The organism is Nocardia sp. NPDC023733 (genome assembly GCF_040639775.1).
Taxonomy (GTDB): domain Bacteria; phylum Actinomycetota; class Actinomycetes; order Mycobacteriales; family Mycobacteriaceae; genus Nocardia; species Nocardia rosealba.
Genome location: NZ_JBFAAN010000006.1, coordinates 283,224 through 340,524, shown reverse-complemented (window position 1 = coordinate 340,524; position 57,301 = coordinate 283,224). Strand labels below are relative to the sequence as shown.

Here is a 57,301-nt window from a genome sequence, read left to right as displayed (position 1 = left end):
CGGAGTACTCCGACGAGCTCATGGACGAGATGGGCCAACTGCAGGAGTTCCTCGACCACGCCGACGCGTGGGATGTCGACTCCCAACTCGAGCAGGCCATGGACGCGCTGCGTTGCCCGCCGCCGGACGAGCCGGTCACCAACCTCTCCGGTGGTGAGCGTCGTCGCGTCGCGCTGTGCAAGCTGCTGCTGAGCAAGCCCGACCTGCTGCTGCTCGACGAACCGACCAACCACCTGGACGCCGAGAGCGTGCTGTGGCTCGAACAGCACCTGGCCTCCTACCCGGGTGCCGTGCTCGCCGTCACCCACGACCGGTACTTCCTCGACAACGTCGCGCAGTGGATCCTCGAACTCGACCGCGGTCGGGCCATCGGCTACGAGGGCAACTACTCCACCTACCTGGAGAAGAAGGCCCAGCGTCTCGAGGTGCAGGGCAAGAAGGACCAGAAGCTGCAGAAGCGCCTCAAGGAGGAGCTGGCCTGGGTTCGTTCCGGCGCCAAGGCCCGCCAGGCCAAGAACAAAGCCCGCCTCGGGCGCTACGAAGAGATGGCGGCCGAGGCCGAGCGGCACCGCAAGTTGGACTTCGAGGAGATCCAGATCCCCGCGGGTCCGCGCCTCGGCGACATCGTGGTCAACGTCTCGCACCTGGACAAGGGCTTCGGCGATCGTCAGCTCATCAAGGATCTGTCGTTCACGTTGCCGCGCAACGGCATCGTCGGTGTGATCGGCCCCAACGGTGTCGGTAAGACCACGCTGTTCAAGACCATCGTCGGGCTCGAGGAGCCCGACAGCGGCGAGGTGAAGGTCGGCGAGACCGTCAAGCTCAGCTACGTCGACCAGAATCGTGCGGGCATCGACCCGAACAAGAACGTCTGGCAGGTCGTCTCCGACGGGCTCGACTTCATCGAGGTCGGCAACCAGGAGATGCCCTCGCGTGCCTACGTCAGCGCGTTCGGTTTCAAGGGCCCGGATCAGCAGAAGCCGGCCGGAGTGCTCTCCGGTGGTGAGCGCAACCGCCTGAACCTGGCGCTCACCCTCAAGCAGGGTGGCAACCTGATCCTGCTCGACGAGCCGACCAACGACCTCGACGTCGAGACCCTGAGCTCGCTCGAGAACGCGCTCGAGCAGTTCCCGGGCTGCGCCGTCGTGATCTCCCACGACCGGTGGTTCCTCGACCGCACCTGCACCCACATCCTGGCGTGGGAAGGCGACAACGACAACGAAGCCAAGTGGTTCTGGTTCGAGGGCAACTTCGAGGCCTACGAGGCGAACAAGGTGGAGCGGATGGGCGCGGAAGCCGCTCGCCCGCACCGGGTTACGCACCGTAAGCTCACTCGCGACTGATATTCGCGCGGACCGCATCGACGGCCCGGCCTGACGATCGACTTGTCGATCGAACGGCCGGGCCGTCGGCGTTTCACAAGTTACCGGCGGGGAAGCCGGATTTCCGACGGCACGGCTCGCGCGGCGGCGTTAGTCTCGGAATCGCGTCACCGGACTTTACGGAATCGAAGCCAACCGAAACATGGGAGCAGGCGAAAGATGACGGTCTCGTCGGAAATGTCGAGTGCGGGCTGGGCGGCGGGAATGCCACCGAGTTTGCGCGACGATCTCGCGACACTCGAGGAGGCGTATTTCCGACACGTCGACGCGGGGGACGTGGATTTTCCGATCACCGGGATCACCCAGATCTTCCGCCACCACATGGAACTCGCCGCCCGCCGTCAACCGGGTAAGGCCCTGGTCGAGGTGCATCATCCCGACGACGGGTCGGGCATGGGCGCCGCCGTGCAGGTGGTGACCGACGATATGCCGCTGCTGGTCGAGTCGATCACGGCGGCGCTGGGCCGCATGCAGGTGAGCGTGAGCGAGCTGATCCACCCGATCTTCGAGGTCACTCGCGACGCCGACGGCACGCTCGTCGGCGCGGCACCGCACGAGGTGGACGGCAACGGCGCCGAAGGGCTGGCCGAGTCGTGGATGCATCTGCAGTTGCACCCGTCGACCGAGCAGGCCCAGCTCGACGAGATCGAACGCACCCTGCCCGAGGTGCTCGCCGACGTGCGTCAGGTGATCGACGACACCGAGGCGATGGTCGAGGCGCAGAGTTCGCTCGCCGATCGTCTCGATCGGACCGCCGCGGCGGGCACCGCGCCCTTCCCCTCGGTCGATCTCGCCGACTGCGCCCAGCTGCTGCGCTGGCTGGCCGACGGCAACTTCACCCTGCTCGGCTACACGCGCTACCAGCGCACCACCGAGAACGGCCACACCGTCCCCGCGCGGGTTCCGGGCACCAGCCTCGGTGTGCTTCGCCCCGATATCGGCACCGACTTCCAGGTGCCGATCAACGGCGTTGACCGCCCGCTGCTGATGCTCACGCAGGGCTTGGTCCGCGCGACCGTGCACCGCTCGGTGTACCCGTACTTCATCGGGGTCGCCGATGTCGACGACGCCGGCGCCGTGGTCGGTGTGCACCTGTTCATCGGCGTGTTCACCGTGAGCGCCGTGCACGAGAACGTGCTCGACATTCCTGTCATCAATCGCCGCGTACGTACAGCCATCGAGGCCGCGGGCTTCGACAAGGACTCGTTCTCCGGGCAGGCGATGCTCGAGGTGATCGAGTCGTTCCCGCGTACCGAATTGTTCTCCGCCGACACCGCGACCATGCGGCGCACCGCCGTCGCGGTCCTCGGCGTCGGTTTGCGCAGGCAGGTACGGCTGTTCCTGCGCTGCGACACCTACGGCCGGTTCGTCGCCTGCATGGTGTACCTGCCGCGCGACCGCTACACCACCGCGGTGCGGCTGGAGATGCAGTCCATCCTGGTGCGCGAACTCGGCGGCGTCGACATCGACTACTCGGCCCGGGTGAGCGAAAGCGAGCTCGCCAGTGTGTATTTCACGGTGATGCTGCCGCCCGAGGCGGCAGGTCAGGACGGCCCGGACACCTCCGAGGAGAACCGGCGCCGCCTGCAGTCGCTGCTGAACGCGGCAAGCCACTCCTGGGACGACCGGATCGGCGACGAGGTCGCGTCGTCGACGGTGCTCGATCCCGCCGTGGTCTCGCGTTATTCGAAGGCGCTGCCGGAGAGCTACAAGGAAGACTTCGCGCCTGTCCGCGCCCTGGCCGACATCGCGCGCCTCGAGCAACTGTCCGAAGGTGGCATCGATCAGCACCTGTACCGCCGGTCCGAGGCCGAACCCGGTTCGTGGCGGTTCAGTCTCTACATCGCCGGGCGTGGTGTGTCGTTGAGTCAGGTGCTTCCGGTGCTGCAGAGCCTTGGCGTGGAGGTCGTGGACGAGCGGCCCTACCAGCTCGAACTCGACGGCGGAACCGAGCGCTGGATCTACGATTTCGGCTTGCAGGCCCGTCCCGAACTGCTGCGCAACGCCCTCGGCGGCGATCTCGACGCGGAATTGCTCGAACACCCGGGCCAGGCCGACGGCCTGCGCGCCCGCTTCACCGAGGCGTTCGAGGCAGTCTGGTACGACCGTGCCGAAGCTGACGGTCTCAACGAACTCGTGCTGCGGGCAGGCCTGCCCTGGCGCTCGGTCGCCATCCTGCGCGCCTACGCGAAGTACCTGCAGCAGGCGGGTTTTCCCTACAGCCAGGTCAATATCGCCCGCGTCCTGCTCGCGCATCCGGAGGTGGCGCGCGACTTCGTCGCCCTGTTCGCCGCGCGATTCGATCCAGACACCGTCTCGGCCGAGCACGCCGCCGAACTGGAAACACGCGTGCGCGCCGGCATCGACGAGGTGGTCAGCATGGATGCCGACCGCATCCTGCGCGCCATCCTCGGTCTCATCAAGGCGACCCTGCGCACCAACAACTACGTCGTCGACGCCGACGGCGCACCGCGCGGCTACCTGTCGCTGAAGGTCGAGCCGCGAGAAATCGCCGAACTGCCCAAGCCGCGACCGCAGTTCGAGATCTTCGTGTACTCGCCGCGGGTCGAGGGTGTGCACCTGCGCTTCGGTTCGGTGGCGCGTGGCGGTCTGCGCTGGTCCGACCGGCTCGAGGACTTCCGCACCGAGATCCTGGGTCTGGTGAAGGCCCAGGCGGTCAAGAACGCGGTGATCGTGCCGGTCGGTGCCAAGGGCGGGTTCGTGGTGAAGCGGCCGCCCGCCGCCACCGGCGACCCGGCCGCCGACCGTCAGGCGAGCATCGCCGAGGGCATCGACTGCTACCGCACCTTCATCTCCGGCTTGCTCGACGTCACCGACAACGTCGACCTGGCCACGGGTGCGGTGCTGCCGCCCGAGCGCGTGGTCCGCCGCGACAGCGACGACACCTACCTCGTGGTGGCCGCCGACAAGGGCACGGCGAGCTTCTCCGACATCGCCAACGATGTCGCCAAGCGCTACGGCTTCTGGCTCGGCGACGCCTTCGCCTCCGGCGGGTCGGCAGGCTACGACCACAAGGCCATGGGCATCACCGCCAAGGGCGCGTGGGAGTCGGTGAAACGCCACTTCCGGGAGATGGGCATCGACACCCAGAGCCAGGACTTCACCGTGGTCGGCGTCGGCGACATGAGCGGCGACGTGTTCGGCAACGGCATGCTGCTCTCGCGCCACATCCGGCTGGTCGCGGCCTTCGACCACCGCCACATCTTCCTCGACCCGAACCCCGACGCGGCCACGTCCTACGCCGAACGAGAGCGGCTGTTCGCACTGCCGCGTTCGTCGTGGGCCGACTACGACCGCAGCCTCATCAGCTCGGGCGGCGGCGTGTTCGAACGCACCGTGAAATCGGTGCCGATCTCGCCGCAGGCCAGGGCGGCGCTCGGCCTGCCCGACGCGGTGCAGGCGCTGTCGCCGCCCGAACTGGTGCGTGCCATCCTGCTCGCGCCCGTGCAGTTGCTGTGGAACGGCGGTATCGGCACGTATGTGAAGGCCAGTACCGAGACCAATGCCGAGGTGGGCGACAAGTCCAACGACGCGGTCCGGGTGAACGGAAACCAGTTGCGCGTCAAGGTGATCGGCGAGGGCGGCAACCTCGGCGCCACCGCGCTCGGGCGCATCGAGTTCTGCCGCGCGGGCGGCAAGATGAACACCGATGCCCTGGACAACTCGGCGGGCGTCGATTGCTCCGACCACGAGGTCAATATCAAGGTGTTGCTCGACGGTGTGGTGAGCGCGGGCGCGCTCGCACCGCAGGACCGCAACCCGCTGCTCGCCTCGATGACCGACGAGGTCGCGCGAATGGTGTTGCAGGACAACGTGGATCAGAACTTCCTGATCGGTATCGCCCGCACCGACGCGGCACAGATGGCCAGCGTGCACGCGCGGGTGATCTCCGATCTCGAACAGCGACGTGGTCTGGATCGTGAGCTCGAGGCGCTGCCGTCGGAAACCGAGTTGCAACAGCGGGAGGCGGAAGGCGTCGGTCTCACCTCGCCCGAGCTGGCGAACCTGCTGGCCCACGTGAAGCTCGGCCTCAAGGCCGACCTGCTCGACACGGACCTGCCCGACAGCGCCGCGTTCGCGGGCAGGCTGCCGCTGTATTTCCCCACGCCACTGCGCGAACGGTTCGGTGCCGAGATCAAGAAGCACCGGTTGCGCCGCGAGATCGTCACCACGATGCTCGTCAACGAGGTGGTCGACTACGGCGGAATCACCTACGCCCACCGGCTCAACGAAGAGGTCGGTGCGACCACGTCCGACACGGTTCGCGCGTTCGCCGCGGCCACCGCGATCTTCCAGCTGCACGACGTGTGGTCGCGTATCCGCAGCGCCGACGCCCCCGCCGCGGTCTGCGACCTGCTCGAGCTGGAATCCAAGCGCACTCTCGACCGGGCCTCGCGCTGGTTGCTGAGCAACCGCCCGCAGCCCGTCGCCGTGGGCGCGGAGATCAACCGTTACCACCGGCGGGTACAGGAGCTGGCGCCGCAGGTGCCCGGCTGGTTGCGCGGGCACCACGTCACCTCGCTCACTCAGGGTGCGGCCGAACTCATCGCCCGTGGCGCCCCGACCGAACTGGCCACCGAAGTATTCGGACTGCTCGGTCTCTTCCCGCTGCTCGACGTGGTCGACATCGCCGACATCACCGACCGCGACGGCGCCGAAGTCGGTGCCCTGTACTACGCGCTCAACGAGCACCTCAAGATCGATTGGCTGCTCGAGGCGGTGAGCCACCTCGAGCGCGGCGACCGCTGGCACGCGCTGGCCAGGCTCGCGCTGCGCGACGACATGTACGGTTCGCTGCGCTCGCTGACCCTCGATGTGCTGTCGGCGGGCGACCCGGAGGAGACGCCCGACGAGAAAATTGCATACTGGGAGTCGAAGAACCAGTCCCGGCTGGGTCGTGCGCGCGCTGCCCTGTCGGAACTGTTCGAGTCCGGGACCCACGACCTCGCCACACTGTCGGTCGCCGCGCGACAGGTGCGGAGCATGGTGAGCGGGGTGGGCGCCCAATCGGAGGTACCACGGTGACGAGTTCGCCGAACGGCAGCACCGCCGCGCCCGAAGCGCAGCTGGTTCTGCCGCAGCGTTTCCATGCGAAGGTCGAGATCCGCTGGTCGGATATGGACGTGTTCCAGCACGTCAACCATGCCCGCATGGTGACGCTGCTGGAGGAGGCCAGAATCCCCTGGCTGTTCGACGACGACAAGCCGACCGCGTCGATGGGTAGGCAGGGTTGTGTGCTCGTCGATTTGCACGTGAAGTACCGGGGACAGCTGCGCCACGAGGACACCCCGCTCGATATCGCCATGTGGATCAAGCAGTTGCGCGCCGTCGACTTCACCGTCGGCTACGAGGTGCGGGCCAGCGGCGCCGCACCGGATTCGCCGCCCGCGGTCACCGCGACCACCCAGCTCGCGGCGTTCGACATCGACACCCAGCGGTTGCGCAGGCTCACCGACACCGAACGCGACTACCTGGCGTTGTGGCGGGCCTGATTTCGTGAGTTCCGAACAGCGCGTGCTGCATACGCCCGACCCGGCCGAACGCGAGAACCTGGCCACCTTCCTGTCACGGGCGTTGCGCTTGGACCAGGCGGCGGTGGTGCGGTTGCGCCGCCGCGGCTCGAGTCTCGTCTCCGCCTGGGTGGCAACGGGTTTCGAGACGCTGGCGGTGCGCACGATCACGGCCGAACTCGGCGTCGACGATGTCACGGTCGGTGCCGACATGGTGCTGGCCGGGCTCGGTACCGGGCATCCGATCGACCTCGGCTATTCGATGGACTCGGCCTGGCGCGGTGCGCTTCCGCCGACCGACGGCTTCGCCCACGTCGACGACGTTCCGGCCCGCGCACTCGTCGAATTGGCCGAGCGCGGAGCCGATCTGGCGCGCGAGCACGGCGGCGCCCACGGTCCGCCCGCGTCCCTGCTCGACCAGTCGGTGCTCACAGTGACCGGCGCGGGTGATCTCGCGGTCGAGGTCCCGATGCGCGTCGTCTTTGCCCTCACCGCCATGGACTTCATCCCGCACGCGGGCGAGAAGGCCGAATCCCGGCGCATTCAGCCCACCGAACTGGTCCGCGTCCGCACCACCCGCACCTGGCTACGCCTCGACGCCCGCTACGGTTCCGTCGCTCGCCGCCTGGGTGGCGGAATCCCCTTGTCGCCCAGCTGAACTCACACGCAGCAGCGCTCGACGCCAACCGGCAGGCACGCAGGTGCCGAATTCGACCCGAGCGCCATGCGATGTGATCGGGCCGCGTATTGCGATCGGTCGGTACTTTGCCGCCGGGCCGCGCTACGCCACTGGGCCGCGCTACGCCACCGGGCGGCAATCTGCCACAGGCCGGCACCTTGCCATCGGCCGGCGCTACGCCCCTCGGCCGATCGCGCGGCGCGGGTGGGGCTCGGTTCAATGCACGCCGACGAGCCGAAGCAGTGCGGTCGTGGCGGCTGCGGCGATCACCGTGACGAGTAAGGGTGCCCGTCGCCAGGCGAGCACACCGCCGACCGCCACCCCGGCGGGCAAGGCGACGCCGAGTTTCCCGGTGCCCGTCGGCAACGTCGCCGTCGCCACCAGTGCGGCCAGCAGAATCAACGCCCCGGTGTCGAGCAGCGCGATAGTGCGCGCCGACAACCGGATTCGATCCCGCAACGCCGGCCCCGCCCACCGCAACGCATAGGTGCCGACCGCCAGCGCCATCATCGCGGGCACCAGGTAGGGCGCGTTCACGTCGCACCCCCGCGCGAGAATGCCGCAGCTGGGCAGCAATCCGCGTCGGCAGCGACCCACACGCCTGGCTGCACGCCGGCACCCGCCGCGCCGACGCCTGCTACGCAGCCATCGTCCACCGCTGAAACCATGCCTCGGTCGCCCCGAGCGCCGACGTTCGCATGGCGAGCCGATCGGACATCTTGTGGTGTCGCCGAGGTTGTGGTGTCCGGTGCATCGGCTTCCGCATAGCCGGCCTTCGGGACGCGCTGTGGTGTCGCCGGCGGTGTTGCCCCCGCCGCGTCGACTTCCGCGTGGCCGACTTCACCGACGCTCTCCGGCTGTGCCGTTGAGGAATCCGATGGCTTCGCAGGCCGGGACGCCAGCACCAACCCGATCAGCGCGATCAACACCGGCAACCCGGCCGGCACGAATGGCGCAATCGCGACTGCCAGCCCGGCCCCGGCCAGTACCGGGCGCAGCGTCGCGCGGTCACGCAGCGCGGGCAGCAGGAGCGCCAGCAGGATGACCGGGAACACCGCGTCCAGGCCGAGTGCGGAGGTGTCGGGGACGAGGGAACCGAGGGCGGCGCCGAGGGTCGCACCGAGCGGCCAGCACAGTGCCACCCCGATTCCGCAGGCCCAATACGCCGCACGCTTGCGCTCTCGAGCACCGGGTGCGGTCGCGAAGGCCACCGATTCGTCGTTGAGGACGTGGATCCCGAGCAGCCGCCGCCAGCCGTGGCCGAACACATCGGGGGCGGCCAACCCGTACGGCAGGTGCCTGGCATTGAGCAGCAACCCGGCGACGACGGCGGCGAGCGGGCTCCCACCGGCCGCGACGATGCCGAAGAACAGCAGTTCCGAGCCGCCGGCCAGCACCGTCACCGCGGCGACGATCGGCATCCACACCGGGAACCCGGCAGCGATGGTCGAGGCGCCGTAGGAGACGCCGAAGAGGCCGACGGCCAGGCAGGCCGCGGCCACGGCGGCGGTGGTCCGCCGATCGAGTGTTCGCCAGATCGAACGCATGTTTTTCATAGTGAACGCTGCGGGTCGGTAAAGTCAACGCGGAAACAGCTCCGGAGGAGGCGTTGATGGACCGGCAGGACCCGGTCGCCGGACCACCCCAAGCGGTGATCGCGGCGGCCCTGCGACGAGAACGCGCCCGCGCCGGCCTGTCGCTCACCGAGGTCGCCAGCCGCGCGGGTGTGGCGAAGTCCACACTGTCGCAACTGGAATCGGGCACCGGTAATCCCAGCTTGGAAACCCTGTGGGCGCTGTGTGTCGCCCTGGAGATGCCGTTCTCGCGACTGCTCGATCCGCCGCGCCCGAACGTGCAGGTGATCCGCGCCGACGAGGGTTCGCAGGTGCCCTCGGCCGATGCGGATTATCGCGTCACGCTGCTCGCGGCAGGCCAATCACACACGCGCTGCGATGTGTACCGGATCGCGGCCGAACCCGGTCAGATTCGTCGCTCGGAACCGCACACGCCCGGTGTGGTCGAGCATGTGGTCCTCGCGGCCGGTCATGCCATCGTCGGTCCCGCCGACGAGCCCGTGGAGATGCGCCCAGGTGACTACATCCGCTACCTGGGTGATCTCCCGCACGTCTTCGAGGCTCTCGAGCCGGGCACGTGGGCCACGATGGTCATCGAGAGCGCCTGATCAGGCGGCCCCTTCGCCCAGGTACTGCAACCAGAGCGGGTCGAGGTCGGCGGTGGTCGACAGCAACCGCCAGTGGGGGCCCTTGGGCGAGACCAGCGGATGACGCAGCGTCCAGCCCAGTTCGGTCAGCATCTTGTCGGCTTTGCGGTGGTTGCACGGCGCGCAGCTGGCCACGCAGTTCTCCCACGAATGCTCCCCGCCGCGACTGCGCGGGATGACGTGGTCGATGGTTTCGGCTTTGCCGCCACAGTAGCCGCAGCGGTAGCGGTCGCGGTGCATGAGTGCCGCCCGGGTCATCGGCACCCGGGCACGGTAGGGGACGCGCACATAGGTGCGCAGTCGGATAACGGAGGGAATGGCAACCGTCGCGCCCGCCGAATGCAGGACCGGGGCGGCGGGATCGTCGTGGACCGCGTCGGCCTTCGCGCAGATCAGCAGAACGACAGCGCGGCGAGCGGACAGTGCGGTGAGTGGTTCGTAGGTGGCGTTGAGAAGCAGCACCCGGCGTTTACGCCAGGCGGCGGCGTCGTGATCGCCGGCGAGATGCAGTGGCGCGGGGCGATGCGGCAGGTCGTGCAGACCGTGTGCGCCCGGATGGTGATCGGACAAGATGTGCAGCGGAATAGCCCCCGAGCCACGATTGTGGACGTCGGCGGGCTGGAGTTGTCGGTGCGCGCGCGCCTCGTGTGACCTGGCGCTTGGCCGCTGCTTCATTGTGTGACCTCAATTTCATGATTGGCAGGATCATGTGGTATCTGGGGCCGATACTGTCCCCCAGTTGACCACGGTTGAGCCCGTATTGCACGGTTATTTTTCAAACTTTCGGGTGAACTGTGATTGAAGGCCCGGCACGCGCTCGGGGCACAATGGAGCGCGTGACTTCAGGTGAGCAGACAACGACCTCGTTCTACGACGCGGTGGGTGGCGCGGAGACCTTCCGCCGCATCGTGTCGGTGTTCTATCGCGAGGTCGCTGCCGACGAGATCCTGCGCCCGCTGTATCCGGAGGAGGATCTGGGGCCGGCCGAACGCAGGTTGCGGATGTTCCTCGAACAGTACTGGGGTGGGCCGCGCACCTACTCCGACGAGCGCGGCCACCCCCGGCTGCGGATGCGTCATCATCCGTTCGTCATCGGGGCGCTCGAGCGGGACGCGTGGTTGCGTTGCATGCGGATCGCCGTCGACGAGATCGAACCGTCGATCCTGGACGCCGAGCACCGCAAGGCGATGCTCGACTATTTCCAGATGGCAGCGGCCTCGTTGCAGAACGCTCCGCACTGAGCCCGGGACGCCCGGGATTCGCTGATGACGTCCAGGTAGCGGCCCGATTTCGGACCTGCGCCCCGGTTTACCGCGATGTTTCCGTCCGGCGTGGCGAACGCTGGCGATTTGCCGGATTCGAAGAAAGTCTCGCGCCGCATGAATATTGTGGGCGTTCTTTGGCAATATTGCGGTTGTGACACAGACACCTGCCTCGCCGGTGCCGGGGGACAACAGCACCGCTCCGTGGTGGAAAACCGCCGTGTTCTATCAGGTCTATCCGCGTTCGTTCGCCGACTCCGATGGTGACGGGGTCGGCGACCTCGGCGGTGTGCGCGAGAAGATGGGCTACCTCGAGCTATTGGGTGTCGACGCGCTGTGGATCTGTCCGGTGATGCGCTCACCGCAGGCCGACGGCGGCTACGACGTGTCCGATCCCCGCGACATCGACCCGCTCTTCGGTGGCCTCGAGGCCCTCGACGAACTCATCGCCGAGGCCCACGATCGGGAGATCAAGGTCACCATGGATCTGGTGCCCAACCACACCAGCACCGAGCATCCGTGGTTCGCGGCCGCGCTCGAAGCCGCACCGGGCAGTCCCGAACGGGCCCGCTACATCTTCCGCGACGGTCGCGGCGAAGACGGCGCCGAGCCGCCCAACAACTGGCCGAGCATCTTCGGCGGCCCGGCCTGGACCAGGATCACCGAACCCGACGGCACCCCCGGTCAGTGGTACCTGCACATCTTCGCCCGCGAACAACCCGACCTGAACTGGGACAACCCCGACGTCGCCGCGGATTTCGAGAAGACGCTGCGGTTCTGGCTCGATCGCGGGGTCGACGGTTTCCGTCTCGACGTGGCCCACGGCATGGCCAAGCCGGAGGGCCTGCCCGACATGGCACAAGTCGACACCAAGATGCTGGTGCACGACGACGACGATCCCCGCTTCAACAACCCCGGTGTGCACGCCATCCACCGCCGCATCCGCACTGTGCTCGACGACTATCCGCACGCGGTGTCGATCGGTGAGGTGTGGGTCGACGACAACGTGCGCTTCAGCGAGTACGTGCGCCCCGACGAACTGCATCTGGCGTTCAACTTCCGGCTGGCCGAGGCGGCCTTCACCGCCGAGGACGTGCGCACCGCCATCACCCATTCGCTCGAGGCGGTGAGCGCGGTCGGTGCCCCACCCACCTGGACCCTGTCCAACCACGACATCGAACGCGAGGTCACCCGTTACGGCGGCGGCAAGACCGGGGTGGCCCGGGCGCGGGCGATGATGATGGTCGAATTGGCGCTGCCGGGTGCGGTATTCGTCTACAACGGCGCCGAGCTCGGGCTGCCCAATGTCGACGATCTGCCCGAGGAAGCGCTGCAGGATCCGGTGTGGGAACGCTCGGGTCACACCGAGCGTGGTCGCGACGGGTGCCGGGTGCCGATTCCGTGGGAGGGCAGTACGCCGCCGTTCGGTTTCACCACGGGTGCGCCGTGGCTGCCGATGCCCGCCGAGTGGGCCGACCGCACCGTCGAAGCCCAGCTGGAAACCCTGCACTCCACGTTGTCGCTGTACCGCCTGGCGATCGATCTGCGCGGTACCCGGCCGGAATTCACGGGCGAGAAGATCGACTGGTACGGCAGTCCCGCGGGGTGTCTGGCATTCCGCCGTCCGGGTGGGCTGGTGTGCGTGCTCAACGCCTCCGACGGGCCGATTCAGCTGCCGCCGGGGGAGTTGCTGCTGTCCAGCGCTCCGGTGGCCGACGACCGCCTGCCCGCGAACGCAGCGGCCTGGTTGGTCTGACACGCGCGTTTCCGACGACCGGAGGATGAACTACTACACAGCATCGTCTAACGTTTCACTCGTGAGCATTCTCGAGACAGTGCTGATCTTCGTCGGCATCCCGGCCGCGATCTACTTCGCGATCGCGGGTTTGTCCTATCTCGGTAAGCCACTGCCCGGTGAGAAGCCGGCCCACTTCGAGCTCGGGCAGAAGTGGACCCACCCGCCGGTGCTGTGGAGCGCTACCGACGAGGTGACCGCTGCGTCCGGTCACCACCACGCCGAACCGCATGGCAGCCATGCGGTTCTCGAACCCGCGCACGCGGAGCTGATCGGAGGCCGGGCAAGTGGCAAGTTCTAATTGGCCCGCGGTTGTCGAAGCCGACCTGCCGCACGGGTACGCGCTGACCAGCAGTGGCCGCGTCTCCGGTGTGCACGAGCCCGGCACGGTGTTCGACGAGGTGCCGTTCACCGATCGTGAGCGGGTCGCCCTCGACAACGCGCTCACCGACGCCACCCGCGCCACGAAGGTGCGCTTCAACATCTACCTCGGCGACCTGGGTGCCGACCCGGCCGCGGGCGCCGACGCGCTGCTGCCGAACACCCCCGAGTCCGCCGACTCGGTGCTCATCGCGGTCTCGCCCAACCAGGGTGCCGTTGAGGTCCGTTCGGGTGCCGCCGTGGCCGAGCGCGCCAACGACCGCATCTGCCAGCTCGGCGTCACCGCCGCCTTGGCTTCCTTCCGTCAGGGCAACCTGATCGACGGGTTGATCTCGGCTGTCCGGGTGATGGCCGCCGCTATCGGCCGCTAGTCCCTTTCTCCGCGCACCGGCGCGTTCACCTTCAGAGGTGAACGCGCCGTTCGTGTTTCGGGGAAGAAATTTCTGCGCATCGGGAATCAACCTGACGGCTGTCGACTTCTAACCGGTGAAACAACTTTCACTGGTTAGGAAGTGGCGAGCATGCGGCGAGAGAATCTGGCCTGGGCGGGACTGGCGGCGATGACCGTGTCGTTCGGGCTGAACTTCACCATGGGGGTGTTCTTCGCTCCGACCGCCGCGTCGTACGGGGTGTCGGCGACGGCACTGGCGGTGGCGGCCGCGTTGGGGACGGCGGTCACCGGGGTGGCGCAGCAGGGAATCGGGCGGCTGCTCGATCGGCTCGGGCCCAAGCGGGTGCTGATCGGCGGGCTCGGCCTGATCTCGGGCAGCTATCTCGTGTTGGCCGTGGTCACCCAGACCTGGCAGTTCGTCGCCGCGTACATGGTGCTCGGCGGGCTCGGGTTCGCCTCGGCGTCCACGCTCACGGTCACCACGCTGCTCGGGCGGGCGCACGGCGCGCAGGTGGGACCTGCCATGGCGCGGGCGGCGATCGGCATCAATCTGGGTCAACTCGTCACTCCGTGGGCGGCGACCGCGTTGTTCGAGCCGATCGGTGTGCGCGCCACCTTCGCCCTGCTCGGCGCCGTCGGCCTGGCCGTCACGGCCGTGCTGTGGCGGCTGCTGCCCGACGATCAGCGAGCCACCGGTGTGGCCGGTGCGGGGGAGTCGCTTGCGGATCGGTGGAAGATGTTGGTGGCGTTCGGATTACACTCCGCCACCCTGTACGTGGTCGTGCTGATGCTGCCCAAGCACGCGGTGGAACTGGGGTGGTCGGTCACCGGGGCGGGCAGGCTGGTCGCTGTCGCGGCGCTCGCGGCCGGGCTGACCTCCGCCGCGCTGGTTCCGCTGTTGTGCCGTCACCGACCCGAAGACTTGCTGCGGATCCTGTTCATGGTGCGACTCGCCGCGCTGCTGCTCGCGGTGTTCGTGCCGGGTTCGCTGGTGCTGGTCGCGGTGCTGTTCGGCATCGCCTCCTTCCCGGTCATCCCGCCCACCATGGCCATCGTGTCGCGTGGACTCGATCCGGCGCGCATGGGCCGAACCCTGGCTCCCGCCTGGGTGATTCATCAGCTGTCGGCCGCCGCCGGGTTGGGTGTCGCCGCCGTGATCCACGCGCTCACCGACAGCTACCGCGGCTATTTCGCACTCACCGTGGTGTTCACCGTTGCCGCCGCTGTCCTCGTCGCACCGGTTCGCCGTCGCGAACCGGTCACCGTCTGAACCTCCGAAATACCCACCGAGAAAGAGAGATCCATCATGAGCAAGGTTCGTCACAACACGGTCCAGATCCAGGGCCAGTCCATCTTCTACCGCGAGGCGGGTGACCCGTCGGCACCGACAGTTGTTCTCCTGCACGGATTCCCGACGAGTTCGGCGATGTTCCGGAACCTGATCCCAGCCCTCGCCGCCGACTATCACGTGATCGCGCCCGACCATCTGGGCTTCGGGCAGTCCGGAATGCCGACGGCCGACGAGTTCGACTACACCTTCGACAACCTCACGGCCCTCACCCTCGAACTGCTCGACACCCTCGGCGTGGACCGGTTCGCGCTCTACATCCAGGACTACGGCGCCCCCATCGGCCTGCGTATCGCCGCACGCAACCCGCAACGCGTGAGCGCCCTCATCACCCAGAGTGGCAATGCCTATCTGGAGGGCTTCACACCGTTCTGGGAGCCGCTGTTCGCCCACGCGAACGACCGTGCCGCCCACGAACCGGAGGTGCGCAAGCTGCTCGAGGCCGACGCGACGAAATGGCAGTACACCCATGGTGTTCCGGCCGACCGGTTGTCGCTGATCAGCCCGGACACCTGGACTCTCGACCAGGCCTACCTGGACCGTCCCGGCAACAAGGAGATCCAGCTCGACCTGTTCGCCGACTACAAGAACAACCTCGACGGCTACCCCGAATTCCAGAAGTACTTCGCCGAGCACCGTCCCCCGACGCTCATCGCCTGGGGCGAGCACGACGAGATCTTCGGTGCCGACGGCGCCCGCGCCTACCTGCGCGATCTGCCCGACGCCGAACTGCACCTGCTCGACGCGGGGCACTTCGCCCTCGAAACACACGGCCCGGAGATCGCCACGCTGATCGGTGATTTCCTCGGCCGGGTCCTGCGCTGAGACACTGCGGACGGCCGGGCACCCGCCCGGCCGTCCGCGCGTGATCGAGTACCCTGAGCGGCGGCTTTCGCGGCCGGCACGGCCGGTCGCCGGTGAAGGGGGATCATGCGCACAGCTCTGGCTCGGATCGTCGCCGCGGTAGCGGTGACCTGCTTGTCGACCGTCGGTTGCGTCGACGACTCGTTCCGCGACACCGAACCCGCCGCCGGTGCACCGACCTCGGACTTCTATACGGCCGACGGTGAAACCCTGCCGGGCGCACGGGGTTCGGTGATCCGCACCCGTTCGCTGCCCGATGCCGTACCGGGTGCGCGCACGGAGCTGATCCTCTATCGCTCGATCGACGCGCACGGCGCGACGGTCGCCGTCTCGGGAACGGTATCGGTGCCGCCGGGGACGCCGCCGGTGGGCGGCTGGCCGCTGATCTCCTTCGCGCCGGGCACCAACGGCGTCGCCGACGTGTGCGCGCCCTCGCGGGCCGACGGTGCGTCACCGACGAGGGACGAGCTGGCCCGCTGGGTCGCCGCCGGGTACGCGGTGGCCCGCACCGACTACCAGGGTCTTGGCACACCCGGCGGCCACGGCTATCTCATCGGGGAGACCGAGCAGCGTGCCGTGGCCGACATCGTCGTCGCGGCAAGGGAATTCAACCGTGATATCGGTGCCCGCTGGGTGGCGATGGGCCACTCCCAGGGTGGGCACGCGGCCCTGTTCGCCGCGAGCGCGTCGGGCGGTTGGGCTCCTGCGGTCGATCTGCTCGGTGCGGTGGCGCTCGCACCCGCGTCCCATCTGGCGGAACAGGTGCGCATGGCGAAGTGGGCGGTGTCGAACCCGCTCGGTTCGGTCGGGACCGGCGGGCTGGCGGTGTATCTGCCGATGCTGGTTCGCGGCGCGCAGACCGTCACCGAGCTCGACCCGGCCCGGTTCCTCACCGAGCGTGCGGTGTCGATGCTGCCTCTCGTAGAGACCGACTGTGCGGCGGCCCTGAGTGAATCGGGCAAATGGGGTGGGCTGTCGGTCAAGGACGTTCTCGAGCGCGATGGTGACCTGTCCGAGCTGCTGCGCGTCCTCGACGACAACGACCCGAGCGGGTTGAGTTTCACCGAACCGGTCCTGGTGCTGCAGGGCCGCGACGATCACACCGTTCCGCTGAAGTCGATCGACGCGATGGTGGCCCAGCAGCAGATGCGCGGTCAATCGGTGGATTACCGCAAATACGACGGCGTCGACCACAGCGAGATCATCTCCGCGTCGTTCACCGACGCCCTCGGCTGGGTCGATACCCGCTTCGGCATCACCCGTTGACGCGTATGCCGTCGGATCGACGCGAGCGGCGGTGTCAGTGCCGCTGAGTTACGCCCACAGCAGAAGAACCGGGTGTGTCGCGCCGGCAGTCCTTACGCTCGGAGCATGGGCGAGCACAAGGGTTTGCGGGTGATTCCAGGCGGGCGCGAGGAGCGGCGGGCACGCCCCGAACCGCTGTGGCGCGAGGCCCTCGGCGAACGGCTGCGCACCCTGCGCCAAGAGCAGCGCTCGACGCTGGTCGACACCGCGGGCCGCGCGGGCATCTCCCCGCAGTACCTCTCCGAAGTGGAACGCGGCCGCAAGGAACCCTCCAGCGAGATGATCGCCGCCCTGGCCGGTGCACTGGGCACCAGCGTCGGTGACCTCGTCGGCCAAGTGGCGGAAATGATGCGCCGACGCACAGCCGTCGTCGTCGGCGGCGACCGCCGCATCGCCGCCCCCGCTATGCCGCGCACCACGATGACCGCACCCAACGCACTGCTGATGGCGGCCTGACACCAATCCTGATGCGCTCGCCCATCTACCGATGATCGGTGACCGCGCGATTGTCGGTGGTGCCGTGCATGATCGACGCATGCCGATCACGAACCGTCAGATCGCCGGGCATCCGTTCCTGCGAGAGATGTACGGAGACCCGTACTATCCCGATGCCGTGCTCGACCGGTGCAAGGCCGTCCTGCTGCGCCTGTGCGAGACCATCGAGTCGGAACAGCCGTCGGATCTGGCGGCCCTGTACGTCCTCGCCCAGGGCGCCACAGCGGAGTTCAACGACCTGGAGGCGGAGTTCGAGGCGGCCGGCAGCGAAATCGAGACGGTCGCACGCGAAGTGATCGCCGATGACTTCTGTGCGATCGCATCGGCCTACGGCTTCCCGAATGCGGACTCCGAGGAACTGCTGGCCGGGCGCGACTGGTGACGGGCTGTTCACCGCAGCGACCACCGATCACCCCTGGCCGTCGAGCATCGAACCGGAATCACCTCGGCCCGAGTTCAATGGTTCGCTGAACAAATCCTGCACACCGACAACCCCTTGTGCTGAACCGATTATCAGGCTGTCGGGACGGGTCGGTCACGATCATCGCGCCGAACGTGTTGCTGACGGGGGCACAACCACGCCGTGTCTTCGCCTGATCGACAGGGCGTTTCGCGTTACCCCGGAACGCCGAGGGTGCGTGCGATCTGCTGGAGGCGGTCGTCGTCGAGCTCGACCGGGGCGTAATTGCGGCTGCGGGCGTGGTCACGGAATTGCTGGGACGGGTCCACGCGATAGGCCCGAACATAGTCCGCCCAGTCGAGATTCCACACCCATTCCCCATCGGTCATGACGCCCAGTGGTAACAGCAGGCGCCCGGTCAATCGATCCGGAACCCTGCTCGCGGCTATCGCCAGCACGGTCGCCGATTCCAGGTACCCGGCCAGAAGCTCGGCCTCTGCTTCGGTCAGGCTGTGGGGAACCAGTGCCGTCCGGGTGTCCGGGTCACTGAGCCGTTTAGGCGGAACGAGATAGACGACGCGCTTGACAAGGCTGATCGTGCGTCCGGATGGTCGCGGCGTCGCGAAGACGACCTCGGCCCGGACACCCTGATCTTCCAATCGCTCTCGGAGCAGCGACATCTCTGCGAGTGTCCCCGTACGCCCGTTCGCCACCAGATTCTCAGCCGCAGCTCTCAGCTCATGGAGCGGCAACGATTCCCGGCTGCGGATCACCCGCATCACCGCGCCCACCGAGGGATCCGGATCCACAATCCGCAGCCCGCTCGGACCGTTGTCGGCGATGATCGCGGCGCGAACCTCCGCCGAAATACCGCTCCCACTGGCATGCCAGATGTGTTCGCATTCGCTACAAGAGCCTTCGATGGCCCACCCGAACGTTGCAGCGTTAACAGTTTCACTGACTACGCTCAACACCTCTGCACCACACCGGTCGCAGGGCCCGACCCGCTGAGCAGATTCGTAGACCATCTGTCCCCCCGTGAACTAGACCTTCAGGCGCGACTGCGGATTCGGCCGGATACGAACAGTCTCGTCCATCGCGACTCGGGGGACGGAAGCGCGCCCTGCCTGCCGTCCGCCTTGTAAACGACGACTGTTACGGCACCGGCTATGGCATGGAGAAGTCGCCGAGGTGTCTACCGATTTTCGCCGACCGCGGCCCACTGGATCGACGTGGTTCGGTTCGAGCTTGGGTGCCCGGTAGCGGATCGAATCAGCTGGTTCGGACGATGGTCAGTTCGCGGAGCATGTCGACGAGGGCGGTTACCGGCATCTCCGGGTCGATGGCGCGCTGGACGCCGAGGCCGATGCCGAGGGCGAGCATGCGCAGGGCCGCTTCGTCGGCGGGGACGGGGAGGGTGATGCCGAGTTCGGCGGTCTGGATTTCGATCAGGGAGGCCAGGACGGCGGTGAGGGAGCGGCGGCGTTCTGCCAGTTCGGTGCGGATATCGGGGAGGTGGCGGGTGCTGGTGGCGAACTCGACCTCCAGGGCTGTCCAGCCGACGTCGCCGATGTTCTCGTCGGCCCAGCGGGCGAAGCCCTCGATCCGTTCGGCCATGGTGTCGGGTCCGAGGATCGCGGCCGACAGGGATTCGGCCCGCTCCACGTGCACCACATCGAGCACGGCGAGGCCGAGTTCGTGTTTGGTGGCGAAATTCGAGTAGACCGCGCCCTTGGAGTAGCCGGCCTCGGCGGCGACCTTCTCCAGGGAGGTCACGTTGTAACCGTCGGCCAGGAACAGGCGTTTGGCGGTCTCGACGAGACTTTCGCGCGTCCGTGCATGGGACTCTTTGCGCGTCAGCCTGGTCATATGCGGCAGTTTAGCAAAAAGGGGTACCGATGGAATTCGAATACCGTTAGTATCTGGATCATGAGCACTCGACGTGGCCTTGCCATCGGTTGCGGTGGTGTCCTCGGGTTCGCCTGGACCGCTGTGGCCCTCCATGCGGTCGAACGCGCGCTGGACTGGGATGCTCGATCGGCCGACGTGCTGATCGGGACCTCGGCCGGGGCGGAGATCGTGGCCGCCCTCGGTTCCGGCCGCACACCGGCCGATCTCGTGGCAGCCCTCGACGCCGAGCCCGACGCCGACCCGGTACTCGCGGCGCACATCGCCGTCGACCCCGGCAAGTTCCCACCGCTGCCCGGTATCGGCCTGCCGAACCTCGGCCTGATCGGTGCCGGACTCCGCGCGGGCTCGGCCTACAGCGCCCTGGCCGGGCTGCTGCCACGCGGACGCGGTGACGCGAGCTGGCTCCGCTCGTTCGGCCGGGAGCTCGCCGATGCCGACGGCTGGGTGGATCACCCCGCGACCTGGTTGGTGGCTGCCGACGCCGCGACCGGGCAACGGATCGCCTTCGGTGCCAACGGGTTCGAGGCCGATTCGCTGCATCGGCCCGCCGAGGGCGCTCCTGTCGACCTCGGTGACGCGATCGCCGCGTCCTGGGCGATCCCCGGCTGGTTCCCGCCGGTACGGATCAACGGCCGGGACTACGTCGACGGAGGAGCCGTCTCCTCGGTCTCGGCCGACCTGCTGCTCCCACTCGACCTCGACGAAGTGGTGGTGGTCGCCCCGATGACCTCCGCGGGCGGCGTCCCGGCCACCGGCCTCGACCGCATCGAACGCCTCCTGCGCACCCAGATGACCCGCGGCCTCGACCGCGAGGTGAAGCTCTTGCGCGACAACGGCGTCCGCGTGATCCGCGTCGAGCCGGGCCCCGCCGAACTGGCCGCGATGGGCCCCAACTTCATGGATTCCCGTCGCCGCCCGGCGACCCTCGCCGCCGCCCGCGCCAATGCCCACGCCCGCGTGCACGAAGCACTGCGCACCGCGAGTCTCGCGCGATGATCGGTAGCTCGCAGATCAGAGCACGAACTCGGTGCGCGGCAGGCCCCGGCCGCCGGAAGGTGCCCGGTCGCCTGCGGGCGCGGGCCGCGGCCATCGGCGTGCGGTGCCCGGCCCATGAGCTCATGCACATGACGAGCACACAGTGACCCGAGATTCTGCGAAGAAGGAGAGCCGGATGACTCAGCACCATGAGGTGATCGTGATCGGGGCGGGGGTGTCCGGGGTCGGCGCCGCCGTCAAGTTGCGGGAGGCGGGGGTCGACGATGTGGTGATCGTAGAGAAGGCCGAGACGTTCGGGGGGACGTGGCGGGCCAATACGTATCCAGGGTGCGCGTGTGATGTGCCGTCGGGGTTGTACTCGTTCTCCTTCGCGCCGAACCCGGAGTGGTCGCGGCTGTTCGCGACCCAGCCGGAGATCCTCGCCTATGTGGACCGGGTGGCACGCGAGCACGGCCTCGCCGAGCGCACCCGTTTCGGGGTGACGATGACCGGCGCCCAGTGGGACGCGGGAGCCGAATTGTGGTGCCTGGACACCACTTCCGGCGAATTCACGGCGCGCTTCGTCGTCTCGGCGGCGGGCCCGTGGAACGAACCGCGCTTCCCCGACATCACCGGCCTGGACGAGTTCGAGGGCGAGGTCTTCCATTCGGCGCGCTGGAATCACGACTACGACCTGCGCGGGAAGCGGGTCGCGGTGATCGGAACGGGTGCGTCGGCGGTGCAGTTCGTGCCGCAGATCCAGCCCGAGGTGGCCGCACTGCACCTGTTCCAGCGCACCGCGCAGTGGGTGCTGCCGAAGCCGGACCATCCGGTGCCGGGCATCGAGAAGCAGGTGATGCGCCGGTTCCCGTTCGCGCACAAAGCTTTACGTGGCGTCGAGTACGCGATGATGGAGGGACTCGGAGTGGCTTTCCGGCATCCGCGTCCGCTCATGCAGGCGGTGCAGGGGATCGGTTCGGCGTATCTGCGTGCGGTGGTGCGTGATCCGGTGCTGCGGGCCAAGCTCACTCCCGACTACCTGCTCGGTTGCAAGCGGATCCTGTTCTCCAACAACTACCTACAGTCGCTCACCAAACCCAATGTCGACGTGCACGCCACCGCCGTCACCGAAATCCGGGGCAACACGGTGATCGGTGCCGACGGCAGCAGTGCCGAGGTCGACGCGATCATCCTCGGCACCGGCTTCCACATCCTGGACTCCCCGCTGGGCGAGATCGTGCGCGACGCCGACGGACGCTCATTGGCCGACCACTGGAAGGGTTCACCGGAGGCCTACCTCGGTACCGTCACCACCGGTTTCCCCAATATGTTCTCCATCCTAGGACCGAGCCTCGGTACCGGACACTCCTCGGCGTTCGCCGTTCTCGAAGCCCAGATCACCTTCCTGGTTTCGGCGGTCACCCGTGCCTGCCGCGAGGGCTGGCCGGTGCTGGACGTGCGCCCGGAGGTGCAGGCCCGGTATGTCGACGAGGTGCAGGCCGCCCTGCCTGGGACCGTCTACAACTCCGGTGGCTGCAGTAGCTACTACCTGGATGTGAACGGGCGCAACAGCTTCAGCTGGCCGTGGTCGACCGGGGCCCTGAGGAGCCGGGTCAGTTCGTTCGATCCCGCCGATTTCACCGTCACCGAGAGCAAGGTGCTGTCATGAGCTATCCGAAGATCGAACTCGACGGCGCGCTCGTCGCCATCACCGGCGCGGCGCGTGGCATCGGCCTGGCCACCGCACGTGCCTTCGTGGCGGCGGGTGCGCGGGTGGCGCTCGGCGATCTCGACGAGGCGCTGGTCGTGCAGGCAGCGGCCGAATTCGGTGACCGGGCAATGGGACACGCGCTCGACGTCACCGACAAGGATTCCTACGCACGGTTTCTCGACGCCGCAGTCGACTGGCACGGCCGCCCGCTCGACGTGCTGGTGAACAACGCGGGCGTGATGCCCAACGCGCCGTTCCTCGAGCAGTCCGAGCGCATCGACCGGCTCACCATGGACGTCAACGTCTACGGGGTCATCCACGGCATGCGGCTGGCGCTACCGGCCATGGTGGAACGCGGTTACGGCCACGTGGTGAACGTGGCATCGCTGGCGGGCAAGTTCCCGCTCAAGGGCCTGGCGGTGTACAACGCGAGCAAGTTCGCGGTGGTCGGGCTCAGTGCGGCGACCCGGCTCGAGATGGATGGCACCGGGGTGAGCGTGAGTACCGTCCTGCCCTCGGCCGTGCGCACCGAACTGAGCTCCGGGATCGACGTGGGAATTCTGCCGACGGTCGAGCCCGAAGACATCGCCGCCGCCGTGGTCCGCACGGTGAAGACCCGGGCCGCCGAGACATCGGTTCCGTCGTATGTCGGCGTCGCCGCGAACGCCGCCACGCTGCTGCCGGAATCGCTGATCCGGTTGGTGCGCAAGGCCGCTCACGACGACGCCGCGATCAACCGGGTCGACGACGACGTGCGTCGGGTCTACCTCGATCGCATCGAGAAGCAGTAACGCACGGGTCACTCCCGTTCGTGCAGAACCTGGTCGACCAGCCCGTACTCCAAGGCCGTCTCGGCGGTGAACACCCGGTCGCGATCGGTATCGCGACGCAAGGTCTCCGGGCTCTGACCGGTGTGCTTGGACAGGATCGCCTCGATCGCCGCCCGCATGCGCACGATCTCGTCGGCCTGCAGGATCAGATCGGGAATCGTGCCCTGACCGCGAGTCGCGGGCTGGTGCAACACGATTCGGGTGTGCGGGAGCATTGCCCGGTGTCCCGCCTCGCCACCGGCGAGCAGCACCGCACCGACCGCGATGGCCTGGCCGACACAGGTGGTGTGCACGGGTGCCTTGATGAAGCGCATGGTGTCGTACACGGCGAGCATGGCCGACAGGTCGCCGCCCTCGCAGTTGATGTAGAGGCTGATCGCCTGGCCCGGGCTGTCGGATTCCAGGTGCAGCAGCTGCGCGATGAGCGCGTTGGCGACGCCCGAGTCGATCGGTGTGCCCAGGTAGACGATGCGTTCGCTGAGCAGGTGCGAGTAGATGTCGGTGATGCGTTCCCCGCCGCGGTGCTGGGAAACCACATTCGGAATGGTGTAACTGGTCATGGCAGCTCCTAGGCCGTGATGCCGATGCGGCGGCGATTGGGGACGACCTGGTCGAAGGACTCCACCACGTGGTCGATGAAGCCGTACTCGAGGGCCTGGGTGGCGGTGAACCAGCGGTCGTGCAGGGAGTCCTCGTAGACGCGGTCGAACGGCTGGCCGGTGTCCTCGGCGATCAGTCCGAGCACGGTGTCGACGGTGTAGCGCAGGTCGTCGGCCTGCACCTCGACCTCCACGGCACTGCCGCCGATACCCGCCGAGCCCTGGTGCATGAGGATGCGGGCGTGCGGCATCGCGTACCGCTTACCGGGCGTCCCGGAGGACAGCAGGAACTGCCCTGCGCTGCAAGCCAATCCGAGCGCCAGTGTGGACACCTCGCACGGCACCAGCCGCATCACGTCGCGGATGGCGAGCATCGACGGCACCGAGCCGCCGGGGGAGTGGATCCACAGCGAGATCCCCGCTTCGGGTGCCTGGGCGGCCAGGGTGAGCATCTGGGTGATGAGCAGGGTCCCGTTGTCGTCGTCGAGCGCACCGTCGAGCACGAGAATCCGCCGCCCGAACAACTGCTCACGCATCCGCCAACTGAACATCGGTGCTTTGTCGTCGTGTGCCATGAGTCAACGGTGCCTCGCGCACACCACAATTCGCCGCCGATGCTGCCCCCAGCAGATCTGCTCACAGCAGCGAACACGGCGACACCGGAGCACGGCGACCGTGCCGTGATGACAGCGATATGTTTCAGCGGGAGGCGGAGACTCCGAGGTCTCTCGCGCACGCATCCAGGATCTTCCCGAAAACCATCGCGGCGATCGGTGTGGTGAGCCGGGTGATCGTGGCGGCGGCGAACGGGGCCTTCACCTCGCCGACGCTCGTCCAGCGCACCCTGGTTCCGCCCGGCTCCGCCGTGAACGTCATGGTCCCGCCGTCGTGCCGGGACGGCGGAAAGCTGCGTTCGACGAGGTAGTCGAAGGCATGCGGCGGGTCGTATCGGGTGATCCGCTCGGTGAACCGGCCGATCATCCACAGGTGCCGGCGGACCGCGCCGACGCCGTAGGGCGCGTCTGTCCCCGGCCGGACCCAACGATTACGCAGCACCCAGAACGAACGCCCGTAATTCCTGGTGTCGGCGCACCATTCGAAGACCTGCTCGATCGGCGCTGCGATAAAGCGCTCGGCCGCAATGGTTTCCATCTCGCTTCTCCTTCGAAGATCGACATGGAGGAAATCCCCCGACTCGAATACTACTCTCAGTAGTAGTTCTGTCGTGGCGAAACGGGTCGAGCTACGCCGTGCCGGAAACGGCCGATGGCCCCGATCCGGCGAGATCGGGGCCATCGGGTCTGTGGCGCTACTTGGCGTCGAATTCCCGTGCGCGCAGCGCGCGTTCGATGCCGGCGCGACCCTCCGAGACCAGGCGGTGCAGGGCGGGCGGGTGGTCACCGGCGAGGAATTCGTCGGCCTCGGCCATCGCTTCCTCGGTGATCGCCCAGTGCGGGTACAGGCCGACGACGACGGTCTGGGCCACCTCGCTCGAGCGGCGTTCCCAGACGGCGGGAACCTCGGCGAAGTAGCGGGCGACATACGGGGTGAGCAGCTCACCCTGGCCCGCGGGGGCGAAGCCGCCGACGATGGCGCGGGCGGTGATGTTGGGGACCGTGTCGTCGCCCATCACCGTGTTCCAGGCCTGTTCCTTCACCGCCGCCAGCGGGCGGGCCGCGCGGGCGGCGGCGGCCTGGCGCTTGCCCGCCGCTGTCGGGTCACGGTCCAGCTCGGCGTCGATCACCGGGGACTCGAGCCCGTCGGCGTCGATGCGTCCCGCGGCGGCCAGTGCGGTGACGACGCGCCAGCGCAGGTCGGTGTCGACAGTGAGCCCGCCCAGCCCGACCTCCACCGGATCGCTGTCGAGCAGCTGGGCGAGCGCATCGGTGTGCCGGGTGTCGAGCTTGGCGCCGGTGAGCGCGTTGACGAACGCCAGCTGATGATCCGAACCCGCCTCGGCGCCGCGCGCCAGTTCCAGCAGCCGATCGGCGAAACCGGGCCAGCCCTCCTGCTCGGCCCAACCGGGCTCCGCGTAGCTCGAGATGGCGGTCGCGGCCTGCATGAGCAACCGCTGTACCACCCCGATCTCGGACTCGGCGCCGATCCCGCGCTGCACGAGCGCCACGAAATCGCGCGCCTTCATCTCTGCCTGCCGGGTCATCTCCCAGGCCGCCGACCAGGCCAGCGTGCGCGGCAGTGATTCGGCGATGTCACCGACACGGTCCACGACCACCGCGAGCGAATCGGGATCCAGGCGCAGCGAGCAGTAGGTGAGGTCGTCGTCGTTGACCAGTACCAGGGCCCCACGCGGCACCCCGACCAGCTCCGGAACCTCGGTCCGCGCGGCGGCGTCGAGGTCGAGCTCGATGCGCTTGGCACGCACCAGCTTTCCGTCGACATCGTCGTAGACACCGATCGCGATCCGGTGCACGCGGTACTCGCCCGCACCCGGTGCGGCGCCCTCCTGCACGACAGCGAAACTCGAGAAGGTGCCGTCGGCCGCGACGGTGAAATCGGGCCGCAGGATATTGAGGCCCGTGGTCTTGAGCCACTGCGCACCCCAGTCCGACAGGTCACGCCCCGACGCTTTCTCCAGCGCGGACAGCAGATCGTCGAAAGTGGCGTTGCCGTAGGCATGCTCGGCGAAGTAGTCGCGCAGACCCGCCAGGAACGGCTGCAACCCGACATAGGCGACCAGCTGCTTGAGCACCGAGGCGCCCTTGGCGTAGGTGATGCCGTCGAAGTTCACCTCCACCGCGTGCAGGTCGGGGATGTCGGCCGCGATCGGGTGGGTCGAGGGCAGCTGGTCCTGGCGGTAGGCCCAGGACTTCTCCACATTCGCGAAAGTGGTCCAGGCACTGGTGTATTCGGTCGCCTCGGCCTGGCACAGCACCGACGCGAACGTCGCGAACGACTCGTTGAGCCACAGGTCGTCCCACCACTTCATGGTGACCAGGTCGCCGAACCACATGTGCGCCATCTCGTGCAGCACCGTCTCTGCGCGGCGCTCGTACGACGCGCGGGTCACCTTGGACCGGAACACATAGTCCTCGAGGAACGTGACCGCGCCCGCGTTCTCCATCGCGCCCGCGTTGAACTCCGGCACGAACAGCTGGTCGTACTTGCCGAAGGCGTACGGCACACCGAAGTTCTTGTGGTAGAAGTCGAAACCCTGCTTGGTCTCGGTGAACAGCCGCTCGTGGTCCATGTGCTCGGCCAGCGAGGCCCGGCAGAACAGGCCGAGGGGGATCTCGCCGTGGCTGTCGGAATAGGTGTCGGTCCACGTGGCGTAGGGACCGGCGATCATGGCGACCAGGTAGGTGCTCATCCGCGGCGTGGTCGCGAACGTGTGGCGCACGACGGCGCCGACCTTGTGCTGGTCGATATCGGCGCCGTTGGACACGACAACCCAGTCGTTCGGTGCCGTCGCGACCACATCGAAGGTGGCCTTGAGGTCGGGCTGGTCGAAGCAGGCGAACATCCGCTTGGCGTCGGCGGTCTCGAATTGCGAGTACAGGTAGACCTTGCCGTCGGCCGGGTCGACGAAGCGGTGCAGGCCCTCACCGGTGTGCGAGTACTCGCAGTCGGCCACCACCACGAGCTCGTTGTTCTCGGCCAGGTCCGACAGGGTGATACCGGTCTCCTCGGCGTAGGAACTCACATCGAGGTCCCGACCGTTGAGCACCGCCGAGCGCACCCGCGCCGCGACCAGATCGATGAAAGTGCTCGCCCCGGGCTTCGCGGTGAAGGTGACGGTCGTCGTCGAACCGAAGGTGTCCGACACCGCCGAATCCGCCCCGCGCGGCTGGTCGGTGAGGTCGAGCTCGATCCGGTAGTTGTCCACGGCCACCACGGCCGCGCGTTCGACCGCCTGGTCGCGGGTGAGATTCGGGGCAGACATTGATCTCCTTCGTCGTCGACGAACACGGCACGCCTCGCGCGCTCCGGCCTCGGCCGCGCGCACATCAGCGTCCACAATGCCACTTGCCGCCGACACCCGCTCACGGGTTTCGGCCCCCTCGGTACAGTGCCTACGGAAAAGTTCGCACCTACCAGGAGGCTCGACGTTGAAGCATGTGCACGCCGGGAAAGTCCGTGACCTCTACGAGGACGGCGATACCCTGCTGCTCGTCGCGTCGGACCGCGTCTCGGTCTACGACGTGGTGCTGCCCACGCCGATCCCAGGCAAGGGTGCGCTGCTGACACAGCTGTCGAACTGGTGGTTCGAGTACTTCACCGACATTCCCAACCATGTGGTGTCGGCCACCGACGTGCCCGCCGAGTTCGCCGGGCGCGGTATCCGGGTGAAGCCGCTGAAGATGCTGCAGGTCGAGTGCATCGCGCGCGGGTACCTGACCGGGTCGGGACTCAAGGAGTACCAGCAGTCGGGCACCGTCTCCGGTATCGCGCTGCCCCCGGGGCTGCGCGACGGCGACAAACTGCCCGAGCCCATCTTCACCCCCTCGACCAAGGCCGCCGAAGGCCACGACGAGGCGATCAGCTTCGCCGACGTGGTGAACCAGGAAGGCCGTGAGGTCGCCGAGAAACTGCGGGACCTCACCCTCGAGATCTACACGCGCGGTGCCGAGCACGCGGCAAAGGCGGGCGTGATCGTCGCCGACACGAAGGTCGAATTCGGCTGGGACGGTGAGGTTCTCACCCTCGGTGACGAGGTGCTCACCTCCGACTCCTCGCGCTTCTGGCCCGCCGACGAATGGGAGCCCGGCCGCCCCCAACGCTCCTTCGACAAGCAGTTCGTCCGCGACTGGTCCACCTCCACCGGCTGGAACAAGGAATACCCCGGCCCGGAGATCCCCGCCGACGTGGTCGAGGCGACCCGGCGCAAGTACGAAGAAGCCTACGAGCGCATTACCGGTGCGAGCTGGACGGGTACCCGGGGATAGTCTTCGCCGCGCTCGTCAGTGCACGGGTGCGGCAACACCTTTCACCGCACAGATGTGGTCCATCTGCTCGTTTCCCCATTCGCCGAGGCTCACCAGCGCGGCGTTGAGCGACACCCCGCGCTCGGTGAGGGAGTACTCCACCTTCGGTGGGACCTGCGGGTAGATCTCACGGCTGATGATGCCGTCGTGCTCCAGTTCGCGGAGCTGCTGGATCAGCATCTTCTCGGTGACACCGGGGACGAGGCGTTTCAGGTCGCCGAAGCGCTGGGTGCCGGTGGACAGGGCCCACAGGATCAGGGCCTTCCACTTGCCGCCAACCACGTCGAGGGCGGCATCGATGCCGCACGAATACGGATGCTGTCGCTGCTTCATCTTCGCCTAACTTACTTTTTTGTAGGTATTGCACTTCACAGTCGGTACTTGTGAAGTCTAGCGCAACAGGCGAATCTGGGAGTGCATCGCCGAGCGACGGCGACAACCTTTCGGACTAGGGGAGCAATGAGCAACTCGACTGCGGTACAGCGTGTTTCGGTGATCGGTCTCGGCGCGATGGGTGCCGCGCTCGCGAAGGCGCTGCTGGCGGGTGGACACGAGGTGACAGTGTGGAACCGCACCGCCGCGCGGGCCGAACCGCTGGTTGCCGAAGGCGCGACGGTGGCGACCACCTCGGCCGAGGCGATGGCGGCCGGGGACCTGGTGATCCTGTGCGTCCTCGACGACGCGGCGGTGCGCGAGCACGTGGAGCCCGCCGCCGAGCAGTTGCGCGGCCGCGTGGTGGTGAATCTGACGACCACCACCCCGGAACAGGGGCGCTCGCTCGGCCGCTGGGCCGAGGCGAACGGCGTGGAGCTCATCGACGGCGGCATCATGGCGGTGCCGTCGATGATCGGCGGGCCCGCGGCCTTCCTGCTCTACAGCGGTATCACCGCCGCGTTCGACCGGTTCCGGCACGTTCTGGATCTGTTCGGCCGCGCCGAATGGGTCGGTACGGACTACGGTGCCGCAGCCATGTACGACCTGGCGATTCTCGGCGGCATGTACTCGATGTTCGCCGGCTTCCAGCAGGGCGGGAAGATGGTGCGCACCACGGGTGGTTCGGCTGCTCACCTGGCCACCCTGATGGGCCCGTTCCTGCAGGCGATGGCCGGGATGTTCGCGCAGTACGCACCCGGTATCGACGACCCGGCAACCTATGTTCCCGAGCAGAGCGCCGAATTCACCGCGGGCGCGCTCACCACCATCAACACCGCCGCGGACGAGGCGGGTGCGCCCTCCGAGTTGCTTCAGGTGCTGCTGAAGACGGTGCCCGGCATCTGAGCCCGAGTACGCGGTCCGATCGTGCGAAAGTTCCGCGATCGGACCGCGCTGTGTGCCCGGCGACCGGGCCGGGGTCAGGCGTTCACCAACTCGGCTGCGAGGAGTTCGTCGACGAAGCCCTCGGCCCGCGCGTCGAACGCGGCGTAATGCGCGGCTCGTGCGTCACCCGCGATGGCCTCGCCGATCACCAGATTGCCTTCGGCGTCGATGGTTTGGGGCTGGTCCTCGGCGTCGGGCAGCAGGCCGACGCGGGAGTCCGCGAAGCCGCTGTAGTACGCCAACCCCTCGTTGAGCTGGGCCTCGAGTAGCTGCTGCATGCCGGGAACGATCGCGTCGCCCGCGGTGGCGCCCGCCAAACCCAGCCACAGGATGCGTTTGCCCGCCAGCTTCGGCTTGCTGCGGCCGTAGGCGAAACCGTAGTTCCAGACGCTGTCGATCCAGCCCTTGAGCATGGCGGGAACGCTCTGCCAGTACACCGGGAACACGACGACGATCACGTCTGCGGCCTGGACCCGGCGCATGTGCGCCTCGGTGGTCGCCGAGTACACCTTGTCGCGATTGCCCCATTCGGGCTGGTCGGCGACGGTCATCCGGGGGTCGAAGTTCTCGCGGTGCAGGTCGAGGAAGTCGATCGCGTACCCGGCGGCGGTGAGCCGGGCGACCGCGCGGTCGGCGACATGAGCCGACAGGGAATCGGCGCGGTGATGCGACAGGACCACCAGGGCCCGCCGGTCGATCGCCGATTCTCCTGCGTTCCCGGGGTGAGCGAGGCCGGTGGACGCGGGAGGCGTTGCGGTGCGCGCGGATTCGGGTGTAGCGGAGGGCTGCGACATGGTGACTCCCTGGTCATCGGTGGTGCGGGCTGTTTGCCCTGTGCTTCGAGTCAACCGTGAATCGCGTGGACGATCTATGGGTGATCATCTCCAGTCGATAGGAATTCGTCTACGCTGGTGGCGTGGATCCGTTGAGTTCGCTGTTGAGTGGCATTCGTGCCGAAGGATCGGTCGTCACGCACGCCGTGCTGCGGTCGCCGTGGACCATCCGTTTCGCCGACCGTGCGCCCCTGGTCATGGTCACCGTCCTGCGTGGTGGCGGCACTCTCGTGCTCGCCGACGGGTCGTCGACCCGGCTGGTGGCCGGAGACACCGCCGTCGTCCAGGCCTGCGAACCGTTCCACCTGGCCGATACCCGCGCCACGCTCGACCGCCCGCACATGGGCTACGAGTTGTCGTGTTTCGTGCCCCGCGGTTTCGGCCCGGCCGATCTCGCCTGTGCCACACCGGAACTCGTCGAGACGGCGACCGGCGCGCCCGAGGAGGCATCGCTCGTCGTCGGCGCCTATCGGGCGTCCGGGCGACGGCATGAACGGCTGCTGCGAGCGTTGCCGCCGGTGATGGTCGTCAGCGACGACCCGGAGGTCTGCGCGTGGCTGGAACAGTCCGCCGCCGACGCGGTCCGGCTCAGCGCGGGCTCACAGGCGCTGATGGACCGGCTCCTGGACTGGGCGCTGGTGTGCACGCTGCGGACCTGGCTTGCGGCACAGCAACATTGCGCGCCCGCCTGGTATCGCGGTATGGCCGACCCGGTCGTCGGGCCCGCGCTCGAGGCCATCCACAACGATCCGTTCCGGCGCTGGACGGTGGCCGATCTGGCGGCCGAGGCGGCGGTGTCGCGGGCCCTGTTCGCGCGCCGGTTCAGTGAGGTGATGGGCGAGACGCCGCTGGCCTATCTCACCGAATGGCGGATGGCCGAGGCCGAGGAACTGCTCGCCGACCCGAATCGCAGCGTCGCCCAGGTGGCGACGACCGTCGGCTACTCCGATGCGTTCGGGTTCAGCGCCGCCTTCAAACGCCTTCGCGGACAGAGCCCTTCGGAATTCCGCTCCACGCTGCGACAGCCCGCCCTGACGAGGGCGTGAGTCACGGCGTCGGGGCGGTACCCGCGAGGTGCTCGGCCAGGCGCTGCAACAGCGGACGCTGGCCCTTGACCAGCTTGGGTTCGGCGATCGCCGGGGCGAACCAGCCCACCCGGTCTATCTCGGGGAACTCGCCGAGACGGCCCGAGCGCGGCGGCCACTCCATGGTGAAGGTGCCCGGGACGATCGCGTCCGGATCGAGATCGCCCTCCACGGCCCACACCGTGACCGTCTTACGGCGCGATCCGCTGCCGTACTGCACGTCACCGAGCGCGATCCACGGGCCGTCCGGCACCGGCAACCCGAGCTCCTCGGTGAACTCGCGTGCGGCGGCCACCTCCGCCGATTCGACCCCGATCTCGTACTCGCCCTTGGGAATCGACCACGCCGACTCGTCCTTCTTCGCGAACAACGGTCCGCCCATGTGCCCGATCAACACCTCGATCCCGGCTTCGCCACGCCGGAACACCAGTACACCCGCGCTGTAGACATTCACGCCGTCGAGTCTGCCAGGTGCGGGAAACGCGGTGGCGGCTCAGTCGAGGGCTTCGACGAAACGGGTGAGCAGGCGGGCGAATTCGGTGCGCTCGGTGGGGGTCCAGCCGGACATGGCGCGGTCGAAAGCGCTCTGGCGGCGTCGGTGGGCGGCGGTGAGGATGTCGGTGCCCCGGTCGGTGAGCTCCAGGAGTGACCGTCTGCCGTCGGTCTGATCGGCCACGCGGCGCACCGAGCCGTCGGCCACGGCGGCGGCCACCAGCTTGCTCGCGCGCGGTTGGTCGACGGCGAGGGCGGCAGCGACGGTGGAGACAGTGGGGTTCTGGTGTGCCTCGATGACGTCGAGTACGTCGAACACCTGCCCGGTCGGCGCGTCCGGCGACAGCGTCCGCCGGGTTTGGCGGCGCCGGATACCGATCATGGCTCGTTCGATGTGCTCGACCTCGTTCACGCCATCATGATAACCTTTTGCATGTACATGTCCTTTTACATGTACATGAGTGGGAGGTTTGTCATGGCTGAACGTCGGCTCATCGGGTACCAGGTCAAGCGGTTGGACCAGCTCATCGAGGCCGCCTTCGACCGTGCCGCAGAGGCCGTCGGCATGACGCGTCGCGAGTGGCAGACGCTCTCGACGATCGAGCGTGACCAACCCGATCGTGTGGAATTGGTGCGGGCGCTTCGCCCGTTCTGGGAGCACAACGGCGAATCCGTCGATGCGGTGATCCAGGGTTTGACCGAGCGCGGCTGGATCACCGGTGCATCGACGGGCCGCTGGGAACTCACGTCGGCAGGTCGTCGCGCCTACGAGTCGGCGACCGATTCCGTGGGGACCATCCGGCGCCGCATGGCCGACGGCATCGGCGCGGACGAATTCACCGCCTGCACAGCGACTCTCGAACGCATGATCGCGAACCTCGAGTCGGCGACCTGAGCCGCTCGCTCACAATTCGATGTTCGGGTCCGCCAGACGCTCGGGCTCGACCGGTTCGCCAATCTTGTTCGTGTCGATTCCGTAGGCGGTGAAGGCGCGGTCGAAGATTCTGCGGAGAACTGACGGGACTCAGTGGACATTGTCGGATGTCTGTCGATGATCGCCTTGGATCGGGGAAATGCCGCCGTGTCGGTAGCGAGGGTGGTGCGCGCCGGATCGGTCACATTCCGCCGCTGTGTGGGTCGACTGTCGCGGTGTGGGTGGTGTGAGGGCGTGCCCGCAGTCTCGGGGCAGGTGACCTGGTCGACGATCCGGCCGCCGCCGCGTTCTCACTTGGAGATCGGTCGGAGATTGCCCGGTCTGCACGTTACCCAAGCGACAAACGTCACGTGCACTGGGCGTATGGCGCGAATACGTGGATCTGACTCCCGATGACTGACGCGGTCGCCGCCAGCGCCCAACGTCGGACGGATGTTAAGACGCGCACTGAGACCGTCCCTGTGTGCATGGCGGTCTTCGGAGGAACCGAGTTCTCTGCGGTAGAGGGAAGGCTGTTACCCCACAGCCACATCGAGCTGAGTGCGGATCACCAAATCGCCGCTCGGTCGGCTGAAACACCACGGCTGGCCGGTGGTGACGCCCTCAGCCTGCCGGTGCCGTGCCCGCTCTGGACGGTGGAGGGACGGCGCGTGCGCCAACTGCCACCTGGAGCGGCACGATGCGGGCTATCAACAAGAAAACATCTGACGGTTAGTGCCAACTCCCTTTTCTGTGCCAGCAAAATCGATTGAGGCTCGCTGAGCAGGGCTTGAACGCTACCATCGACTGCGGGTGTTCGACGCGATCGTGTGTTCACACAGCGTGGATGCGGGGTTGGCTAGTCGTCCGCATCCGCGTTTCGGATATCCAGGGCTGCACCGACCTCCGGCCCGAGGGGTTGTCCTGCCGTCAGGGATGGGGCTGAGCTGGTTGTTCGCCTGCTGGTGGGAGTGCCCGCACTCCCACCAGCGGGGACCAGCAGCGCGTCGAACACGGCGCTGAAGGCACAGAGGAGGATTTCGGGGTGACCGGCGGCGTTGATCTGTGGGACGACAATCCGACCACAGTGGACTTGTTGGGGCTCGCCACGGTTGTCGATGCTGTCGTGGGAGCTCTGCATGCTCCAGGGTTGGACCCGGTAACGGTCGGACTACACGGTCCGTGGGGCGCGGGTAAGTCCTCGGCCCTGCATCTGTTGCGTCAGAAACTCTCGGGCACTCCAGGCTATTTGGTGATCCATCTGGATCCCTGGGAGTTCGATGATCAGTTCGATGTGCGCGGGACAGTCGTGGCGGAGGTCCTGCAGGAGATCGTCGCGACCTATGCCGACAGCAGCGACGGAGTTCAGAAGCTGTGGAACAGGATTCGCGATTCCCGGGTAGCGGCGGCGGTCGCGCGCGGTGTCATGTTCAGCGATACCGACAAGCTCATCGAACGACTCACACCCGCTGCGTCGAAGGACTCCCACGGCATGGCAGGGTTCCGGGATGAATTCACCACGCTGCTAGACGATTTGGCAGATCTGCGCCGGATCGTGGTCCTCATCGATGATCTCGATCGCTGCCTGCCGGATGCGGTCACCGCGACCCTCGAAGCCATCAAGCTGTTCTTGTCGGTACCGAAGATGTCGTTCGTCCTGGCGGCCGACAAGGAGATGGTTCGCTCGTCCATCGCGGCGAGCCTGGATGCGAGCGGCAGAGGAGACCTGTTCGCGGAGCGCTATCTGGAGAAGATTGTGCAGGTACCGTTTTCGCTGCCGCAGATGAGTTCCGCCGACGCCGAGACTTACATCGCGCTGCTGCTGTGCGCCCAGCAATGCTCGGACACCGGCCACTACGACACGCTTGTCGCGCACGCCCAGCGCCGCCGTTCCCAGGGCCAAGCTCCACCGCTGGCCGATCTCGACAGGCTTCCGTACAAGCCGGACGCCGGTATCTTCGCTCTCGCGAACCGCTTCGCGACCGGCCTGTCGGCACAGAGCGCGAGCAGCCCACGCAGTATCAAGCGATTCCTCAATCAGTTCAGGTTGCGTCAGCACATCGCCGCGGGCCAGGGGACTCGGTTGGAGCCGTCGGTGATCGCCAAGCTCATGCTCTTGGAAGACAGTCTGTACGGCGATTTTCAGGTGTTGGTGAAGCTTGCCGATGAGGGGCGGTCGAGCCTCCTGGCCGCATGGCAGGACTGGGCTACGGGCAATGCCGATGAGCGTCCTGAAGGGGTGAGCGAAGAAAGCAGAGCATGGGCTGCCGCGGCGCCGGATATTCGCAACGAACCCATCGGGAACTACCTCAGTCTTGCCGCTTCACTGGGCGGTCTCACGGCCAGCGCTACTCTCAGTCAGGAACAGCTCGATTGGGTGGCGGCATTGATGGGGGAGTCGGAAGTGCACCGGCGGCAAGCCCAGGAACTGGTGTCGGGACGGCCTTCCGGCGAGCAACGCGCGATGGTCAGAGTCATTCTCAGTCGAGCCAGGGGCAACGGCAAACCGGAGTACCTGGTGGAGTCACTCGTATACCTCGCCGCCAAGACATCCGAACTGGCGCACGAGATCGCCGAGGGTCTCTGGTCGATTCGCGATGTAATGGACCCGACGTCCGGCTACGAGATAGCCATGAGCACAGCCGACGAAATCCGCTTGCTGGCACAACGATTGGCCGAGGATACAGAGCTCGACCCTATGGTCCGCAGGGCCATCGAATCGGCGGCGAGTGGCTGATGGGTACCTCCGGATCGTACGGGGGTAGCGGCTCCGCACGCTGGGACGCCGCCCACGAGGCATTCACCGAATTGCATGCCGCCGGGGACTCTTCCCCCGCGGCTGCGGTCGCAGACTTTCTTGACAAGGTGTTGAAGGCACTCGCGGCCGCTTTGGTCTTCGATGACATCGACCATGGCATCGTTCCGCCGGTGGGCTTCCCGCTGCGCCTCTCGGTGTACCGGCCGACCGGTGGCGGCGGAGGTGCCGGATCCGCGACCGGACGAGTCGGCAGTGGATCGCATCGTCAGGTACTGCGTGGCGCCGCCCGGGGCGCCGGAGCGGTGGCCGGTGCCTACGCGCTGCGAGACGGCGATGACGCGGGCTTGCGTGAACTCGGTCTAGACCCAGAACAGTTGGCGACGCTCGGCCCACGCGCCCAAGTGGCCCACATTCTGCAGGTGATCCTCGGTGATGCTGCCCACCCCGATGACGCCGCGCTGCGCAGGGCAACCGCCAAGCACGTCAAGGCCGTTATTCTAGCCGACATACCACCCAGTCCGGCCGACAGCATCCGAGGGTTGGTCGCGGAGTGGATCTATGAGCTGACCCTCGTCGAGCTCGGCTCCCAGCAAGCGTCGGCGAGCACGTCCGCTGCCGAGATGATCCGCAAACAGGACTGGCTTCGCTCGTGGCTCAACCGCCGCGTGCGCGATATCGAAATTCCCGACGCCAACCGTATGACCGTCCAGCAGTTCTCGACGACGGCGGCGAAAGTGACAGAGGAGGCACTGCGGATATTCCGCAATCCGAGCCCATGACAACGAGATTGGAAGTCTTGCCCCACGGCGTCGGCCAGTATGACCGCCACGCCGAGGCCCTGCGATGGAGCCTTCCTGCCGGCGAAGGTTCCGCAGTGGCGGGAAACATGGATTGGGATCTGGTCAGTCTGGGAGAGGTCCCCGTCGCAGCCGCGGACCTCGTCCGTCTCGCCGCCGCGGCCTATCTCGCCGACCGTCATGCACCACGGCCGACGACCTTCACCCGCACGATCGAGTTGACCGTACACCTCAGCGACCCGACGGCATGGAACGGTGAACTCGGAGAACACCTTCAATCGCTGCTGGCATGGCTGACCGGAGACAGTTGGATCCTGCGCGGCGTGCCAGGGCCGTCGTGGGTGGCGATGCCATCAGACCTTTCGACACGGGCCGATGATGTGATGCTGCTCAGCGGTGGCCTGGACTCACTGTGCGGTGCAGCGGCGCACCTCGGTGACGAAGCCCAACGGATCCATCTGAGCCACATCGACGGAAACAACGCTGTCCGTAAAGCGCAGAATGCCATCGTCGCATGGCTGAAACCGAAGTCGCTGAAGACTTTTCGTCACCAGCGGATCGAATTCCGGGAGCCGGGAGGCGCTGAGGAGTCCTCGTCCAGGAGTCGAAGTCTGCTGTTCATGGCCTTGGCCACGGCGGTGGCCGCCGCATCCGGCTGCCGCCGGGTGACCGTGCCGGAGAACGGCTTCACGAGCATCAACCCGCCGCTGACAGCCGCACGCGGAGGAGCCCTCTCGACGCGGTCGACACACCCGGACACATTTGCTCGGATCAACCATCTGATCGACCGGCTGGCGCTGCCGGTCACCATCTCGAATCCTTACGGGTACTACACCAAAGGTGAACTCCTGGACCACGCCCACGCGCACGTGGGACCACAGCTGCTCACCGTCGCAGCGGCCAGTCTGTCGTGCTCGAAGTTGGACGGCCAATACTATGCGGGAGGCAATTCGAATTACAACTGCGGCCTATGTTTTGCCTGCATCGTGCGGCGAGCTGCGTTCACCCGGGGTGGTCATAGCGACCCGTCTCAGTATCTCGCGACATCGCTGACCGGCGAGGCGTTGCAGAAGCTGCATGACCGGCGTCATCGAGATATTCGCGACGTCCAGCAAGCACTCATCGAAGGTATCGACGACACCGCCGTGCTCGCGGTCGGAGCACTGCCCGCAGATTGCGACATCGACACGATCATCGATGTCTGCCACCGCAGCCTGGAGGAAATCGGTCGTGTCCCACTCCCCTGATTCACTGCCGCCACTCGACTGCCACGCCCACATCGCGGCCGATGTGACCGCGAAACAGATAGACGCCCTGGACGCGGCCGTGGTGCTGGCGGTGACGCGCACTCCCAGCGAAACGCGGATCGCGATCGGCCGGAACGACTCCACACTGATCTGGGGCAGCGGCGTTCACCCTGCCATTAAATCGGCTCTGCAGGAATTCGATCCGGGCGAATTCCGTTCGAGTCTGCGCGACCTGTTGTTCATCGGCGAAGTCGGCCTCGATCGCCGCGGCGATCTTGCTCTACAGCGAGACGTCCTCTCCCAAGTGATGGCGATAGCCACGGATCAGCACGTGCTGATCTCGATCCACAGCGCGGGCAGAGCCAAGGAGGTTCTCGACCTGCTCAGCGAGTACCCGCACTCCGGGGCAATTCTGCACTGGTTTACCGGCGACGCCGACCAGTTGGCACGCGCGATCGAATTGGATCACTACTTCTCCGTCAACGCGGCTATGCCGACATCCACCCTCGAAGCCATTCCGCGGAACAGGCTGCTGCCCGAAACGGACTTCCCCGCCAGCACGAGATTGACGCGAGCGCGCAAGCCCGGCGACATCCGTGCTCTCGAATCTCGACTGTCCGCGTTGCCCAGCTTCGCAGGCGCCGATATCCGACGCATGTTTTGGCAGAACTTCAGAACGATCGCGACCCGAGCCGGAGTTCTGGAGCGTTTGCCCGAGAGTGTATTCGATGTGCTGATTGGCGCCTGATCCGCATCGGCAGCGCCCGCGCGGTTCGTTACGCGCAGTGCTCGCCTGCGACGCGTCGCGCGATCGTGTCGTTGGCCATCAAGGAGGGCGGCAGTGCGCAGTCCTTCAACGAGGTGGCGGGCTCAAGTTGGGCGGCGAGAAGCCCTTTAGCACTGGTGAAATCGGTGCCGGACAGGTCTGCACCCGCGAAGTTCGCGCCCGCGACAGTGGCGCCCGCGAAGCTGGAGCCCGCCAGGTACGCCTTGGTCAGATCAGCCGAACGGAGATCGGACCGCTCCAATCGTGCGCCGGCGAGATGACGTCCTGACAGGTCCACTCGCGGGCGACCCGACGGCGCCGTCGCCGGTATCGACCGCAACAGCACCCGCAGTGCCTCACACACTTCGGCACTTGGCACCGTCGGCAGGCCCGTCCTCTCCAATCCGCCAGGCTTGGTCTTGGGGGCGTGCTCCAAGATGAAGGCGTTCAGCACGCGTGCGGCGTGCTCTCCTTGATCGGGGGAGTCCTTGACGATCCGTTCGAGCGCGAGTACCCCGCCGATGCGTGCATAAGACTTATCCGAGCTCAGCCGCTCCAGCGATTTGGTGAAGCGGTCGGTGACCTGCCCACGCCGCGCCAGATGGTACGTGCGTCCGGTGTATACGAGCGCCGAGGCGGCCCCGAGCGCGGCGGCGATCTGAACCGTCACCAACCGCGTTTGTCCCAGAACGGTGGCTCGTTCCGCCGGTTGCAGCGCATTCCAGCCCTCGCCGCTCGCCCAGCTGGCGACTCGGCTACCGAGCGGCGTGAATACCACGGCGACGACCACCGCGAGAACTGCTATGCCCGCCAAGGCCAGAACGGCCCGACCTACCCACTTCCATCCCATGCCCAATTCTCACCCGAACGTGGGGCCGACTGAGCATCGCCGAACCGCCGCGCCGTTTTCAGGATGCGCTGATCGTCTGTTGGGACTTCTGCGGCTGTTGCAGCGCGGTCAAGGCGCCTGCCAGCGGTGACTGGCAAGGCAGCCAGTCACGGGTGGCTGCTGTTCGCATCTTTATGTCAGACCTGTTGTGCAACATGGAAACCGACGTCCGAGCAGAAGCTGGAAGGCCTACTTGATGAGTGGTGAAAGTGCGTTGCGCGGTTTCCGATACCAGTTCCAGTGCACACTTGAGTACGCGCTGCGGAGCTGGCTGACGCCAGATCGCGCCTTCACAGAGGTGATCGTCGATGCCGGACCTGCGCTTGCAGGCACAGTGGTCGATGCCGAGATTATCGACTTCGAGGTCCGTGAGGGCGGCCGACGGGCGATTGCGGCGCAGGTGAAGAGCGGCGCTGCCGGGAGCAGATTCGCGGTCGCCCAGGCGGTCCGGATTCTAAAGCGCCTGATAACCAACGACTGTGACCACTACCTCATCATCACCAACCAGTTGGCGGGCCCTGGACTTGAGGATCTGCGGGAATTGCTTGCGGAGTTTGCCGCCGGGCGGCTGTCTCGAACTACCTTCCGCGAGAGGTTGTCGCTGCTACTCGCGCGGTCCGAGCAGCTACGTGTATGGCTGTCCGAGCTCGAAGACGAAAATCTGGACCGGCTCGGACGCTCCCAGATCGTTGTCGATGACCGGGGCCCCGACGAGGTCGACGAGTCGCTACGCGAATTAGTTCGGGCCGCGCGCCACCAGGTCGATCCACAAAACGTGGGTTGGGATGCCGCTGGGCTGTTCTCGAAATATCTGGTCGCGGTCACTCTTGACGCTGCCGCAGGCGATGGACGCCACCGGATGTCGCGTGAGGACCTCGTCGATCACCTGCGTGTCGACCCTGCGGTAGCCAGAGCGGTTCTGCAGGAGACGGACTGGGCGAGGCATGTCCTATCGACGCCACGAAGTGCGGATGTCGCTCGCCACGCGGTACTCGACGACATCTCGCGGGGCTTGCCGACACCGGTGAAGGATCGTTCCGTGCCAGTGTGCGTGCTGGCCGGGCTGTCGGGCATCGGTAAGAGCAGCATCGCCACAGCATGGGCTGACGACCGCGCCGACTCCTATGCCGAAATCTTTTGGATAGACGCGTCAACTCCGGCCAGCATCGCGGCAGCGTTCAGGACGATCGAAGAATGGGTTGCTGGCCGGGAGCTCCGTTCGACCGGTGGCGATGTTCAGGCCAAGGTTGCTTCGGCGTTGGCTAGCTATGCCAAGCCATGGCTGATGGTGCTCGACAACGTCGCCGACATGCGCGAAACAGCAAGTTGGATTCCATCGAAGGGGCTGGGGCACGTGATTGTCACCACCACCCAGCCCCATGCACTGTCCGGACCCGGGATCACCGAAGTTGGCGTCGAGCAGATGACTATCGACGAATCGGTCCAGTTACTTTCACGGAGACTAGCTGCCGATACTGTGCTCAGTGAGGGTGAGTCACGGCGCCTTACCGCGCTTGCGCACAAATTGAACCGGTGGCCATTGGCCCTTGAGATTGCCGCTGCATATCTGCGGAGCTGCCTCGGTGGGATTGCCGGGATCGACGATTTCGAACAACTGATCTACAGATCGCTTGATGATGACGAATCGGTGCCCTATGGCTATCCTCGAACTTTGGTACAGGCGATTCGGCTCTCCTGGCAGCAGATGACGCAGACCCAGGAGACGACGGACGTGCTTGCGGCACAAGCTCTGATGTGCGCCTCGTTGACCGGATCGCGTCAGATTCCCTTACATATCCTGTTGGCGGCCAGCAGTCTCGACATTCAGAAAGTGTTCAGTATCGACCCGGCGGAGTCGTTCATCGGCTACGCCAGGTCCGATCCGCCTGCTGGCGAAATACTTCGCGCTATGCAAAGGTACTCGTTGACCTCTGCTGACGAGCCATTGTTTGCTGCGAACGATAGCGGCCAATCCGGTCCGGGCAGCATGGCGTTCACGGTACAGATGAACGAGATCGTCCAAGCAATTCTCACGGAACCGATCGAGAGTGGTGCGGTTCCGCCGCACGCACTCAACGCGATGGCTATGGTGCTGCAGCACTGGTTGTCCGCCGCGAGTGAGAGGCGGATGTTCGATCTTCTACAGAGTCTTGTCGGACACGCCGTTGTGGTTAGTGATCGCGTAATCGACTATGGTGTCGACAACATTGCGACAGCACTGCTGCTGGGCAACACGGCTATTGTTCTGCACACACTGGGTTACTCCGAGATCGCGGTGGTCTATCTGAGTCGCGAGCTCGACTTTATTAGATCGGGTCCCGAGCGGTTGGATATCTACTGGATACAGGCAGCTGCGGCTCTGGCGGGTGTGATCATCCAGGCTGCGGACGACCCGCACGAAGTCGTGAATGAGGCATCCGATCTGCTCGCCGAGTGTCTGGAACACATCGACCGAGCACGCGCCACCAACTACAACGTAACTGCGGCAACCGTGCGGTCCGCGCTCGCGGCGACGACGTCCCTGCTACCCGAATGTCGTAATCACGAAAGACTCGCAAGGATCCGTGAGGACTTGGAGACCCTCGTCAAAACGATGCCGATGGACGGGCGTCCAGACGTATACGCGCAATTGCACGAAATCAACACACTCATTGTACGTGGCGACTACTCCCAGTCCCGCGCGCTCATCGAACCGCTATTGAATGAGCGAGACGTTCGCGATCCCGAATCGGTATCCCTGACCAGACTACTAGGCGAGTGCATGGTTGGCCTAGGTCAATGGAGTGAGGCGAAGGAACTTGTGGAGGCTTTCACCCTGGGCGCCATGCAACTGAGAAATTATCAGGAACAGGTAGGGACTCTCTGTCGCAATATGGGATTGGTTTGCTTCGTAGAAGGGGTAATCGCCGGGAACAGTGATGCGGCGTCCGTATTCGTAGCTCTCGTGGATCTGTTCGAAACTTCCATCGACGCTGGCTTACATATGCAGCTGCCGAACAAGGCTACCGGGTTACTGTTCAGTGCATTCCGATATCTCCTACAAGGGGACGTGATCTCTGCCGGTCGGAGACTTGCTGACGTAGCTGCTTCCGAACTGCCTCCTGTCGGTGACACGGAACTATTCGGATTGATATACACGCTTGCGACACGTCTTACCGCAGCCATTCCACCTGAACTGGCGGCGGCCGCGGTGGAAATATCGCCGAGGTGTGGCGTCAGGGAATCTATCGGTCAGAATGTTGCTCACCTGCCAGCTCATGTTCATGAGTTCGCGATCGAGAAATCTCGTCCGGCCGCCGCGCCGCTGATGATTTTGGCCGCCACGCATTGGTCGCTGACTGGGGGGCAGGCGCCACGCAAGCCGATAGAAATTGTCACAGAATTCATACACGGCGCAAATCTTCTGGGCCTCAAGTTGGAAGTGATGGAGGCAACTGTCGACATCTTCCTCACCGGGGACCGCGCGATCGAATTGGCGCTCGAAGATCCGAGAAGGCTGAACGTGGAGTCGGGCCCTGTTCGGAGCCTGAGAACCTACGTACTGCGCCTACCGGGCGTCGATATGTTTATCGATCCAACTGTTCCCCACCTAGCACCGCGGTATCAGAGTCTAACCCAGCACGACGTTGAGGAAGAGTTCCCTGTCGTTTCCAAAATCGACTTGCGCGCATTGCAGTCCAGTGTAGCTATCCCGCGATCACGTCACTTCTCACGGTATCGAGACATGAGACCTGTGACGCTGTCCGAGCATTGGGTGCACCGTTCAGAGCGAGCTCAGGTGCAGTGTGCGGTGATCGGCCTTCGGATTGCGGTCTTGGGCGGGTCGACGCTTTTCGGACTGCCGCCAGGCAAGCTCGCCGATGTCATAGAGCTGCATCCGCAGCTACAGGTACTGGCCAGCACCTACCGGCGTTGAAGTCAAGAATGGGCCAAAGGAGCATGACAGGGGTGCGCAGGGGCGGTCAGCGACGCTGAGTGTCGCAGTGGCCCAGAGTGAGCCATCCCCGCGCGCACGGGGCCGACGCGTGCGCGGGGACGACGTCCAACTGAAATGGTCAGTCGGCGCACAAGCTCAGGCGAATCCGAAGATCTCGATATAGTGCTTGTGACTATGTGACTATCCCGGCGTCTACCGTGCGCCACGGCCATCCCCAGCTGACACACCACGATCAGACCACTGAGATTTCGCAATCCGGCGCTATTCAGCGATTTCGCCAAGGGGCACGCTGACGTCGGCGAGCATCTCCGGACTGACTACCTTCCTGGAGCGGATCAGTGCCTCGATCCGCTCGCCGACATCCCAGACATTGACGTTCATGCCCGCGCGCACACGGTTGTCCCGGTCCAGCCAGAAGGCGACGAATTCCGGTTTCGCCACATCGCCGCGGACGACAACCCGCACGTCGTCGTCGCGACCGACATAGCCGGTGTACTCCATGCCGAGGTTGTACTGGTCGGTGAAGAAATAGGGGAGGCGGTCGTAGGTGGCGGGCTTGCCGAGCATCGTCAGCGCCGCCACGGCCGGCTGATTCAGGGCATTGGCCCAGTGCTCCACGCGTACCCGCTTGCCCAGTAGCGGATGCAGCTCCTCGGCGATGTCGCCGACCGCCACCACATCCGGGTCGCTGGTGCGCAGGGACTCGTCGACCAGGATGCCGGTACCGGTGGCCAGCCCGGCGGCTTCGGCGATCTCGATATTCGGCTGCGCACCCACCGCGACCAGCACCGCGTCGGCGGGCACCACCTGGCCGTCGTCGAGCTGTACGCCCGTGGCCACGCCGTCCTCGGTGAGGATCATGTCGACGACGACACCGGTACGCAGGTCGACACCGTTGCCGCGATGCAATTCGGCGAACACGGTGCCCATCTGCGGACCGAGCACCGACACCAGCGGCAGCTCCGCCGCCTCGAGCACCGTCACCTCCACCTGCCTGGCCCGCGCCTGCGCGGCGACCTCGAGCCCGATCCAGCCGGCGCCGACGATCACCAGCCGATGCTTCGAACGCAACACCTCGAGCAGCCGATCGGAGTCACCGATGGTGCGCAGGGTGTACACATTGCTCGCCTCGGCGCCGGGAACGTCGAGTGTGCGCGGCCGCGACCCGGTGGCCAGCGCGAGCTTGTCATAGGACAGGGTCGAACCGTCCGGCAACGACACCGTCCTCGCGGCCGGATCGAACGCCTCGACCGTGGTACCCAAGCGCAGGTCGATGTGGTGATCGCGGTACCAGGCCGGCGAATCCACCGTGAAATCCGGCAGCTGCTGATCACCGGCCAGGTGCTGTTTCGACAGCGGCGGACGCTCGTACGGTAGGTCGTCCTCGGCCGCCAGCAACGTCACCTGGCCGTCGAAATCGTTGGCGCGCAAGGCTTCGGCCAGTTTGGCGCCGGCCAGCCCACCACCGACGATCACGAAATGCTGATTCGAGCTCATACACGGACTCCTTCTCACGGACGTTCCGGTTTCCCTCACCGTCGAGCCTAGCCGCGGCCGGCGATCAGGGGAACGAATCAAGCACCGGCACGGTTGCACCAACCAGCGGGCCGCCCTGCCCGCCCCAGCTGACCCGAGAGGAAGACCCGTGAGCGATCAGGCCACCAAGGATCTCGCCGAATTCTGGTTCGACCCGCTGTGCCCGTGGTGCTGGATCACCTCGCGCTGGATCCTGGAAGTCCAGCAGGTACGCGACATCGAGGTCCGTTTCCACGTGATGAGCCTGGCCGTGCTCAACGAAGGCAAGGACCTGCCGCCGCAGTACGTCGAACTGATGGCCGCGGGCTGGGGCCCGGTGCGCGTCGCCATCGCCGCCGCCCAGAAGCACGGCGAGGAGATCCTGGCCCCGCTCTACACCGCCCTCGGCACCCGCATCCACGACCGCAAGGCCGAGTTCGAACGCGCCACCACGCAGGAAACCCTGACCGCCGTGATCGCCGACGCCCTCGCCGAACTCGACCTGCCCGCCGAACTGGCCGAGGCCGCCGACAGCACCGACTACGACGAGGCGCTGCGGGTGAGCCACCACGCGGGCATGGACAAGGTCGGACCCGATGTGGGCACGCCGACCATCCACGTCAACGGGGTCGCGTTCTTCGGCCCGGTGCTCTCGCGCATCCCGCGCGGCGAGGACGCCGGCCGGGTGTGGGACGGCGTCGTCGCCCTCGCCTCCTACCCGCACTTCTTCGAACTCAAGCGCACCCGCACCGAAGAGCCTGTGTTTGATTAGCGGCTGGCGCCGCGGGGTTTTCGGCCCGGAAGGCCTCGAATCCGAGGGGCGATACTGCGGCTTCGCCGTTACGTCTCGCCCCTCGGATCCGAGGCGGCCGAAAACCCGTGGTGGTTGCGTCGGGGCTCAGAGCGGTTTCGGGGGGAGGGCTGGGGGTGCGGTTTGGACGGGGTAGCCGCCTGGGAGTGGGAGCATTCCGGGGTGGGGTGGGGTCGGGTGCCAGAACATGGGGCCCGGTTTGCTGCGGTCGCGCAGGGCCCACATTCGCCAGGTGAGGACCGGGTGGCTGGACATGGCGTTCACCAGCAGGACGAAGCCGCCCTTCTCGGTGGCGGCGCGGTCGGCCATCTCGTCGAAACCGACCTGCGTGTTGAGGTACTTGCCTGCCGCGAGGGTGGCCATCGCCCCGGCCGCGCCCTGGTGGCGGTTGCAGAAGCCGTGATTGTCGGCGGTGTACTCCTGCGCGCGGATCAGCGACGACCCGAGAATCGGTAGGTACGGCGCGACGAACATGCCGAGCTGGCGCCAATACGACACGTGACCAGCGGCGATATGGCCCACCTCGTGGCCGATGATGAAGGCGAGCGCGTCGGGCTCGCGTGCGGTGCCACCGATCTCGAACAGGTCGCTGTAGACCACGACGAACCGGCGGAACCCGTGCCCGGAGGCGAAGGCGTTGATCTGGCCGTTGCCGAGGATCACGTACGCGTCGGGCGCCTTCGACATGCCGAACCGCGCGGCTGCCTCCTGCACCATCCGGTACCCCTCGGGGAACTGGGTGGGTGACATCTTCACCCCGTTGATCCGCATTCGCGCGAAATTCATGCCACGTCCGGCCCACAGCAGCACCGGGGCGAACAAGAGCACCAGCACATACGGGCTGGTCAGCAGCGAGCCGCCGGACTCGGGCTGCCCCTGGGCGTCGACAACGGGCTCGGCGACCAACTCCACAAGCAACATCAGGATCGCCAGCAGATACGCCACGCCGGTGATCATGATGACCACCACGAGCAGCGGAATCTCCCACGGATGCCGCGCGGGCATCCCGAACGGCGAAAGCCCACGCGGCATCGGCTGCGTTGTCCCCGGCGGGCCTCCCGGCGGGTAGAAACCTTGCGGCACAGACGGGTACGCGCCCGCAGGCGGCGCGGGAAACGCGCCGGTCGGTGGGCCCGGCTGCTGCCACGGCGACGACCCGGCGAACCCCGGCTGCCCCTGCGGCCACGGGGGCGGTGGATATTCGCCCGGCCGCGGCGTGGGCTGGTCGGCGGGGGTGGCGTCGCTCGGCCGGTCGGCGGGTTGGCCGGAACGCTCCGGTGGGGGACCTGCCGAATGCGGTGAATGCGGTTCGTGCGGGTGCATGAAACGACTCTAAGCGCGCCTGCGACAATCGCAGCCATGCGCGTTTACCTGGGTGCCGACCATGCCGGTTTCGAACTGAAGAATCACGTCAAGGCCCATCTGCTCGAGGCCGGACACGAGGTCGTCGACTGCGGCGCCCTCGAATACGACGCTCTCGACGACTACCCCGCCTTCTGCATCGAAGCGGCGCGGCGCACCGTCGCCGACCCGGGCTCGCTCGGCCTGGTCTTCGGTGGCAGCGGCAACGGCGAACAGATCGCCGCCAACAAGGTCCCCGGCGCCCGCTGCGCCCTTGCCTGGAGCGTCGAAACCGCCAAGCTGGCCCGCGAACACAACAACGCCCAGCTCATCGGCATCGGCGGCCGCATGCACACCACCGAGGAAGCCCTCGCCATCGTCGACGCGTTCATCGCCCAGCCCTGGTCGGAAGAGCCACGCCACCAGCGCCGCATCGACATCCTCGCCGACTACGAGAAGTCCGGCGAAGCCCCCGCGGTCCCCGCTTACTGATCCGCCTCCCCGCGAATTTCGGCCAGACTCAGGTGCGGGATGAGTCCCTGACGCGGCAAGCTCTCTCGAGGTGGCCGGGTCAGCCCGTGCCCGGTGAGTTACCCATGTGCTTGCGAGATCAGTTGGTGAGTTCGGATCGAAGGGTGTGTGTCTATGCCTGAAGGGCACACCCTTCATCGCATTGCGCGGCTGCATCAGGAGCGGTTTGCTGGTGGGGTAGTGCGGGTTTCGAGTCCCCAAGGGCGGTTCACCGAGGGGGCGGCGCTCGTGGACGGGCAGGTGCTCGAGCGGGCCGAGGCGTATGGGAAACATCTGCTGCATCACTATGCGTCCGGGTTGACGGTGCATGTGCATCTGGGGTTGTACGGCACGTTCAGCGAGGTGGCATTGCCGATGCCCGCGCCAGTGGGGCAGGTGCGGATGCGGATGGTCGGTGCCGCAACGGGATTCGGTACCGATCTGCGCGGGCCGACCGCGTGTGAGGTGCTGCACCCGCCGGAGGTGGAGGCGCTCACCGCGCGCCTGGGTGCCGACCCGCTGCGCCCCGACGCCGATCACGAGCGGGCGGGTGCGCGGATCCGGCGCTCCCGCAGGGCGATCGGTGCGCTGCTGATGGACCAGGCGCTGATCGCCGGCGTCGGCAACGTATACCGCGCCGAAGTCCTGTTCCGGCACGGCATTTCGCCGTTCCGACCGGGCACTTCGCTCACCGCGAGCGAATGGGACGCGCTGTGGGCCGATCTCGTCGAACTCATGCCGACCGGCGTGGAAACCGGCCGCATGCATGTGGTGCGGCCCGAACACGACACCGGTGCACCGTCCTACGCCAAGGACCGCCCACGCACCTACGTCTACCGACGCCAGGGCGAACCCTGCCGCGTCTGCGGCAGCCCGGTCTCCCACGGCACGATGGAAGCCCGAAACCTGTTCTGGTGCAGCGTCTGTCAGCCCCGCTGACGAAAACACCTCGGCCACGGTCGAAACCGTGGCCGAGGTGCGCAGAGAAGGTCGACTGAGCCCGGGCCGCGAAGTGCAGGCTTCGCGATCCGGACTCAGCCGGCGACCGCCGTTCCCAGTTCGGGGTCGCCCGATTCGGCGAGGGCGAAACGCCGCCCGCCCGCCGATTTCGCCGAATACATCGCGCGGTCGGCGCGACGCAGCAGGTCGGTGAAATCGCACGTCTTTCCTGGTGGGCAGAACGCGGTGCCCACGCTGGCCGACACCGGCACCGGGCCCGCGCTCGACCACACCGGGTCGCGCAGGGCCGCGACCACACGGTGCGCCAGCTCGCTCAAGGTGTCGCGGCGCGGATTGGCCGCCACGACGAACTCGTCGCCGCCGTACCGGCAGATCACGGTGTCGGGCGGGCACACCTCGCGCAGCCGGTTGGCCAGCTCCACGAGCACCTCGTCACCGATCGCATGTCCGTAGCCGTCGTTGATCTGTTTGAAGCGGTCCAGGTCAACCACCAGCACCCCGACCCCACGGGTCGGGTCGGCGGCGAAGGCACGCACCCGTTCCTGCAGGAGTGTGCGGTTCGCCAGGTCGGTCAGGGCGTCGTGAGTGGCCTCGTGGCGCAGGCGGTGCTGCAGCGCGGCGATCTCCTGCACGCGCAGCGACACCTTCGCCGAGATGTTCTGCTCCTGTTGCGCCAGTGCGCGCTCCTGTAGTGCCTGGGCATAGCTGTCGATGGCCTGGCTGGCCACCAGCGGCCAGCGGGTCGCCACCAGGGAACCCGGCACCCCCGAGGGGAAACCGAGCAACCAGCGGGTGGCATGGGCCAGCATTCTCGTCCGTTCGAACGGCGCCTCGGCCAGCCGTGCGCCGAGCTTGCGCGCCTGCGGTACCGGGAACGGTTCTGTCCTCGCCAGGTGCAGCAGGCGCTCGACGATCTCGATGAGCACAGGCTCCAGCTGATGCGGTGCCACGGACGATCCCGGTTCGGCACACACCGCGCGGGCCCAGGCGCGGGCCATCGCGGCGACCGGTGGCTCGATGTGTGCGGACATCGACATCACCGGCGGAAGGTGGCGACGGTCTTGCCACCTCGATCGTTCGCACTGCTACGCGGTTGGGTCCGCCGAGTTCGGCACACGCTCACCGCCCCCTTTCCAGATACCCCCGTCCGGCAAAAAGGATCCTAGCAAGCCACTCGAGACTCGAAAGCCGCGTTCTAGAACGCGTTACAGTCTCTCGCGAATGGCGATCGGCTATGACATCGCTACAGCCGCCCGGGCGTTACACACTTCGCGAAAAAACTTTGGAAACACCGAAACGTGCAGCGTGTTGCCCGGTTTTCGGGCGGTGGGCGTGTTGTCGCCATGGTCCCTCCTGGCAAAGGTGTCGCGCCGACCGGTAGAGCCGCCGCGCGCTCTTTTATGGTGGCCTACCCGCCGCCCCCATGCCAGGTTTTCGAGGAAAATTCTCCTTTATATTCCCCCGGTGGAGCAGGCGTCGGTCCCCTGAGACGCAATCACCATCGTGTCCGGTACCCGTGGTCCCGCAATAGGGCCTAAGGGCCCTAATCGGGCGCGGAAAGAGGGGGCTCACCGCAGTGCCGAGACGTTTCGCGGGGCCGGATTGGCGTTCGGCGCGCGGGATTCGGTACAGTCGTGGCGCACACGACATCGTGGCGATCCCATCGATGTCGTATGCCTGCGGGTGTAGTTCAATGGTAGAACCTCAGCCTTCCAAGCTGATGGTGCGGGTTCGATTCCCGTCACCCGCTCAAACATGACTTCCCTCGACGGCGTGAATCGCCCCGAGGTATCGGGGTGTAGCGCAGCTTGGTAGCGCATCCGCTTTGGGAGCGGAGGGTCGCAGGTTCAAATCCTGTCACCCCGACCATCACGACGAACGCGCCCCGATAGGGTGGCGCGCATGTCCACTACCTCACGGGTCGCGATCGTCACCGGTGCCGCACGCGGAATCGGTGCCGCCGTCGCGAAGAAGCTCGCCGCCGACGGTCATGCCGTCGCCGTTCTCGACCTCGACGAAGCCGCCTGCGCCGACACCGTGTCGGCCATCGAAGCCGCCGGGGGAACCGCACTGGCCGTCGGTGCCGATGTGTCCGACGAAGACGCCGTCGCCGCCGCTGTCGAACGGATCGCAGGCGAACTGGGCGCGCCGACCGTGCTGGTGAACAACGCGGGCGTGCTGCGCGACAACCTGCTGTTCAAGATGTCGGTGCAGGACTGGGACATCGTCATGAACGTGCACCTGCGCGGCGCCTTCCTGATGACGCGCGCCGTGCAGAAGTACATGGTGGAGGCGAAGTTCGGGCGCGTGGTGAACCTGTCGAGCACCTCGGCGCTCGGCAACCGTGGCCAGGCCAACTACTCCGCCGCCAAAGCGGGCATGCAGGGCTTCACCAAAACTCTCGCGTTCGAGCTCGGCAAATTCGGTGTCACCGCCAACGCGATCGCTCCCGGCTTCATCGAGACCGAGATGACCGCGGCCACCGCCGCCCGCGTCGGCGTCGACTTCGAGGCCTTCAAACAGGCTGCGGCGGCACAGATTCCGGTGAACCGGGTCGGTACGCCCGACGACATCGCCCACACCGCCTCGTTCCTGGTGAGTGAAGGCGCGGGTTTCGTGTCCGGTCAGGTCATCTACGTGGCGGGCGGTCCCAAGGACTGACGGCTACGCGCAGCGGAAACGGAATTCCGCGCGTGCCTCGGTGCTCGCGGTGACCGTGAGTCGCACGGGTTCGGTGTCGGCGAGGGCGCAACCGCCCGGCACCGTCGCCACCCGCGCCTCATAGCAGCCGTCCGGCAGCGCGACGCTCGCGCTGCCGTCGGCGCCGCTCACCAAGGTGGTGACGACCTCCTCGGCGCCGCAGGCGCGGACCTCGATATCGGCCCGGTTGACCGGCATCGGTTCGGAGCCGGTGATGGCGCGAACAGTGAGTCTCCCGGTTCCCGGCGGCGCCGGATCGGCGCTCGCCACCCCGGCGATCATCAGTGGAGCCAGAACGGACAGTGCGAGCAGACTACGGCGCATGAACCTCTCCTCGTCGATGAGTCGGGTCGTCCGCTGCTGATGGTAGGCCCTAGTCGGGCACCGGTGTGATACCCGCTCGTTCACACCAGACCTGCTCGGCGGGCACCGACAGGGTCTCCAGTTCCGGGTAGCGCAGGGCCGACAGCGTGCCGCCGAACACCACGCCGGTGTCCAGGCACAGCGTGTTGTTGACCCACTGCAACGCCGTGACGGGTGTGTGCCCGTAGACGACCACCGGTGTGCCCCGATAGTCCTGCGCCCAGTCGTAGCGGATCGGCAGGCCGTGCACGTCCACCTCGCCGGTGGGCGCGCCGTAGAGCGCGAAGGAGCGGGCCCGCCCGGATGTGCTGCCGTGCAGGCTTTCCGGCAGTCCCGCGTGGGCGACGACCAGCCTGCCCTTGTCGAGCAGGTAGTGCCCGGGCAGCTCCCGCAGGAAAGCCTGTGCGGCGGCGCGGAATTCGTCGTCCTCGTCGGCCAGCTGGGCCAGGGACTGCTCGAGCCCGTGCGCGATGCGCACATTGCGGCCGTCGAGGGCGCGCACCAGTTTGTAGTCGTGATTGCCCGCCACGCACAGTGCCGTACGGTCCGCGACCATGCCCATCACCAGCCGCAGCACACCGGGCGTGTCGGGGCCACGGTCGACGAGATCACCGACGAACACCGCCGTGCGGCGCTCGGGGTGCGCGGCCGTGACCGGCCTGCCCATGTCGTCGCGCTCGATGACGTAGCCGAGCTTTCCGAGCAGTGCCTCGAGCTCGGCGCGGCAGCCGTGCACATCCCCGATCACGTCGAAGGGACCGCGCAGGTCGCGGCGGTCACGCGGGAGTATGTCGATACGGCGTTGCTCGGTCATCGCCTCCATCGTCGGCCAGTCGCGACCCGTGCCGCAACCGCGTTACGTCACAGTGGGGACCGACGCCTCCGGCCAGACCCAGTTCGCGACGGCCGGTATGTCCTCGCCGTGCTCCCTGGTCCAGCTGCGCGCGGCGAGCCGGGCGTCGACCATCTCCTGGCGCAGACCCGCCGCCCGCGTGCGCAGGCCGGGCACCCGGTCGATCACGTCGAGCACCAGGTGGAAGCGGTCGAGGTCGTTGAGCATCACCATGTCGAACGGGGTGGTCGTCGTGCCCTTCTCCTTGTATCCGCGCACGTGCAGGCCCGCGTGATTGCGCCTGCGATAGGTGAGCCGGTGCACCAGCCACGGGTAGCCGTGGAAGGCGAAGATCACCGGCCGGTCGGTGGTGAACAGGGTGTCGAAATGGGCGTCGGACAGCCCGTGCGGATGTTCCTCGGCCGGCAGCAGCCGCATCAGGTCGACCACATTGACCACGCGCACCCGCAGGTCGGGCAGGCGGTCGCGCAGGATCGCGGCGGCGGCGAGCGTTTCCAGCGTGGGGACGTCGCCCGCGCAGGCAAGCACCACATCGGGGGTGGTGCCCTGGTCGTCGTTGTGCCCGGCCCACTCCCAGATGCCGACCCCGCGCGCACAGTGCACGGCGGCCTCCGGCGCCGAAAGCCAGTCCGGCCCTGGCTGTTTGCCCGCGACCACCACGTTCGCGTAGTGCAGCGAACGCAGGCAGTGGTCGTAGGTGGACAGCAGGGTGTTGGCATCGGGCGGCAGATACACCCGGACGATCTCGGGGCTCTTGTTCACCACCACATCGAGGAAACCGGGGTCCTGATGGGTGAAGCCGTTGTGGTCCTGACGCCACACATGCGAACTCAGCAGGTAGTTCAGGCTCGGTATGCGGCGTCGCCAGGGCACCGCGAGGCTGGCGTCGAGCCACTTGGCGTGCTGGTTGAACATGGCGTCGACGATGTGGATGAAGGCCTCGTAACAGGTGAACACGCCGTGGCGGCCGGTGAGCAGATAGCCCTCGAGCAAACCCTGGCACATGTGTTCGGACAGCACTTCGACCGCGCGCCCGGTCGGTGACAACGCCACATCCCAGCGCCCGACCTCGGCCTGCCAGTCGCGGCCGGTCACCTCGAGGATGTCCTGCAAGCGGTTGCTGGCGAGTTCGTCGGGGGCGAAGGTCAGAAAGTTGTGCGGGTTGCGAGCTGTGACGTCACGCAGCCAGCCGCCGAGCACCCGGGTCGGTTCGTGCCTGCTCGCCCCCGGCTGCTCCACGGGCACGCCGTATTCGCGCCAGTCGGGCAGGTCGAGATCGCGGACCAGCAGCCCACCGTTGGCCACCGGATTGAGGCTCATCGGCCGATCGGGAATCCGGTCGAGCAGGGCGGGTACCGGCCTGCCCGCTTCGTCGAAGAGTTCCTCGGGCCGATACGACCGCAACCACTCCTCGAGCACCCGCCGGTGTTCCGGGTCGGTGCGCGCCGCGGGCAACGGGACCTGATGGGCGCGGAAGGTGCCCTCGACCCGCTCACCGTCGACCACCGGGGGACAGGTCCAGCCCTTCGGCGTGTGCAGCACGATCATCGGCCAGCGCGGGCGGGTGGTGTCGCCGTCGTCGCGCGCGGCCCGCTGGAACCCGGCGATCCGGTCGAGGCAGGCGTCCATGGCGGCGGCCATCTTCTGATGCACTCGTGACGGATCGTTGCCCGACACGATCAGCGGTTCGTAGCCGTACCCGCGCAGCAGTTCGATGAGCTCCTCGCGGGGGATGCGGGCGAGGATCGTCGGATTGGCGATCTTGTACTCGTTGAGCGCCAGGATCGGCACCACCGCGCCGTCGCGGGCCGCGTTGAGGAATTTGTTCGCGTGCCAGCTGCCCGCGAGCGGGCCGGTCTCGGCCTCGCCGTCACCGATCACGCAGAACACCGTGAGATCGGGGTTGTCCAACGCGGCGCCGTAGGCGTGCAGCAGCGAATAGCCGAGCTCACCGCCCTCGTGGAACGAACCGGGGGTCTCGGGGGCGCAATGGCTCGGGACGCCGCCGGGAAACGAGAACTGATGGAACAACCGGCGCATACCGTCGGCGTCGCGGGGGATGTCGCGGTAGAGCTCGGCGTAGGCGCCCTCGAGCCAGGCGCAGGCGTTGGGGCCGGGTCCGCCGTGGCCGGGGCCCGCGACGAAGACGGCGTTCAGGTCGCGTGCGCGGATCACCCGGTTCGCGTGCGCCCACACCAGGTTCAGGCCGGGCACCGTGCCGAAATGGCCGAGCAGGCGCGGCTTGATGTCGGTGGAACGCAGCGGCTCGCGCAGCAACGGGTTGCGCATCAGATAGATCTGGCCGACCGCGAGATAGTTCGCGGCCCGCCACCACGTGTCGACCGCGATCAACTCCTCGCCGGTCAGCGGTCCTGGGGTCGTGGTGAGTGAATAGGGTTGAGGGGCAATGGATTCGCCTTCGCCTCCGCCGCCCACGTTGTCGGCGGCGGTATCGCCCTCGCTGTTGCTGAGCCGGGTCATCGCTGACTCTCCTCGCACTCGCCTGAGCTGCGGCGTCGCCCGCCGCCGGACTGGTCGGCGCGCCGGAAGACACCCGGCGGCGCCGGTGGAGAAACGCAGTGCCGAGCCTACCGTCGTGCCGGTTCGCGCCGTCGGATCCGCGCTCCACTACTGTGCGGGCCATGGTTTCTCTCCCCAGGATCATCGGGACCGGACTGGTCGCCCTCGCCGCCCTCGCGAGCGCGGCGTGCGGGTCCGACAGCGGAACGGCCGAATCCAAGGCGGCTCCCACCCGCGAATGCATCGCCGAGGACATCAAGGTGGCTGGTGGCTTCGGTGACCCGCCGGAGATCACCATCCCCGACGACTGCACCCCGCCCAAGTCGCTGCTCGTCAAGGACCTGGTGCCGGGCACCGGACCCGGCGCGGTGGCCATGCAGCCGCTCACCATGAACTACGCGCTGGTCACCTGGTCGGACAAGCAGACCCTCGACAGTTCGTTCAAGCGCGGTGCGCCCTTCGACCTGACGCTCGGCGCGGGCCAGGTCATCGAGGGCTGGGACAAGGGTCTGCTCGGTGTGCAGCAGGGTGCGCGCAGGCTGCTCATCGTGCCGCCGGATCTCGGCTACGGCGAAGGCGGCAACGGCGTCGCACCCAACGAGACACTGGTCTTCGTCACCGACGCGGTGCAGGTCGGCAGCTAGCCGCCACCGCAACCAACCGCCGATTGCACGACCGCGCCTGCGGTCAACTACCCTGGTCGGGATGCGTGCGTCCGCACCGACTCAGGGCGCGACGCCCCATGCGGGGGCCACCACCATGAACTACGAACCAAGGAGCATGTCCGTGAAGAGCACCGTCGAGCAGCTGAGCCCGACCCGGGTCCGGATCAACGTCGAGGTGCCCTTCGAGGAGCTGAAGCCCGACTTCGACAAGGCGTACAAGGCGCTGGCCCAGCAGGTGAAGATCCCCGGCTTCCGTCCCGGCAAGGCCCCGGCCAAGCTGATCGAGACCCGCGTCGGCCGTGGCGCCGTGCTCGAGCAGGTCGTCAACGACGCGCTGCCGAACAAGTACGCCGAGGCCGTGCAGGCCGGCGAGGTGAAGGTCATCGGCCAGCCCGAGATCGAGATCACCAAGATCGAGGACGGCGACGAGCTGGCCTTCACCGCCGAGGTCGACGTTCGCCCGGAGATCGCCCTGCCCGACTACTCGGGCATCGAGGTCACCGTCGATTCCTTCACCATCGGCGACGAGGACATCGAGCAGCAGCTCACCTCGCTGCGTCAGCGCTTCGGCACCCTGACCGGTGTCGAGCGGGCCGTGCAGGACGGCGACTTCGTCTCGATCGACCTGTCGGCCACCGTCGACGGCGAGGACGTGCCCGAGGCCGCGACCACCGGCCTGTCGCACGAGGTCGGTTCGGGTCAGCTCATCGAGGGCCTCGACGAGGCCGTCATCGGTCTGAAGGCCGGCGAGTCCGCCGAGTTCACCTCCACCCTGGTCGCCGGCGAGCACGCCGGTAAGGAAGCCGTGATCACCGTGACCGTGCAGTCGGTCAAGGAGCGCGAGCTGCCCGAGGCCGACGACGAATTCGCCCAGCTGGCCAGCGAATTCGACACCATCGACGAGCTCAAGGAAGACCTGAAGGGCCGCGTCGAGCGCACCAAGAAGATCGAGCAGGCCGGTCAGATCCGCGACAAGGTCCTCGACACCCTGCTCGAGACCGTCGAG

Annotated in this window: 52 protein-coding genes and 2 tRNA genes (2 of these 54 only partly in view); 34 read left to right on the top strand and 20 right to left on the bottom strand. The window is 66.9% G+C overall.

All coding sequences use genetic code 11. The features are described 5' to 3' along the window. From ettA to AB0F86_RS23730, 4 genes are all read left to right on the top strand, one after another. On the top strand, window positions 1-1,343 hold the 3' portion of the coding sequence (gene ettA, locus AB0F86_RS23745; protein WP_181697892.1) for an energy-dependent translational throttle protein EttA. It extends 334 nt beyond the left edge of the window; 1,343 of the gene's 1,677 nt are visible here — the last part of the coding sequence; its start codon lies off the left edge, out of view; it ends in the stop codon at window positions 1,341-1,343. Window positions 1,344-1,541: 198 nt separating this feature from the next. Beyond that, window positions 1,542-6,428: an NAD-glutamate dehydrogenase gene (locus AB0F86_RS23740; RefSeq protein WP_356985197.1), complete on the top strand. Its 4,887-nt coding sequence runs from the start codon at window positions 1,542-1,544 to the stop codon at window positions 6,426-6,428. Window positions 6,429-6,469: 41 nt separating this feature from the next. Further along, a complete protein-coding gene (locus AB0F86_RS23735) occupies window positions 6,470-6,895 on the top strand; it encodes a thioesterase family protein (RefSeq protein WP_067486948.1) in 426 nt (141 codons plus the stop codon). A 4-nt stretch (window positions 6,896-6,899) separates the two neighbouring features. Then, window positions 6,900-7,571, top strand: coding sequence for a hypothetical protein (locus AB0F86_RS23730; protein ID WP_067642432.1), 672 nt, complete (start codon window positions 6,900-6,902; stop codon window positions 7,569-7,571). 237 nt (window positions 7,572-7,808) lie between these two features. Here AB0F86_RS23730 and AB0F86_RS23725 read toward each other — a convergent pair whose 3' ends face one another. Further along, window positions 7,809-8,129 carry an AzlD domain-containing protein gene (locus AB0F86_RS23725; protein WP_181697895.1) on the bottom strand — a complete coding sequence of 107 codons (321 nt, stop codon included), beginning with the start codon at window positions 8,127-8,129 and terminating at the stop codon, window positions 7,809-7,811. After that, the gene (locus AB0F86_RS23720) at window positions 8,126-9,139 is read right to left on the bottom strand and encodes an AzlC family ABC transporter permease (protein WP_356985196.1); all 1,014 of its coding nucleotides are present in this window, start codon (window positions 9,137-9,139) and stop codon (window positions 8,126-8,128) included. Before AB0F86_RS23720 ends, AB0F86_RS23725 begins: the two co-directional genes overlap by 4 nt. 65 nt (window positions 9,140-9,204) lie before the next feature. On the opposite strand from AB0F86_RS23720, the gene AB0F86_RS23715 reads away from it, so the two are divergent. Then, window positions 9,205-9,774, top strand: a complete 570-nt coding sequence (locus AB0F86_RS23715) for an XRE family transcriptional regulator (RefSeq protein ID WP_067486951.1) — start codon at window positions 9,205-9,207, stop codon at window positions 9,772-9,774. Here AB0F86_RS23715 and AB0F86_RS23710 read toward each other — a convergent pair whose 3' ends face one another. Continuing rightward, the gene (locus AB0F86_RS23710) at window positions 9,775-10,488 is read right to left on the bottom strand and encodes an HNH endonuclease (RefSeq protein WP_225280980.1); all 714 of its coding nucleotides are present in this window, start codon (window positions 10,486-10,488) and stop codon (window positions 9,775-9,777) included. It lies immediately after the preceding gene. 152 nt (window positions 10,489-10,640) lie between these two features. Between AB0F86_RS23710 and AB0F86_RS23705 the strand changes: the two genes are divergently transcribed. The 9 genes from AB0F86_RS23705 (at window position 10,641) to AB0F86_RS23665 (ending at window position 18,036) form a co-directional block, all read left to right on the top strand. Beyond that, window positions 10,641-11,054 carry a globin gene (locus tag AB0F86_RS23705; protein ID WP_067486149.1) on the top strand — a complete coding sequence of 138 codons (414 nt, stop codon included), beginning with the start codon at window positions 10,641-10,643 and terminating at the stop codon, window positions 11,052-11,054. A 175-nt stretch (window positions 11,055-11,229) separates the two neighbouring features. Then, entirely contained in the window at window positions 11,230-12,831 is a 1,602-nt protein-coding gene (locus tag AB0F86_RS23700; protein ID WP_356985195.1) for a glycoside hydrolase family 13 protein, read from the top strand. A 61-nt stretch (window positions 12,832-12,892) separates the two neighbouring features. Next, window positions 12,893-13,171: a hypothetical protein gene (locus AB0F86_RS23695; protein WP_067486150.1), complete on the top strand. Its 279-nt coding sequence runs from the start codon at window positions 12,893-12,895 to the stop codon at window positions 13,169-13,171. Continuing rightward, window positions 13,158-13,622: a DUF5130 domain-containing protein gene (locus AB0F86_RS23690; RefSeq protein ID WP_067486151.1), complete on the top strand. Its 465-nt coding sequence runs from the start codon at window positions 13,158-13,160 to the stop codon at window positions 13,620-13,622. Before AB0F86_RS23695 ends, AB0F86_RS23690 begins: the two co-directional genes overlap by 14 nt. A gap of 150 nt (window positions 13,623-13,772) precedes the next feature. Beyond that, entirely contained in the window at window positions 13,773-14,912 is a 1,140-nt protein-coding gene (locus AB0F86_RS23685; RefSeq protein WP_356985194.1) for an MFS transporter, read from the top strand. 36 nt (window positions 14,913-14,948) lie between these two features. Continuing rightward, window positions 14,949-15,815, top strand: coding sequence for an alpha/beta hydrolase (locus tag AB0F86_RS23680; protein ID WP_356985193.1), 867 nt, complete (start codon window positions 14,949-14,951; stop codon window positions 15,813-15,815). A 105-nt stretch (window positions 15,816-15,920) separates the two neighbouring features. Then, window positions 15,921-17,120, top strand: a complete 1,200-nt coding sequence (locus AB0F86_RS23675; protein ID WP_356985192.1) for a lipase family protein — start codon at window positions 15,921-15,923, stop codon at window positions 17,118-17,120. Window positions 17,121-17,225: 105 nt separating this feature from the next. Next, window positions 17,226-17,615, top strand: coding sequence for a helix-turn-helix transcriptional regulator (locus AB0F86_RS23670; protein ID WP_181697900.1), 390 nt, complete (start codon window positions 17,226-17,228; stop codon window positions 17,613-17,615). A 31-nt stretch (window positions 17,616-17,646) separates the two neighbouring features. Then, complete coding sequence (locus AB0F86_RS23665; RefSeq protein WP_356985191.1) at window positions 17,647-18,036, top strand: DUF5713 family protein; 390 nt, start codon at window positions 17,647-17,649, stop codon at window positions 18,034-18,036. 233 nt (window positions 18,037-18,269) lie between these two features. On the opposite strand, the gene AB0F86_RS23660 is transcribed toward AB0F86_RS23665, so the two are convergent. Together AB0F86_RS23660 and AB0F86_RS23655 are read right to left on the bottom strand one after the other, a co-directional pair. Continuing rightward, the gene (locus tag AB0F86_RS23660) at window positions 18,270-19,025 is read right to left on the bottom strand and encodes a hypothetical protein (protein ID WP_356985190.1); all 756 of its coding nucleotides are present in this window, start codon (window positions 19,023-19,025) and stop codon (window positions 18,270-18,272) included. 301 nt (window positions 19,026-19,326) lie between these two features. Next, window positions 19,327-19,923: a TetR/AcrR family transcriptional regulator gene (locus AB0F86_RS23655; protein WP_181697904.1), complete on the bottom strand. Its 597-nt coding sequence runs from the start codon at window positions 19,921-19,923 to the stop codon at window positions 19,327-19,329. A 60-nt stretch (window positions 19,924-19,983) separates the two neighbouring features. On the opposite strand from AB0F86_RS23655, the gene AB0F86_RS23650 reads away from it, so the two are divergent. The 3 genes from AB0F86_RS23650 to AB0F86_RS23640 all read left to right on the top strand — a co-directional run bounded on the left by AB0F86_RS23650 (window position 19,984) and on the right by AB0F86_RS23640 (window position 23,442). Further along, window positions 19,984-20,961 carry a patatin-like phospholipase family protein gene (locus tag AB0F86_RS23650; protein ID WP_356985189.1) on the top strand — a complete coding sequence of 326 codons (978 nt, stop codon included), beginning with the start codon at window positions 19,984-19,986 and terminating at the stop codon, window positions 20,959-20,961. A gap of 175 nt (window positions 20,962-21,136) precedes the next feature. Then, window positions 21,137-22,609, top strand: coding sequence for an NAD(P)/FAD-dependent oxidoreductase (locus tag AB0F86_RS23645; RefSeq protein WP_356985188.1), 1,473 nt, complete (start codon window positions 21,137-21,139; stop codon window positions 22,607-22,609). Beyond that, window positions 22,606-23,442, top strand: a complete 837-nt coding sequence (locus AB0F86_RS23640; RefSeq protein WP_225280990.1) for an SDR family oxidoreductase — start codon at window positions 22,606-22,608, stop codon at window positions 23,440-23,442. The genes AB0F86_RS23645 and AB0F86_RS23640 overlap by 4 nt, the downstream gene beginning before the upstream one ends. An 8-nt stretch (window positions 23,443-23,450) precedes the next feature. On the opposite strand, the gene AB0F86_RS23635 is transcribed toward AB0F86_RS23640, so the two are convergent. From AB0F86_RS23635 to pepN, 4 genes are all read right to left on the bottom strand, one after another. Then, window positions 23,451-24,041: an ATP-dependent Clp protease proteolytic subunit gene (locus AB0F86_RS23635; RefSeq protein ID WP_181697908.1), complete on the bottom strand. Its 591-nt coding sequence runs from the start codon at window positions 24,039-24,041 to the stop codon at window positions 23,451-23,453. 8 nt (window positions 24,042-24,049) lie between these two features. Next, the gene (locus AB0F86_RS23630; RefSeq protein WP_067486178.1) at window positions 24,050-24,655 is read right to left on the bottom strand and encodes an ATP-dependent Clp protease proteolytic subunit; all 606 of its coding nucleotides are present in this window, start codon (window positions 24,653-24,655) and stop codon (window positions 24,050-24,052) included. Window positions 24,656-24,779: 124 nt separating this feature from the next. Next, the gene (locus AB0F86_RS23625) at window positions 24,780-25,232 is read right to left on the bottom strand and encodes an SRPBCC family protein (RefSeq protein WP_181697910.1); all 453 of its coding nucleotides are present in this window, start codon (window positions 25,230-25,232) and stop codon (window positions 24,780-24,782) included. A 157-nt stretch (window positions 25,233-25,389) separates the two neighbouring features. Then, complete coding sequence (gene pepN, locus AB0F86_RS23620; RefSeq protein WP_356985187.1) at window positions 25,390-27,981, bottom strand: aminopeptidase N; 2,592 nt, start codon at window positions 27,979-27,981, stop codon at window positions 25,390-25,392. Between the two features lie 166 nt (window positions 27,982-28,147). On the opposite strand from pepN, the gene AB0F86_RS23615 reads away from it, so the two are divergent. Next, entirely contained in the window at window positions 28,148-28,984 is an 837-nt protein-coding gene (locus AB0F86_RS23615; RefSeq protein WP_225280993.1) for a phosphoribosylaminoimidazolesuccinocarboxamide synthase, read from the top strand. A 15-nt stretch (window positions 28,985-28,999) separates the two neighbouring features. Here the strand turns inward: AB0F86_RS23615 and AB0F86_RS23610 are convergent, their stop codons facing one another. Further along, window positions 29,000-29,356, bottom strand: a complete 357-nt coding sequence (locus tag AB0F86_RS23610; protein WP_225280994.1) for a helix-turn-helix domain-containing protein — start codon at window positions 29,354-29,356, stop codon at window positions 29,000-29,002. A gap of 81 nt (window positions 29,357-29,437) precedes the next feature. On the opposite strand from AB0F86_RS23610, the gene AB0F86_RS23605 reads away from it, so the two are divergent. After that, the gene (locus tag AB0F86_RS23605; protein ID WP_356985186.1) at window positions 29,438-30,301 is read left to right on the top strand and encodes an NAD(P)-binding domain-containing protein; all 864 of its coding nucleotides are present in this window, start codon (window positions 29,438-29,440) and stop codon (window positions 30,299-30,301) included. Between the two features lie 74 nt (window positions 30,302-30,375). On the opposite strand, the gene AB0F86_RS23600 is transcribed toward AB0F86_RS23605, so the two are convergent. Beyond that, window positions 30,376-31,134 carry an NAD(P)H oxidoreductase gene (locus AB0F86_RS23600; RefSeq protein ID WP_356985185.1) on the bottom strand — a complete coding sequence of 253 codons (759 nt, stop codon included), beginning with the start codon at window positions 31,132-31,134 and terminating at the stop codon, window positions 30,376-30,378. Window positions 31,135-31,256: 122 nt separating this feature from the next. On the opposite strand from AB0F86_RS23600, the gene AB0F86_RS23595 reads away from it, so the two are divergent. Further along, the gene (locus tag AB0F86_RS23595) at window positions 31,257-32,219 is read left to right on the top strand and encodes an AraC family transcriptional regulator (protein ID WP_356985184.1); all 963 of its coding nucleotides are present in this window, start codon (window positions 31,257-31,259) and stop codon (window positions 32,217-32,219) included. 1 nt (window position 32,220) lies between these two features. On the opposite strand, the gene AB0F86_RS23590 is transcribed toward AB0F86_RS23595, so the two are convergent. Both AB0F86_RS23590 and AB0F86_RS23585 read right to left on the bottom strand, forming a co-directional pair. Then, on the bottom strand, window positions 32,221-32,712 hold the full coding sequence (locus tag AB0F86_RS23590) for an NUDIX domain-containing protein (protein ID WP_356985183.1): 492 nt from the start codon (window positions 32,710-32,712) through the stop codon (window positions 32,221-32,223). Window positions 32,713-32,751: 39 nt separating this feature from the next. Continuing rightward, the gene (locus tag AB0F86_RS23585; RefSeq protein WP_356985182.1) at window positions 32,752-33,162 is read right to left on the bottom strand and encodes a MarR family winged helix-turn-helix transcriptional regulator; all 411 of its coding nucleotides are present in this window, start codon (window positions 33,160-33,162) and stop codon (window positions 32,752-32,754) included. Between the two features lie 63 nt (window positions 33,163-33,225). Between AB0F86_RS23585 and AB0F86_RS23580 the strand changes: the two genes are divergently transcribed. From AB0F86_RS23580 to AB0F86_RS23560, 5 genes are all read left to right on the top strand, one after another. Next, a complete protein-coding gene (locus AB0F86_RS23580; RefSeq protein ID WP_356985181.1) occupies window positions 33,226-33,645 on the top strand; it encodes a MarR family transcriptional regulator in 420 nt (139 codons plus the stop codon). Between the two features lie 1,063 nt (window positions 33,646-34,708). After that, complete coding sequence (locus tag AB0F86_RS23575; protein WP_356985180.1) at window positions 34,709-36,400, top strand: P-loop NTPase fold protein; 1,692 nt, start codon at window positions 34,709-34,711, stop codon at window positions 36,398-36,400. Continuing rightward, the gene (locus tag AB0F86_RS23570) at window positions 36,400-37,200 is read left to right on the top strand and encodes a hypothetical protein (RefSeq protein WP_356985179.1); all 801 of its coding nucleotides are present in this window, start codon (window positions 36,400-36,402) and stop codon (window positions 37,198-37,200) included. Before AB0F86_RS23575 ends, AB0F86_RS23570 begins: the two co-directional genes overlap by 1 nt. Next, window positions 37,197-38,465, top strand: a complete 1,269-nt coding sequence (locus AB0F86_RS23565) for a hypothetical protein (RefSeq protein WP_356985178.1) — start codon at window positions 37,197-37,199, stop codon at window positions 38,463-38,465. The genes AB0F86_RS23570 and AB0F86_RS23565 overlap by 4 nt, the downstream gene beginning before the upstream one ends. Beyond that, window positions 38,449-39,213 (top strand): TatD family hydrolase, encoded by a 765-nt coding sequence (locus AB0F86_RS23560; RefSeq protein ID WP_356985177.1) that lies wholly within the window; start codon window positions 38,449-38,451, stop codon window positions 39,211-39,213. The genes AB0F86_RS23565 and AB0F86_RS23560 overlap by 17 nt, the downstream gene beginning before the upstream one ends. A 28-nt stretch (window positions 39,214-39,241) precedes the next feature. Here the strand turns inward: AB0F86_RS23560 and AB0F86_RS23555 are convergent, their stop codons facing one another. Continuing rightward, window positions 39,242-40,021 (bottom strand): pentapeptide repeat-containing protein, encoded by a 780-nt coding sequence (locus tag AB0F86_RS23555; RefSeq protein ID WP_356985176.1) that lies wholly within the window; start codon window positions 40,019-40,021, stop codon window positions 39,242-39,244. Between the two features lie 295 nt (window positions 40,022-40,316). On the opposite strand from AB0F86_RS23555, the gene AB0F86_RS23550 reads away from it, so the two are divergent. Then, on the top strand, window positions 40,317-44,036 hold the full coding sequence (locus AB0F86_RS23550) for a hypothetical protein (RefSeq protein ID WP_356985175.1): 3,720 nt from the start codon (window positions 40,317-40,319) through the stop codon (window positions 44,034-44,036). Window positions 44,037-44,318: 282 nt separating this feature from the next. On the opposite strand, the gene AB0F86_RS23545 is transcribed toward AB0F86_RS23550, so the two are convergent. Further along, window positions 44,319-45,554, bottom strand: a complete 1,236-nt coding sequence (locus AB0F86_RS23545) for an FAD-dependent oxidoreductase (RefSeq protein WP_356985174.1) — start codon at window positions 45,552-45,554, stop codon at window positions 44,319-44,321. A gap of 148 nt (window positions 45,555-45,702) precedes the next feature. Between AB0F86_RS23545 and AB0F86_RS23540 the strand changes: the two genes are divergently transcribed. Next, on the top strand, window positions 45,703-46,344 hold the full coding sequence (locus AB0F86_RS23540; protein ID WP_356985173.1) for a DsbA family protein: 642 nt from the start codon (window positions 45,703-45,705) through the stop codon (window positions 46,342-46,344). A gap of 126 nt (window positions 46,345-46,470) precedes the next feature. Here AB0F86_RS23540 and AB0F86_RS23535 read toward each other — a convergent pair whose 3' ends face one another. After that, window positions 46,471-47,415, bottom strand: coding sequence for a M48 family metallopeptidase (locus tag AB0F86_RS23535; protein WP_356985215.1), 945 nt, complete (start codon window positions 47,413-47,415; stop codon window positions 46,471-46,473). Between the two features lie 327 nt (window positions 47,416-47,742). Between AB0F86_RS23535 and AB0F86_RS23530 the strand changes: the two genes are divergently transcribed. Then, window positions 47,743-48,216, top strand: a complete 474-nt coding sequence (locus tag AB0F86_RS23530) for a ribose-5-phosphate isomerase (protein ID WP_067486200.1) — start codon at window positions 47,743-47,745, stop codon at window positions 48,214-48,216. Window positions 48,217-48,369: 153 nt separating this feature from the next. Then, window positions 48,370-49,173: a DNA-formamidopyrimidine glycosylase family protein gene (locus AB0F86_RS23525; protein ID WP_356985172.1), complete on the top strand. Its 804-nt coding sequence runs from the start codon at window positions 48,370-48,372 to the stop codon at window positions 49,171-49,173. 95 nt (window positions 49,174-49,268) lie between these two features. On the opposite strand, the gene AB0F86_RS23520 is transcribed toward AB0F86_RS23525, so the two are convergent. Continuing rightward, entirely contained in the window at window positions 49,269-50,225 is a 957-nt protein-coding gene (locus AB0F86_RS23520) for a GGDEF domain-containing protein (protein WP_067486965.1), read from the bottom strand. Between the two features lie 648 nt (window positions 50,226-50,873). Here AB0F86_RS23520 and AB0F86_RS23515 point away from each other — a divergent pair. The 3 genes from AB0F86_RS23515 (at window position 50,874) to fabG (ending at window position 51,855) form a co-directional block, all read left to right on the top strand. After that, window positions 50,874-50,944, top strand: a tRNA-Gly gene (locus AB0F86_RS23515). A 42-nt stretch (window positions 50,945-50,986) separates the two neighbouring features. Continuing rightward, window positions 50,987-51,063 (top strand) — tRNA-Pro (locus AB0F86_RS23510). A gap of 33 nt (window positions 51,064-51,096) precedes the next feature. Further along, window positions 51,097-51,855 (top strand): 3-oxoacyl-ACP reductase FabG, encoded by a 759-nt coding sequence (fabG, locus tag AB0F86_RS23505; protein ID WP_067486204.1) that lies wholly within the window; start codon window positions 51,097-51,099, stop codon window positions 51,853-51,855. Window positions 51,856-51,858: 3 nt separating this feature from the next. Here fabG and AB0F86_RS23500 read toward each other — a convergent pair whose 3' ends face one another. The 3 genes from AB0F86_RS23500 to AB0F86_RS23490 are packed head-to-tail and all read right to left on the bottom strand — an operon-like array spanning window position 51,859 to window position 55,591. Beyond that, window positions 51,859-52,218: a hypothetical protein gene (locus AB0F86_RS23500; RefSeq protein WP_356985171.1), complete on the bottom strand. Its 360-nt coding sequence runs from the start codon at window positions 52,216-52,218 to the stop codon at window positions 51,859-51,861. Between the two features lie 49 nt (window positions 52,219-52,267). Then, complete coding sequence (locus AB0F86_RS23495) at window positions 52,268-53,071, bottom strand: metallophosphoesterase (protein ID WP_356985170.1); 804 nt, start codon at window positions 53,069-53,071, stop codon at window positions 52,268-52,270. Between the two features lie 42 nt (window positions 53,072-53,113). Continuing rightward, window positions 53,114-55,591: a phosphoketolase family protein gene (locus AB0F86_RS23490; RefSeq protein ID WP_356985169.1), complete on the bottom strand. Its 2,478-nt coding sequence runs from the start codon at window positions 55,589-55,591 to the stop codon at window positions 53,114-53,116. A 161-nt stretch (window positions 55,592-55,752) separates the two neighbouring features. Between AB0F86_RS23490 and AB0F86_RS23485 the strand changes: the two genes are divergently transcribed. Both AB0F86_RS23485 and tig read left to right on the top strand, forming a co-directional pair. After that, a complete protein-coding gene (locus AB0F86_RS23485) occupies window positions 55,753-56,274 on the top strand; it encodes an FKBP-type peptidyl-prolyl cis-trans isomerase (RefSeq protein ID WP_181700581.1) in 522 nt (173 codons plus the stop codon). A gap of 142 nt (window positions 56,275-56,416) precedes the next feature. After that, window positions 56,417-57,301, top strand: the 5' portion of a protein-coding gene (gene tig / locus AB0F86_RS23480) for a trigger factor (RefSeq protein ID WP_181700579.1). Its footprint extends 480 nt past the window's final position; 885 of the gene's 1,365 nt are visible here — the first part of the coding sequence; it begins with the start codon at window positions 56,417-56,419; its stop codon lies off the right edge, out of view.

Coding starts and splice junctions, on each gene's coding strand:
- AB0F86_RS23740 (WP_356985197.1), top strand. CDS start 1,542: ATGACGGTCTCGTCGGAAATGTCGAGTGCGGGCTGGGCGGCGGGAATG.
- AB0F86_RS23720 (WP_356985196.1), bottom strand. CDS start 9,139: ATGCGTTCGATCTGGCGAACACTCGATCGGCGGACCACCGCCGCCGTG.
- AB0F86_RS23715 (WP_067486951.1), top strand. CDS start 9,205: ATGGACCGGCAGGACCCGGTCGCCGGACCACCCCAAGCGGTGATCGCG.
- AB0F86_RS23710 (WP_225280980.1), bottom strand. CDS start 10,488: ATGAAGCAGCGGCCAAGCGCCAGGTCACACGAGGCGCGCGCGCACCGA.
- AB0F86_RS23705 (WP_067486149.1), top strand. CDS start 10,641: ATGGAGCGCGTGACTTCAGGTGAGCAGACAACGACCTCGTTCTACGAC.
- AB0F86_RS23685 (WP_356985194.1), top strand. CDS start 13,773: ATGCGGCGAGAGAATCTGGCCTGGGCGGGACTGGCGGCGATGACCGTG.
- AB0F86_RS23680 (WP_356985193.1), top strand. CDS start 14,949: ATGAGCAAGGTTCGTCACAACACGGTCCAGATCCAGGGCCAGTCCATC.
- AB0F86_RS23675 (WP_356985192.1), top strand. CDS start 15,921: ATGCGCACAGCTCTGGCTCGGATCGTCGCCGCGGTAGCGGTGACCTGC.
- AB0F86_RS23670 (WP_181697900.1), top strand. CDS start 17,226: ATGGGCGAGCACAAGGGTTTGCGGGTGATTCCAGGCGGGCGCGAGGAG.
- AB0F86_RS23665 (WP_356985191.1), top strand. CDS start 17,647: ATGATCGGTGACCGCGCGATTGTCGGTGGTGCCGTGCATGATCGACGC.
- AB0F86_RS23655 (WP_181697904.1), bottom strand. CDS start 19,923: ATGACCAGGCTGACGCGCAAAGAGTCCCATGCACGGACGCGCGAAAGT.
- AB0F86_RS23650 (WP_356985189.1), top strand. CDS start 19,984: ATGAGCACTCGACGTGGCCTTGCCATCGGTTGCGGTGGTGTCCTCGGG.
- AB0F86_RS23645 (WP_356985188.1), top strand. CDS start 21,137: ATGACTCAGCACCATGAGGTGATCGTGATCGGGGCGGGGGTGTCCGGG.
- AB0F86_RS23640 (WP_225280990.1), top strand. CDS start 22,606: ATGAGCTATCCGAAGATCGAACTCGACGGCGCGCTCGTCGCCATCACC.
- AB0F86_RS23635 (WP_181697908.1), bottom strand. CDS start 24,041: ATGACCAGTTACACCATTCCGAATGTGGTTTCCCAGCACCGCGGCGGG.
- AB0F86_RS23630 (WP_067486178.1), bottom strand. CDS start 24,655: ATGGCACACGACGACAAAGCACCGATGTTCAGTTGGCGGATGCGTGAG.
- AB0F86_RS23625 (WP_181697910.1), bottom strand. CDS start 25,232: ATGGAAACCATTGCGGCCGAGCGCTTTATCGCAGCGCCGATCGAGCAG.
- pepN (WP_356985187.1), bottom strand. CDS start 27,981: ATGTCTGCCCCGAATCTCACCCGCGACCAGGCGGTCGAACGCGCGGCC.
- AB0F86_RS23610 (WP_225280994.1), bottom strand. CDS start 29,356: ATGAAGCAGCGACAGCATCCGTATTCGTGCGGCATCGATGCCGCCCTC.
- AB0F86_RS23600 (WP_356985185.1), bottom strand. CDS start 31,134: ATGTCGCAGCCCTCCGCTACACCCGAATCCGCGCGCACCGCAACGCCT.
- AB0F86_RS23580 (WP_356985181.1), top strand. CDS start 33,226: ATGGCTGAACGTCGGCTCATCGGGTACCAGGTCAAGCGGTTGGACCAG.
- AB0F86_RS23570 (WP_356985179.1), top strand. CDS start 36,400: ATGGGTACCTCCGGATCGTACGGGGGTAGCGGCTCCGCACGCTGGGAC.
- AB0F86_RS23565 (WP_356985178.1), top strand. CDS start 37,197: ATGACAACGAGATTGGAAGTCTTGCCCCACGGCGTCGGCCAGTATGAC.
- AB0F86_RS23550 (WP_356985175.1), top strand. CDS start 40,317: ATGAGTGGTGAAAGTGCGTTGCGCGGTTTCCGATACCAGTTCCAGTGC.
- AB0F86_RS23545 (WP_356985174.1), bottom strand. CDS start 45,554: ATGAGCTCGAATCAGCATTTCGTGATCGTCGGTGGTGGGCTGGCCGGC.
- AB0F86_RS23535 (WP_356985215.1), bottom strand. CDS start 47,415: ATGCCGCGTGGGCTTTCGCCGTTCGGGATGCCCGCGCGGCATCCGTGG.
- AB0F86_RS23530 (WP_067486200.1), top strand. CDS start 47,743: ATGCGCGTTTACCTGGGTGCCGACCATGCCGGTTTCGAACTGAAGAAT.
- AB0F86_RS23525 (WP_356985172.1), top strand. CDS start 48,370: ATGCCTGAAGGGCACACCCTTCATCGCATTGCGCGGCTGCATCAGGAG.
- AB0F86_RS23520 (WP_067486965.1), bottom strand. CDS start 50,225: ATGTCCGCACACATCGAGCCACCGGTCGCCGCGATGGCCCGCGCCTGG.
- fabG (WP_067486204.1), top strand. CDS start 51,097: ATGTCCACTACCTCACGGGTCGCGATCGTCACCGGTGCCGCACGCGGA.
- AB0F86_RS23500 (WP_356985171.1), bottom strand. CDS start 52,218: ATGCGCCGTAGTCTGCTCGCACTGTCCGTTCTGGCTCCACTGATGATC.
- AB0F86_RS23495 (WP_356985170.1), bottom strand. CDS start 53,071: ATGACCGAGCAACGCCGTATCGACATACTCCCGCGTGACCGCCGCGAC.
- AB0F86_RS23490 (WP_356985169.1), bottom strand. CDS start 55,591: ATGACCCGGCTCAGCAACAGCGAGGGCGATACCGCCGCCGACAACGTG.
- AB0F86_RS23485 (WP_181700581.1), top strand. CDS start 55,753: ATGGTTTCTCTCCCCAGGATCATCGGGACCGGACTGGTCGCCCTCGCC.